The sequence below is a fragment of the Thiomonas sp. 13-64-67 genome (assembly GCF_002282795.1).
GTDB lineage: Bacteria > Pseudomonadota > Gammaproteobacteria > Burkholderiales > Burkholderiaceae_C > Thiomonas > Thiomonas arsenitoxydans.
Map to the genome: position 1 here is coordinate 1 of NZ_NCKP01000013.1, position 54,775 is coordinate 54,775.

54 protein-coding genes, 1 tRNA gene, 2 pseudogenes and 1 riboswitch (1 of these 58 cut by a window edge) are annotated in these 54,775 nt (G+C 66.2%); of the genes and pseudogenes, 31 read left to right on the top strand and 26 right to left on the bottom strand.

Translation table 11 applies throughout. The features are described 5' to 3' along the window. Together B7X30_RS05075 and B7X30_RS05080 are read left to right on the top strand one after the other, a co-directional pair. Positions 1-660, top strand: a 660-nt coding sequence (locus B7X30_RS05075) for a branched-chain amino acid ABC transporter permease (protein ID WP_286729519.1), incomplete at its 5' end; no start/stop codon positions are given. Positions 661-662: 2 nt separating this feature from the next. Then, complete coding sequence (locus B7X30_RS05080) at positions 663-1,643, top strand: branched-chain amino acid ABC transporter permease (RefSeq protein WP_286729522.1); 981 nt, start codon at positions 663-665, stop codon at positions 1,641-1,643. A 62-nt stretch (positions 1,644-1,705) separates the two neighbouring features. On the opposite strand, the gene B7X30_RS05085 is transcribed toward B7X30_RS05080, so the two are convergent. After that, complete coding sequence (locus B7X30_RS05085; RefSeq protein ID WP_286729523.1) at positions 1,706-2,638, bottom strand: histone deacetylase family protein; 933 nt, start codon at positions 2,636-2,638, stop codon at positions 1,706-1,708. Between the two features lie 91 nt (positions 2,639-2,729). Here B7X30_RS05085 and B7X30_RS05090 point away from each other — a divergent pair, with 91 nt between their 5' ends. Genes B7X30_RS05090 through B7X30_RS05100 form a run of 3 tightly spaced genes read left to right on the top strand, consistent with a single transcriptional unit; the run spans position 2,730 to position 6,866 of the window. Continuing rightward, positions 2,730-3,653, top strand: a complete 924-nt coding sequence (locus tag B7X30_RS05090) for an AAA family ATPase (RefSeq protein WP_013105060.1) — start codon at positions 2,730-2,732, stop codon at positions 3,651-3,653. A 31-nt stretch (positions 3,654-3,684) separates the two neighbouring features. Continuing rightward, a complete protein-coding gene (locus tag B7X30_RS05095; protein WP_286729525.1) occupies positions 3,685-4,794 on the top strand; it encodes a DUF58 domain-containing protein in 1,110 nt (369 codons plus the stop codon). Beyond that, positions 4,794-6,866: a transglutaminase TgpA family protein gene (locus tag B7X30_RS05100; RefSeq protein WP_286729527.1), complete on the top strand. Its 2,073-nt coding sequence runs from the start codon at positions 4,794-4,796 to the stop codon at positions 6,864-6,866. The genes B7X30_RS05095 and B7X30_RS05100 overlap by 1 nt, the downstream gene beginning before the upstream one ends. A 95-nt stretch (positions 6,867-6,961) precedes the next feature. Here the strand turns inward: B7X30_RS05100 and rpoH are convergent, their stop codons facing one another. Further along, positions 6,962-7,870 carry an RNA polymerase sigma factor RpoH gene (gene rpoH / locus B7X30_RS05105; protein ID WP_013105057.1) on the bottom strand — a complete coding sequence of 303 codons (909 nt, stop codon included), beginning with the start codon at positions 7,868-7,870 and terminating at the stop codon, positions 6,962-6,964. A 165-nt stretch (positions 7,871-8,035) separates the two neighbouring features. Here rpoH and B7X30_RS05110 point away from each other — a divergent pair, with 165 nt between their 5' ends. From B7X30_RS05110 to B7X30_RS05125, 4 genes are all read left to right on the top strand, one after another. Next, positions 8,036-8,449 carry a hypothetical protein gene (locus B7X30_RS05110; RefSeq protein ID WP_286729529.1) on the top strand — a complete coding sequence of 138 codons (414 nt, stop codon included), beginning with the start codon at positions 8,036-8,038 and terminating at the stop codon, positions 8,447-8,449. 95 nt (positions 8,450-8,544) lie between these two features. Then, the gene (locus B7X30_RS05115; protein WP_286729531.1) at positions 8,545-9,987 is read left to right on the top strand and encodes a TolC family protein; all 1,443 of its coding nucleotides are present in this window, start codon (positions 8,545-8,547) and stop codon (positions 9,985-9,987) included. 19 nt (positions 9,988-10,006) lie between these two features. Then, complete coding sequence (locus B7X30_RS05120; RefSeq protein ID WP_286729533.1) at positions 10,007-11,377, top strand: multicopper oxidase family protein; 1,371 nt, start codon at positions 10,007-10,009, stop codon at positions 11,375-11,377. Between the two features lie 59 nt (positions 11,378-11,436). Then, positions 11,437-11,823, top strand: coding sequence for a copper-binding protein (locus B7X30_RS05125; protein WP_286729536.1), 387 nt, complete (start codon positions 11,437-11,439; stop codon positions 11,821-11,823). Between the two features lie 55 nt (positions 11,824-11,878). Here B7X30_RS05125 and B7X30_RS05130 read toward each other — a convergent pair whose 3' ends face one another. Next, a complete protein-coding gene (locus B7X30_RS05130; RefSeq protein WP_286729538.1) occupies positions 11,879-12,331 on the bottom strand; it encodes a tetratricopeptide repeat protein in 453 nt (150 codons plus the stop codon). A gap of 209 nt (positions 12,332-12,540) precedes the next feature. Between B7X30_RS05130 and B7X30_RS05135 the strand changes: the two are divergent. The 3 genes and pseudogenes from B7X30_RS05135 to B7X30_RS05145 form a co-directional block, all read left to right on the top strand. Beyond that, a pseudogene (locus tag B7X30_RS05135) lies at positions 12,541-12,651 on the top strand (putative toxin-antitoxin system toxin component, PIN family); the annotation flags it as partial. Positions 12,652-12,807: 156 nt separating this feature from the next. Then, positions 12,808-13,035 (top strand): SlyX family protein, encoded by a 228-nt coding sequence (locus tag B7X30_RS05140; protein ID WP_276709260.1) that lies wholly within the window; start codon positions 12,808-12,810, stop codon positions 13,033-13,035. A 67-nt stretch (positions 13,036-13,102) separates the two neighbouring features. Next, a complete protein-coding gene (locus tag B7X30_RS05145) occupies positions 13,103-13,387 on the top strand; it encodes a YbeD family protein (RefSeq protein WP_013122496.1) in 285 nt (94 codons plus the stop codon). A gap of 5 nt (positions 13,388-13,392) precedes the next feature. On the opposite strand, the gene B7X30_RS05150 is transcribed toward B7X30_RS05145, so the two are convergent. The 6 genes from B7X30_RS05150 to B7X30_RS05175 are packed head-to-tail and all read right to left on the bottom strand — an operon-like array spanning position 13,393 to position 20,072. Continuing rightward, complete coding sequence (locus B7X30_RS05150; RefSeq protein ID WP_286729539.1) at positions 13,393-14,859, bottom strand: hypothetical protein; 1,467 nt, start codon at positions 14,857-14,859, stop codon at positions 13,393-13,395. After that, a complete protein-coding gene (locus B7X30_RS05155) occupies positions 14,759-16,558 on the bottom strand; it encodes a hypothetical protein (protein WP_286729542.1) in 1,800 nt (599 codons plus the stop codon). Before B7X30_RS05155 ends, B7X30_RS05150 begins: the two co-directional genes overlap by 101 nt. Beyond that, positions 16,555-17,574: a VWA domain-containing protein gene (locus B7X30_RS05160; RefSeq protein ID WP_156053284.1), complete on the bottom strand. Its 1,020-nt coding sequence runs from the start codon at positions 17,572-17,574 to the stop codon at positions 16,555-16,557. The genes B7X30_RS05155 and B7X30_RS05160 overlap by 4 nt, the downstream gene beginning before the upstream one ends. Beyond that, complete coding sequence (locus B7X30_RS05165) at positions 17,571-18,077, bottom strand: hypothetical protein (protein WP_286729544.1); 507 nt, start codon at positions 18,075-18,077, stop codon at positions 17,571-17,573. The genes B7X30_RS05160 and B7X30_RS05165 overlap by 4 nt, the downstream gene beginning before the upstream one ends. Continuing rightward, the gene (locus B7X30_RS05170; RefSeq protein WP_286729546.1) at positions 18,077-19,075 is read right to left on the bottom strand and encodes a DUF58 domain-containing protein; all 999 of its coding nucleotides are present in this window, start codon (positions 19,073-19,075) and stop codon (positions 18,077-18,079) included. The genes B7X30_RS05165 and B7X30_RS05170 overlap by 1 nt, the downstream gene beginning before the upstream one ends. A 22-nt stretch (positions 19,076-19,097) precedes the next feature. Continuing rightward, entirely contained in the window at positions 19,098-20,072 is a 975-nt protein-coding gene (locus B7X30_RS05175; RefSeq protein WP_286729549.1) for an AAA family ATPase, read from the bottom strand. Between the two features lie 157 nt (positions 20,073-20,229). On the opposite strand from B7X30_RS05175, the gene B7X30_RS05180 reads away from it, so the two are divergent. Both B7X30_RS05180 and B7X30_RS05185 read left to right on the top strand, forming a co-directional pair. Further along, positions 20,230-20,901: an ArsR/SmtB family transcription factor gene (locus B7X30_RS05180; protein ID WP_286729550.1), complete on the top strand. Its 672-nt coding sequence runs from the start codon at positions 20,230-20,232 to the stop codon at positions 20,899-20,901. 17 nt (positions 20,902-20,918) lie between these two features. Then, on the top strand, positions 20,919-22,274 hold the full coding sequence (locus tag B7X30_RS05185; protein WP_286729551.1) for an MFS transporter: 1,356 nt from the start codon (positions 20,919-20,921) through the stop codon (positions 22,272-22,274). On the opposite strand, the gene B7X30_RS05190 is transcribed toward B7X30_RS05185, so the two are convergent. Further along, positions 22,246-22,560 carry a cupredoxin domain-containing protein gene (locus tag B7X30_RS05190; RefSeq protein WP_286729552.1) on the bottom strand — a complete coding sequence of 105 codons (315 nt, stop codon included), beginning with the start codon at positions 22,558-22,560 and terminating at the stop codon, positions 22,246-22,248. The genes B7X30_RS05185 and B7X30_RS05190 overlap by 29 nt on opposite strands. Before the next feature lie 66 nt (positions 22,561-22,626). On the opposite strand from B7X30_RS05190, the gene chrA reads away from it, so the two are divergent. After that, complete coding sequence (gene chrA / locus B7X30_RS05195) at positions 22,627-23,838, top strand: chromate efflux transporter (RefSeq protein ID WP_286729555.1); 1,212 nt, start codon at positions 22,627-22,629, stop codon at positions 23,836-23,838. Between the two features lie 113 nt (positions 23,839-23,951). Continuing rightward, complete coding sequence (locus B7X30_RS05200) at positions 23,952-24,578, top strand: FMN-binding negative transcriptional regulator (protein ID WP_286729557.1); 627 nt, start codon at positions 23,952-23,954, stop codon at positions 24,576-24,578. Between the two features lie 15 nt (positions 24,579-24,593). Here B7X30_RS05200 and ftsY read toward each other — a convergent pair whose 3' ends face one another. Beyond that, complete coding sequence (gene ftsY / locus B7X30_RS05205) at positions 24,594-25,664, bottom strand: signal recognition particle-docking protein FtsY (protein ID WP_286729605.1); 1,071 nt, start codon at positions 25,662-25,664, stop codon at positions 24,594-24,596. A gap of 64 nt (positions 25,665-25,728) precedes the next feature. Between ftsY and rsmD the strand changes: the two genes are divergently transcribed. The 3 genes from rsmD to B7X30_RS05220 are packed head-to-tail and all read left to right on the top strand — an operon-like array spanning position 25,729 to position 27,181. Then, entirely contained in the window at positions 25,729-26,376 is a 648-nt protein-coding gene (gene rsmD / locus B7X30_RS05210) for a 16S rRNA (guanine(966)-N(2))-methyltransferase RsmD (RefSeq protein ID WP_286729558.1), read from the top strand. A 35-nt stretch (positions 26,377-26,411) separates the two neighbouring features. After that, positions 26,412-26,909 (top strand): pantetheine-phosphate adenylyltransferase, encoded by a 498-nt coding sequence (coaD, locus tag B7X30_RS05215; protein WP_013105032.1) that lies wholly within the window; start codon positions 26,412-26,414, stop codon positions 26,907-26,909. Between the two features lie 8 nt (positions 26,910-26,917). After that, positions 26,918-27,181 carry a YfhL family 4Fe-4S dicluster ferredoxin gene (locus B7X30_RS05220; RefSeq protein WP_013122481.1) on the top strand — a complete coding sequence of 88 codons (264 nt, stop codon included), beginning with the start codon at positions 26,918-26,920 and terminating at the stop codon, positions 27,179-27,181. Positions 27,182-27,197: 16 nt separating this feature from the next. Here the strand turns inward: B7X30_RS05220 and B7X30_RS05225 are convergent, their stop codons facing one another. The 6 genes from B7X30_RS05225 to B7X30_RS05250 form a co-directional block, all read right to left on the bottom strand. Next, complete coding sequence (locus B7X30_RS05225) at positions 27,198-27,665, bottom strand: hypothetical protein (RefSeq protein WP_286729560.1); 468 nt, start codon at positions 27,663-27,665, stop codon at positions 27,198-27,200. A gap of 4 nt (positions 27,666-27,669) precedes the next feature. Then, the gene (pth, locus tag B7X30_RS05230) at positions 27,670-28,290 is read right to left on the bottom strand and encodes an aminoacyl-tRNA hydrolase (RefSeq protein ID WP_286729561.1); all 621 of its coding nucleotides are present in this window, start codon (positions 28,288-28,290) and stop codon (positions 27,670-27,672) included. Between the two features lie 27 nt (positions 28,291-28,317). Then, positions 28,318-29,361, bottom strand: a complete 1,044-nt coding sequence (locus tag B7X30_RS05235) for an NAD(P)H-dependent glycerol-3-phosphate dehydrogenase (RefSeq protein ID WP_286729562.1) — start codon at positions 29,359-29,361, stop codon at positions 28,318-28,320. A 25-nt stretch (positions 29,362-29,386) separates the two neighbouring features. Beyond that, positions 29,387-29,881 carry a protein-export chaperone SecB gene (gene secB, locus B7X30_RS05240; protein ID WP_013105027.1) on the bottom strand — a complete coding sequence of 165 codons (495 nt, stop codon included), beginning with the start codon at positions 29,879-29,881 and terminating at the stop codon, positions 29,387-29,389. Between the two features lie 130 nt (positions 29,882-30,011). Continuing rightward, a complete protein-coding gene (gene grxC / locus B7X30_RS05245; RefSeq protein WP_013122477.1) occupies positions 30,012-30,275 on the bottom strand; it encodes a glutaredoxin 3 in 264 nt (87 codons plus the stop codon). A 7-nt stretch (positions 30,276-30,282) separates the two neighbouring features. Further along, complete coding sequence (locus B7X30_RS05250; RefSeq protein ID WP_013105025.1) at positions 30,283-30,693, bottom strand: rhodanese-like domain-containing protein; 411 nt, start codon at positions 30,691-30,693, stop codon at positions 30,283-30,285. A gap of 189 nt (positions 30,694-30,882) precedes the next feature. Here B7X30_RS05250 and gpmA point away from each other — a divergent pair, with 189 nt between their 5' ends. From gpmA to B7X30_RS05265, 3 genes and pseudogenes are all read left to right on the top strand, one after another. Then, on the top strand, positions 30,883-31,590 hold the full coding sequence (gene gpmA, locus B7X30_RS05255; protein ID WP_156053296.1) for a 2,3-diphosphoglycerate-dependent phosphoglycerate mutase: 708 nt from the start codon (positions 30,883-30,885) through the stop codon (positions 31,588-31,590). A 156-nt stretch (positions 31,591-31,746) separates the two neighbouring features. Next, the gene (locus B7X30_RS05260) at positions 31,747-33,249 is read left to right on the top strand and encodes a S41 family peptidase (protein WP_286729566.1); all 1,503 of its coding nucleotides are present in this window, start codon (positions 31,747-31,749) and stop codon (positions 33,247-33,249) included. A gap of 25 nt (positions 33,250-33,274) precedes the next feature. Next, positions 33,275-33,980: pseudogene (locus tag B7X30_RS05265) on the top strand (HesA/MoeB/ThiF family protein). 12 nt (positions 33,981-33,992) lie between these two features. Here B7X30_RS05265 and B7X30_RS05270 read toward each other — a convergent pair. Further along, positions 33,993-34,934: a LysR family transcriptional regulator gene (locus B7X30_RS05270; RefSeq protein ID WP_286729568.1), complete on the bottom strand. Its 942-nt coding sequence runs from the start codon at positions 34,932-34,934 to the stop codon at positions 33,993-33,995. A gap of 129 nt (positions 34,935-35,063) precedes the next feature. Between B7X30_RS05270 and B7X30_RS05275 the strand changes: the two genes are divergently transcribed. Together B7X30_RS05275 and B7X30_RS05280 are read left to right on the top strand one after the other, a co-directional pair. Beyond that, positions 35,064-36,584: a CoA-acylating methylmalonate-semialdehyde dehydrogenase gene (locus B7X30_RS05275; protein ID WP_286729570.1), complete on the top strand. Its 1,521-nt coding sequence runs from the start codon at positions 35,064-35,066 to the stop codon at positions 36,582-36,584. Positions 36,585-36,591: 7 nt separating this feature from the next. Beyond that, positions 36,592-38,277 carry a GMC family oxidoreductase gene (locus B7X30_RS05280; RefSeq protein ID WP_286729573.1) on the top strand — a complete coding sequence of 562 codons (1,686 nt, stop codon included), beginning with the start codon at positions 36,592-36,594 and terminating at the stop codon, positions 38,275-38,277. Here B7X30_RS05280 and B7X30_RS05285 read toward each other — a convergent pair whose 3' ends face one another. The 3 genes from B7X30_RS05285 to B7X30_RS05295 form a co-directional block, all read right to left on the bottom strand. After that, positions 38,278-39,180 (bottom strand): D-hexose-6-phosphate mutarotase, encoded by a 903-nt coding sequence (locus B7X30_RS05285; protein WP_286729575.1) that lies wholly within the window; start codon positions 39,178-39,180, stop codon positions 38,278-38,280. 61 nt (positions 39,181-39,241) lie between these two features. After that, positions 39,242-40,693, bottom strand: coding sequence for an MFS transporter (locus B7X30_RS05290; RefSeq protein WP_286729578.1), 1,452 nt, complete (start codon positions 40,691-40,693; stop codon positions 39,242-39,244). 51 nt (positions 40,694-40,744) lie between these two features. Continuing rightward, complete coding sequence (locus tag B7X30_RS05295; protein ID WP_255421397.1) at positions 40,745-40,879, bottom strand: hypothetical protein; 135 nt, start codon at positions 40,877-40,879, stop codon at positions 40,745-40,747. 169 nt (positions 40,880-41,048) lie between these two features. Here B7X30_RS05295 and B7X30_RS05300 point away from each other — a divergent pair. Further along, positions 41,049-41,125 (top strand) — tRNA-Ile (locus B7X30_RS05300). 22 nt (positions 41,126-41,147) lie between these two features. Then, the gene (locus B7X30_RS05305; RefSeq protein ID WP_276708154.1) at positions 41,148-41,810 is read left to right on the top strand and encodes a LysE family translocator; all 663 of its coding nucleotides are present in this window, start codon (positions 41,148-41,150) and stop codon (positions 41,808-41,810) included. Between the two features lie 7 nt (positions 41,811-41,817). Here B7X30_RS05305 and B7X30_RS05310 read toward each other — a convergent pair whose 3' ends face one another. Beyond that, complete coding sequence (locus tag B7X30_RS05310; RefSeq protein WP_286729582.1) at positions 41,818-43,239, bottom strand: HDOD domain-containing protein; 1,422 nt, start codon at positions 43,237-43,239, stop codon at positions 41,818-41,820. Positions 43,240-43,447: 208 nt separating this feature from the next. Continuing rightward, entirely contained in the window at positions 43,448-43,921 is a 474-nt protein-coding gene (locus tag B7X30_RS05315; protein ID WP_276708157.1) for a cyclic nucleotide-binding domain-containing protein, read from the bottom strand. A 157-nt stretch (positions 43,922-44,078) separates the two neighbouring features. Between B7X30_RS05315 and putA the strand changes: the two genes are divergently transcribed. Together putA and B7X30_RS05325 are read left to right on the top strand one after the other, a co-directional pair. Further along, on the top strand, positions 44,079-48,137 hold the full coding sequence (putA, locus tag B7X30_RS05320) for a trifunctional transcriptional regulator/proline dehydrogenase/L-glutamate gamma-semialdehyde dehydrogenase (protein WP_286729585.1): 4,059 nt from the start codon (positions 44,079-44,081) through the stop codon (positions 48,135-48,137). Positions 48,138-48,147: 10 nt separating this feature from the next. After that, positions 48,148-48,903 (top strand): GNAT family N-acetyltransferase, encoded by a 756-nt coding sequence (locus B7X30_RS05325; protein ID WP_276708160.1) that lies wholly within the window; start codon positions 48,148-48,150, stop codon positions 48,901-48,903. Here the strand turns inward: B7X30_RS05325 and glyA are convergent. Continuing rightward, a complete protein-coding gene (glyA, locus tag B7X30_RS05330; RefSeq protein WP_286729588.1) occupies positions 48,891-50,138 on the bottom strand; it encodes a serine hydroxymethyltransferase in 1,248 nt (415 codons plus the stop codon). The genes B7X30_RS05325 and glyA overlap by 13 nt on opposite strands. Positions 50,139-50,227: 89 nt before the next feature. Then, positions 50,228-50,333: riboswitch (ZMP/ZTP riboswitch) on the bottom strand. A gap of 21 nt (positions 50,334-50,354) precedes the next feature. Then, positions 50,355-51,218: a lytic transglycosylase domain-containing protein gene (locus B7X30_RS05335; protein ID WP_013104967.1), complete on the bottom strand. Its 864-nt coding sequence runs from the start codon at positions 51,216-51,218 to the stop codon at positions 50,355-50,357. A gap of 305 nt (positions 51,219-51,523) precedes the next feature. Here B7X30_RS05335 and ubiD point away from each other — a divergent pair, with 305 nt between their 5' ends. Then, a complete protein-coding gene (gene ubiD / locus B7X30_RS05340; RefSeq protein ID WP_286729590.1) occupies positions 51,524-53,077 on the top strand; it encodes a 4-hydroxy-3-polyprenylbenzoate decarboxylase in 1,554 nt (517 codons plus the stop codon). A 292-nt stretch (positions 53,078-53,369) separates the two neighbouring features. Here the strand turns inward: ubiD and B7X30_RS05345 are convergent, their stop codons facing one another. Continuing rightward, on the bottom strand, positions 53,370-53,888 hold the full coding sequence (locus B7X30_RS05345; RefSeq protein WP_286729593.1) for a copper chaperone PCu(A)C: 519 nt from the start codon (positions 53,886-53,888) through the stop codon (positions 53,370-53,372). 139 nt (positions 53,889-54,027) lie between these two features. On the opposite strand from B7X30_RS05345, the gene msrA reads away from it, so the two are divergent. Both msrA and B7X30_RS05355 read left to right on the top strand, forming a co-directional pair. Beyond that, a complete protein-coding gene (gene msrA / locus B7X30_RS05350) occupies positions 54,028-54,591 on the top strand; it encodes a peptide-methionine (S)-S-oxide reductase MsrA (protein WP_286729595.1) in 564 nt (187 codons plus the stop codon). Beyond that, positions 54,588-54,775 carry the start of an HPP family protein gene (locus B7X30_RS05355; protein WP_286729596.1) on the top strand. The gene runs 895 nt beyond the window's last position, so 188 of the gene's 1,083 nt are visible here — the first part of the coding sequence; the start codon lies at positions 54,588-54,590; its stop codon lies beyond the right edge, outside the window. The genes msrA and B7X30_RS05355 overlap by 4 nt, the downstream gene beginning before the upstream one ends.

Sequence of the window (54,775 nt, forward strand, 5' to 3'; positions counted from 1 at the left end):
CCCCTGCTCGTCGGCCTGTTCGGCATCGGGGTAGAGCGTGTCGCATTGCGTCGGCTGCGCGGCATCGATCCGATCTACGGTCTGCTGCTGACCTTCGGCCTCACCCTGCTGATCGAAGGCGTGTTCCGCTCGTTCTTCGGCGTGGCCGGCGCCCCCTACAACCCGCCTGAGCCGCTCAGCGCCACGCTCAATCTGGGATTCATGTACCTGCCCGCGTATTACCTCTTCGCCGTGGTCGCCAGCCTGCTGGTGTGCTTCGGCACCTGGCTGCTGATCGACCGCACCAAGCTGGGCGCGTACCTGCGCGCGGGCACAGAGAACCCGGCGCTGATCCAGGCGTTCGGCGTGAACTTCCCGCGCATGGTCATGCTGACCTTCGGTTTCGGCTCGGCCCTGGCTGGATTGGCCGGCGTGCTGGCAGCACCCGTCATCCAGGTCTCGCCGCTGATGGGCTCCAACCTCATCATCGTGGTATTCGCCATCGTGGTCATCGGCGGCATGGGCTCGGTGCTCGGCGCCATTGTCTCGGGCCTGGCGCTGGGCTTGATCGAGGGCCTGGCCAAAGTGTTTTATTCGCCGGTCTCCAACACGGTGGTCTTCATCCTGATGGCGCTGGTGCTGACCGTGCGTCCCGCGGGTCTGTTCGGCAAGGAGAAATGAACATGCTCGCGCACTCCCGCTTGTACGCCGGCCTACTGTGGTCCCTGCTGCTTCTCGCGCTGATCGCCCCCTGGATCGGCCTCTATCCGGTGCTGGGCATGCGCATGATGTGCTTTGCGCTGTTTGCCTGCGCCTTCAATCTGCTGGCGGGCTACGCCGGGCTGATCTCCTTCGGCCATGCCGCGCTGTTCGGCGGCGCTGGCTATCTCACCGGCCTAGCGCTCACCACTTGGGGTTGGCCCACGCCGCTGGGCATTCTGACTGGCGTGGCCACCGCGCTGCTGATCGGTCTGGTGATGGGACTGCTTGCCGTACGGCGCTCGGGTATTTACTTTTCAATGATCACCCTGGCGCTGGCGCAGATCGTCTACTTTTACGCCCTACAGGCCCATTTCACCGGCGGCGAAGACGGCTTGCAGGGCATCCCACGCGGCACGCTGTTCGGGTTGCCGCTGCAATCCGACCGGGTGATGTACTACTTGGTGCTGGCGGTGTTCGTCGCGAGCTGGTGGTTTATGCGCCGGGTGGTGAATTCGCCCTTCGGTCAGGTGCTGCAGGCCGTGCGCGAGAATGAGCCGCGGGCCATTTCCCTGGGCTATCGCGTCAACCGCTACAAGCTCGGCGTGTTTCTGATTTCGGCAGGTTTCGCAGGACTGGCTGGCGCGATGAAGGCCGTGGTCATGGGCTTCGAGACGCTCACCGATGTGCACTGGAGCACTTCGGGCCTGGTCATCCTAATGACCCTGGTCGGGGGTCTTGGCACCGATCTCGGCTCTATTCTAGGCGCGGTCATCATCACCGTGCTGGAAGAGAAGATGGGCACCATCTCCCGCTTCCTGGTGCACGCCACCGGGGTCGACTGGTTTCACCAACTCAACGATTCGGTGAGCATGGTGATCGGTGCCATCTTCGTGCTCTGCGTGCTGCTGTTTCGCCGTGGCATCGTGGGCGAGCTGCAAGCGCGGTGGATTGCGGGAAAGTAGCCTGGGCAAACAACAGGCAGGCATTCCACCCATCGGCCGTTGGTCTTGATGACCGCCCTTTTTCAATCCAGCCCCGCCAGCACCCGCACGTGCTCGGCCACGCTGCGGCCGAGGGCGCTAAGGTTGTAGCCGCCTTCCAGGCAGGAGACGATGCGGCCTTCGCACTGCGCCTCGGCAAAGTCCACCAGTTGGCGGGTGATCCAGGCGTAGTCAGCTTCCACCAGGCCCATTTGACCCATATCGTCTTCGCGGTGGGCGTCGAAGCCGGCGCTGATGAACAGCATCTGCGGCGCAAATGCCCGCAGTCGGGGAAGCCACTGCTCGGTGACAATGTGGCGTACCCCGTCGCCCTTGGTGTAGGCCGGAACGGGGACGTTGACCATATTCGGCTGCCCGCCTTCCGCGCCGCTGTAGGGGTAGAAGGGGTGCTGGAAGAAGCTCACCATCAGCACCCGTTCATCGCCGCGGAAAATGTCTTCGGTGCCGTTGCCGTGGTGCACATCGAAATCGACGATGGCCACGCGAGCCAGCCCGCGCACATCGAGCGCATGGCGTGCGGCAATGGCGACATTGCCGAGAAAACAGAACCCCATGGCCTGATCGCGAGTGGCATGATGGCCGGGCGGGCGGATGGAGCAAAAGGCGTTGTGCAGATGACCGTCGATGACGGCATCGGTCGCGCTGATGGCCGCACCGGCGGCCCGCAGCGCGGCTTGCCAGGTATGCGGATTCATCATCGTGTCCGCGTCGATCCACTCATGTCCCTGCTCGAAATCACCGCGTTTTTTGAGATCGGCGACATACAGCGCCGAATGCGCGCGCTCAACGTCCTCGAGGCTTGCGGGCGGCGCGTCGTCGTGGCGCTCGAGCCAGGGTGCAATCTGCGCGGCGATCAGCCGGTCTTCAATGGCGGCGAGGCGCTGCGGGCATTCGGGATGGTCTGCCCCCATTTCGTGCAGGGTGCAGTCGGCATGGGTGTAAAAGCCGGTCGTCATGGTTCTTGTCTCCTGCGGCATATCCCCAGATTCGGGGGCATGCACGTCGTCCTCGTAGCATAGTGCGCTGTCGCCTCCCACTCCGCCGCTCGTGAAAACCCCAGCCCTGCCCAGTCTGCTCGACCAGCTCGAAACCATTATCAAAGGCAAGCGCCCACAGGTGGAACTCGCCGTGTGCTGCCTCTTGGCCAGCGGTCATCTGCTGATCGAAGATCTGCCCGGGGTGGGCAAGACCACGCTGGCCCATGCCCTGGCCGCCACGCTGGGGCTGCAGTACGCCCGCGCGCAGTTCACCTCCGACCTCATGCCGGGCGATCTGCTGGGCATTTCGGTGTTCGACCGCAACCGCAGCGAGTTCGTGTTTCACCCCGGCCCGGTTTTTTCGCAGGTGCTGCTGGCCGACGAAATCAACCGCGCCGGGCCGAAGGTGCAAAGCGCCCTGCTCGAAGCGATGGAAGAGCGCCAGGTGAGTGTGGACGGACAGACGCGCCGCCTGCCCGAGCCATTTTTCGTCATCGCCACCCAAAACCCGTTCGACCAGCTCGGCACCTATGCCCTGCCCGAGTCGCAGCTCGACCGCTTTCTGCTGTGCATCTCGCTGGGCTACCCCAGCCGCGCCGCCGAACGCGCCCTGCTCGAAGGCCGCGACCGGCGCGAGCTGATCGCGGAGCTGCAACCGGTGCTAACCCCCGAGCGCTTGATCGAGCTGCAGCGACAGGCGCAGGCCGTGCATGCCGCGCCCGCTCTGCTCGACTATGTGCAGGAGCTGCTGACGCAGACGCGCAACGGGCGCTGGTTCATCGAAGGTCTGAGCCCGCGCGCCGGTCTGGGCCTGTTGCGCGCCGCCCGGGCCTGGGCGCTGCTGCAGGGCCGCGACTACCTCATTCCCGACGACGTGCAGCAAGTCCTGCCATTCGTTGCCGGGCACCGCTTGCGCACCCTCGACAGCCCCACGGTCAACCGCGCGGCCTCGCTGCAGGCGGTGCAATCGCTGCTGGAACACGTCCCGGTGTAAGGCCCGAAGGCCCGCGCGCCAAGCCGTGATCATGCCACCCTCCGCCGATACCGCCCTGCCCCCGCCCGCCGCGTCGAACACCCTGCGCGACGCCTTCGCGCAGCGCTTCGATGCCTGGGCGCTAGCGCGCCATCCGGCCGGCGGCAGCACGCGGCTGACCCACCGCAACGTCTACATCCTGCCCACCCGCACCGGCTGGTTTTTCGCCCTGCTGCTGCTGGTCTTGCTGGTGCTGAGCATCAACTACCAGCTCAATCTCGGCTATCTACTCACCTTCCTGCTGGCGGGCAGCGCGATGATGGCCATGCATGTCACCCACAACAATCTTCGCGGCTTGCAGCTCACCGCGCGGCCGCCCGAAGGCCTGCTGCACCAGGGCCAGAGCGCCCGTCTCGGCCTGCTGTTGCAAGGCGGCGCACGCGACCGCTGGGGGCTGGCCCTGCGCCCGGCAGGCACCCAAGCTACGCCGCCCGCGCCCCAGAAGAAGGCCCGCCGCAAGGCGTCCAGCCCGCCTTACCCCTGGGCCTACGCCGACTGCGCCCGCAACAGTGAAACCTCCCTCACCCTGAGCTGGACGCCGCCGCGCCGCGGCCTGCTGGCCTGGCCCCTGCTCACCGTCGAAAGTTATTACCCGCTAGGCGTCTGGACGGCCTGGAGCCGCTGGCAGCCGCAGATCGAACTGCTCGTGCTGCCCGCCGCCGAGCATCCCGCCCCGCCCCTGCCGCCCGCCCGCCCCACGCCAGGCAACGGCCCGGCGCTTGCGCGCGGCGGCGGCGAAACCGATGGCGTACGCGCCTACCGCACCGGCGATTCGCTACGGCATGTGCTGTGGAAAAAATTCGCCCGCAGCGACGAACTCATCAGCCGCGACACCGCCCAGCCCCAGGCCCGCGCCGAACTCTGGCTCGACTTCGCCACGCTGCCCGTGCAGCTCGACACCGAAGCCCGGCTGTCGCGGCTGTGCGCCTGGGTGCTGGCGGCCGACCGCACCGGCACGCCCTACGGCCTGCAGCTCGGCGGCCAGCAAATCAGGCCAGCCACCGGCGCCGCGCACCGCGCCGCCTGCCTGCGCCTGCTCGCGCTGCATCCCGGCCCCCTGTTGCAGCCCCGTTCGGGCGCCGCCACGCGAGCCAAGTCGTGATGCAGTCCAACCCCAGCCAGACGCTGCTGGCCCGCTGGACCCACCGCACCAACGCCCTGCCGCGCGATGCGCGCGACACCCTGTTCCTGCTCGGCGTGTCGCTGCTGCTGATGCTGCCGCTATTCGTCCATCTGCCTTGGTGGACGAGCGCGCTGGTGCTCGGCCTGCTGGCCTGGCGTGCGGCGCTGGCCTGGCGCAGTGCGCCGCTGCCCGGGCGCGGCGTGCTGGTGCTCATTTTGCTGTTCTCCGTCGTCATCACCCTGTGGGATTTCCACACCGTGCTCGGGCGGGATGCCGGAGTCGCGCTGCTGTGCGTGCTGCTCGGCCTCAAGACCCTGGAGATGCGCTCGCGCCGCGATGCCCATGTGCTGTTCTTCCTCGGCTTTTTCACCATCGCGGCCAACTTTCTGTTCTCGCAATCGCTGGGTACCGCCCTGGTCATGGTGTTGGCCACCTGGGGCATGCTGGCCGCGCTGGTCAACGCCAATCTGCCCGCTGGTCGGCCGCCGCTGCGGCAGTCGCTGCTCACCGCGCTCAAGATGATGGCGCTGGGCGCGCCCGCGATGGTCGTGCTGTTCATGGTGTTTCCGCGCCTGAGCGCGCCGCTGTGGGCCTTGCCGCAAAGCGGCGCGCAGGCCATCACCGGGCTGTCGGCCAGTATGTCACCGGGGCAGATCGCCGAGTTGGCGCGCGACGACTCGGTCGCCTTCCGCGTGGTGTTCCACGGCCCGCGCCCGCCCGACCGTGAGCTTTACTGGCGCGGCCCGGTGCTGAGCGTGTTCGACAACGGCGTGTGGCTGCCCAACCCGCGCCAGCGCGACCGCGCCACCCTCACCCCGCCCGCCGATCTGCACCTGATCGGCCCGCCCGTGCGCTACACCGTCACCCTGCAGCCCACGCAGCAGACCTTCGTCTTCGCGCTCGACGCGCCAGTGGCCGCGCCCGAGATCGAGGGATATCGGGTGCAGTGGCTGCCCGACCTGCAACTGATCACCGGGCGGCCGCTCGACCATCTCTCGCGCTACACCGTCGAGTCGTCACCGCAGTTTCGCTACGGCCCCACGCAATTCAGCCCCGCCCTGCGCGCCGACGAAGCCCTGCCTGCGGGCTTCGATCCGCGCAGCGTGGCTCTGGGCAGGCAACTCGCCGCGCAAGCCAAGGCGGCCGGACAGGGCGGCGCCTTCGTTGCGCAAGCCCTGCTGCAGATGTTTCGCAACCAACCCTTCCGCTACACCCTCAACCCCGGCACCTACGGCCGGCGCGACGGCGTGGACCAATTTCTGTTCGACCGCCGCGCCGGGTTTTGCGAACACTACGCGCAGGCGTTCGTCGTGGTGATGCGCGCAGCAGGCATTCCCGCGCGCATCGTCACCGGCTACCAGGGCGGCCGCTTCAACCCGGTGGACGACACCTGGGTGGTGCGCCAAAGCGACGCCCACGCCTGGGCCGAATACTGGCTGCCCGAACGCGGCTGGGTGCGCGCCGACCCCACCGCCGCGGTCGACCCGGCGCGCATCGACCGCAGCGGCGCCACCCTGGCCTCGCGCGAGCCCCTGTTGGGCGTGGCCGCGCTCGGCCCGCGCGGCGCCGCGCTGCTGCTGCAACTGCGCAACCAATGGGACGCGCTCAACAACACCTGGAACCAGTGGGTGCTGCACTACGGCAGCCAGCGCCAGCTCGATCTGCTGAACAAGCTCGGCCTGCACCAACCCGACATGGCCACCCTGGCCGCGCTGGCCATCGCCACCCTGCTGGTGGCCACCGCCATCGGCGGCGCGTTTCTGGCGCTGGAGCGCCGCAGGCACGATCCCTGGACGCAGACCTACGCCCTGCTGCGCGGCAAGCTGGAGCAGGTCGGCATCGACAGTGAACCCTCCACCCCGCCGCGCACTCTGGCGGGCCGCATCGACCCTGCCCGACTGGGCGCTGACAGCCTCCCGCCCCAATCCGCGCACGCCGCCATTGCGCTCCTGATGCAACTCGAACGCTGGCGCTACGCCCCGCCAGTTGATGCCCGCCAGCGCAAAACGCAATGGGCCGCGCTGCGGCAGGCCGTGCGCCGCTGGCGCTGATGCGCGTGCCACACAAACATCAAAAAAAGCCCGTCACCTGCGGGCTTTTTAGACGGTGCGACGACAGATTCAGGCAAACGAACCAAGCAAACGAATCAGGCAAATTCCGCCAGCGACTTGCGCATTTTTTTCATCGCCGCCACCTCGATCTGGCGGATGCGTTCGGCCGACACGCCGTATTCGGCGGCCAGTTCGTGCAGGGTCTTGCCGCCGCTGCCGTCATCATTCACCTGCAGCCAGCGCTGCTCGACAATGGCGCGGCTGCGGGCGTCGAGCAGTTCGAGCGCGTTTTCCAGCCCTTCGACCTGCAGCCGGTCGTGGCTGCGCGCTTCGAGCACGGCCATCGGCTCCTGCGTGTTGTCGGCCAGATAGGAAATGGGCGCATAACTCTCTTCGCCATCTTCCACCGTGGGGTCGAGCGCGATGTCGGCGCCGCCCATGCGGCTTTCCATCTCGATCACGTCTTCGCGCTTGACGTTGAGCGCCTGCGCCATGTCGTCGATCTGCGCCTCGTTCATGCCGGCGTTGGCCGTTTTCATCGAGCGCAGATTGAAAAACAGCTTGCGCTGCGATTTGGTCGTAGCCACTTTCACCAACCGCCAGTTGCGCAGGATGTATTCGTGAATTTCGGCCTTGATCCAGTGCAGGGCGTAACTCACCAGCCGCACGCCATGCGCCGGGTCGAAACGCTTGACCGCCTTCATCAAGCCGATATTGCCTTCTTGAATGAGGTCGGCATGCGGCAGGCCGTAGCCCAGATATTGCCGCGCAGTGGAAACCACCAGCCGCAGGTGCGACAGCACCAGCTTGCCCGCCGCGTCCTTGTCCCCCTGCTCGCGCCAGGTGCGCGCCAGCCGCGCCTCTTCTTCCGCGCTGAGCATGGGCAGGCGGTTGACGGCGCTGATGTAGGCGTCCAGATTGCCCAGACTGGGCAAGGCGAGCGGAAATGCGCCATCGACCTGGGCCGGGCGCAGAACGATTGCGGCTGACTGAGTGTGGGTCATGGATGGAATCCTCCTGTTTGTGTTTGATATTAGCACTCACAGTGAGAGAGTGCTAATGACCAATAGTTCCCTGCCGGGCCGGGGCGGAAACCCATTTTCCGCACGTTCTATGGGGGGTTTGATGACGGCAGTGTGCCTGCGAATTCTTAGGTTAGACTTTGTTGCATGTCTCGCTTGCTGCGTCCCATTCTGGTCTTTCTGCTCGTCTTGCTGCCTCTGCGCGGCTGGGCGCAGGTCAGCATGAATTTGGGCGACGGAGTGCAAACCCCGGCCCAGACCACGGCGCAGGCGCAGGCGCATGAGATGACCTCAAATGACATGGCCTCAATGGCGGATCTGCACTCGCTGGCGGCAGAGCAACACGCTTCAGACGCGATGCCGGGCTGCCACGTCAACGCCCCAGCCGATTGCAGCTCTCACGATCACCAGCATTGCGTGATCTGCCATCTGGCTGTGGCTCAGCCCCCGGCCTTCACCCTGCTGCTGACCGACGCCGCGCAGCACTCGTGCCCCTCCACCGCCAACACCGCGTGGCACAGCGCCGATCTGCGCACCCTGCAGCGCCCTCCCAGAGCCTGACCCCCGTTTGAGTCCCGGTTGCAGCGCGGGTCGCCAGACTTGCGCTGCGCATCGTGTCGCCGCGCGCTGTCGCGGCTCGAATGAGGTGTCAATTCATGTGGAACCCACCCAGACCGCAGGTACGCCTGCGGGCGCTGCGGCTCGCCCCCTTGGCCGCAGCCGCGTTGCTAGCAGCCTGCGCGCCCTTGCAAACCCGGCAGTCGCTACAGGCCGTCAACGTCATTACCCTGCCCCATACCGGCACGCCGCTGCACTTGATGCGCGACCCCGCGCAGCAGCAAGACACGCAGGCCCAGATCGACGCGCTGTTGTCCAAACCCCTGTCTGCCGATGACGCCGTGCGCATCGCCCTGCTCGGCAGCCCCGCATTGCAGGGGCTGATCGCGCAGGCGCAGGCCGACTCGGCCGACTCCACGCAAAACGCCCGGCTGGCCAACCCGGTTTTCGGCTTCGAGCGCCTGCTCATCGGAGGCGGCGGAGTGGAAATCACCCGTAGTCTGAGCTTCGGCCTGCTCGATCTGCTCACCTTGCCCACGCGTTCGCGCCTGAACGACACGCAGCAGACGCAACTTCGGCTCAGCCTCGCCCGCGCGGTGCTGCGCACGGCGGCGCAGGCGCGGCTGAGTTGGGTTCGCGCCGTGGCGGCGCAGCAAACTGCCGCCTACGACCGCGATGTGGTGGAAGCGGCCAAGGCCACCGCCATTCTGGCTGACCGCATGCAGCAGTCGGGCAACTTCACCAAGCTCGACGCGGCGCAGCAAGGCCTGTTCGCCGCCGACAGCCAGCTACGCCTGAGCCGCGCCGAACTGGCCGCCACGCAAAGCCGCGAAGCGCTGGTGCAGGTGCTGGGGTTGTCGGCAGAGCAAGCCGCCCGCCTCGCTTTGCCGACGCAACTGCCGGAGGTGCCAAAGCAGCCGAGCGCAGCCGCGCCGATGGCGCTGCAAACCGCGCTCGACCAGCGTCTGGACGTGCAGCTCGCCCGCGCCGACTACATAGCCACAGCACAAGCTGCGGGGCTGGCACGCCACACCAGCCTGATCGAGCATGTCGAACTCGGCGGCCTGCGCAAGACGTATAGCGACGCGCCGCCGCAAAACGGCTTCGACCTCAGCCTGCCGCTGCCGCTGTTCGATCTGGGCGACGCCCGCCGCAGCGCCGCCGCCGACCGCGTGCTCGCCGCGCGCAACCGCGCCATCGCCACCGCGCGCCGCGCCGCCTCGCAACTGCGCGAGGCCGACGCCCTGCGCGGCAGCGCGTGGCAGCAGCAGCGCCTCAGCCGCGAGCAGATCGTGCCCCTGGCGCAGACCGTGCTCGATGAGAGCCAGCTTCGCTACAACGGCATGCTCATCGGCACCTTTCAGCTCGTCGCCGCCGCGCAGGTGCAGGTGCAGGCGGTGCGAGAGGCCATCGCCGCGCAGCGCAATTACTGGCTGGCCGACGCCGCCTGGCAAGCCGCCCAGCTTGGCGTGGACGCAGGCCCGGGCGCCCTGCCCGACTCCGCTTCCGCCAACGCCGCCCCGGCCGTCACCAGCCACTGACCCACAGGACTTTCACACCATGAATACCCGACGCCATTTTCTCGGCGCTGCCGCGGCCCTCGTCGCCGCAGGCGCCGCCAGCCGCAACGCCCTGGCCGCCGCGCCCGAACCCCATCAATACAACAGCGCCGAGACCGCCGCCCCGCTGCACCCCCAGGCGGGGCGACCCTACAACCCGGTCGTCACCCTCAACGGCTGGAGCCTGCCCTTTCGCATGAAAGACGGGGTGAAGGAATTTCACCTCGTCGCTGAACCCGTGGTGCGCGAAATCTCGCCCGGCATGACGGCCAAGCTCTGGGGCTACAACGGCTCGAGCCCCGGCCCCACCATCGAAGCGGTGGAAGGCGACCGCGTGCGTCTGTTCGTCACCAACAAACTGCCCGAGCACACCACGGTGCACTGGCACGGCCTCATCCTGCCCAACGGCATGGACGGCGTGGGCGGGCTGACGCAGCCGCAGATCGCGCCCGGCCAGACCTTCGTCTATGAATTCGAGCTGCGCAAAAGCGGCACCTTCATGTACCACCCGCACGCCGACGAAATGGTGCAGATGGCCATGGGCGCGATGGGCCTGTTCATCGTCCATCCCAAAAACCCGCGGCAGATGGCGGTCGATCGCGACTACGCCTTTCTCATCAACGCCTACGACATCGACCCCGGGTCGAGCGTGCCCAAGGTCAACACCATGCTCGACTTCAACCTCTGGACCTGGAACAGCCGCGCCTTTCCCGGCATCGCCCCGCTGGTGGCGCGCACCGGCGAGCGCGTTCGCATCCGCATGGGCAACCTCACCATGACCAACCACCCCATTCACCTGCACGGCCATGTGTTCGAAGTGGCGGGCACCGATGGCGGCTGGGTGCCCAAGAGCGCGCGCTGGCCCGAAGTGACGGTGGACATCGCCGTGGGGCAGATGCGCGCCATCGAGTTCATCGCCGACAACCCTGGCGACTGGGCCTTCCACTGCCACAAATCGCACCACACCATGAACGCCATGGGCCATAGCGTGCCGACGATGATCGGCGTGCAGCAGGGCGATCTCACCCCCGCGCTGCAAAAGCTGCTGCCCGATTACATGGCGATGGGCAGCCAGGGCATGGCCGAAATGGCCACGATGGACATGCCCCTGCCCGACAACACCCTGCCCATGATGACCGGCCGCGGCCCCTACGGCTCGGTGGAAATGGGCGGCATGTTCAGCGTGCTCAAAGTGCGTGACGACCTCGCCCACGGCGACTACCGCGACCCTGGCTGGTACCGCATGCCGCCCGGCACCCAAGCCCACGCCGTGCCCACCGCCGACCTGCCGCCCGCGCGCACCGACCCCACCGAACCCCAAGCCACCCAAGACACGCTGCAAGTGCGCAAGCCCCAGCAGCATGCGCATTGACCGCCCTGCCCTGCCCCTATCCCCTTTTTCTTTCCTCAACCCCTGCAAAGGAACCCACCATGAACCAGTCACTGAAAACCTGCTCCCTTCTCGCCCTGGCCGCAGCACTCTGCACGCCCGTCCTGGCCGCGCAAAGCCACGCTGACCACGACCATTCCACCCCCGAAGGCATGGCGCAACACATGCAAATGATGCAGCCCGCTGCATCCGGCGCGCAAGGCGAACACCAGACCGAAGGTGTGGTGCGCAAAATCGACGCCGCAAGCGGCAAGATTACCCTGCGCCACGGCCCCATCCCCGCGCTGGGCATGGGCGCGATGACCATGAACTACCGGGTGCGCGACAAAGCCCTGCTCGATGGCCTCAAAGCCGGCGACACGGTGGAATTCAGCGCGCAGCAGATCGACGGCGCCTACACCGTCCTCACCCTGAAACGCAAACCTTGATGGGGAGAAATCGTCCGGCCGCCCGCTGTCGCCTGGCTGCGCAGGGCGCCGCCGCTCAGACCTTGGGCGGCTGGCGCCGGTGGCGCATCACCCCGAAGACCAGATAGCCCGAAATCAGCACGAACAGCGCCGCCAGCGCGGCCTGTCCGTAACCCGCGAACCCGGACGGGTTCTTCCACTGGTGCTTGAGCACCTCGTTGGCCAGCGCCTGCACCTGCTCCTGCGGCCCGAAGCTCAAGGTCGGATCGAGGCTGCGCGCCATTTCCAGCTCCTGCTCCGCCAGCGGCCACTTGCCCTCTGCGGCCAGCAGCCGCGCGTCCAGATAGTGCGCCTGCGCCGAATTCGGCTGATCCGCCAGCACCTGCGCGATGACGTGGTCAGCCTGCGTCAAATGGCCCGCATCCAGCAAGGAAGACGCCTGATCGAGCGTAGCCGCCTGCGCGGTGCTTAGGGCCAGCACAAAGGCCGCGAAAAGAGAGGCGAGGTGTTTTGATTGGATGGTCAGCATGGGAGAGCAGGGCAGAGGAGCCGATGAGCGTTCTACCTTACTACAGGCCATGGAAGGCGATCGGCAGCGGCGGTTGGTTTCGGCAAGCGCTGAATCAAAAAAATTTGAGGCGAAAGTCAGCAAACGCTGTAGGGCTAGAACTCGGCTTGCTGACTCTCGTCAGGGCCGTCTCGGTAAAGCCCGGCGTGTGATTGAGGTAATGTCCCGCCGAGGCCGACTACCTGGTGACGGGCGACCGGCGGGTCGGGCTGCTGCAACATGGCCGCATCGGGCGCACACGCATCGTCACGCCGACCACCTTCTGCGCCGAGGCGCTTTGAGCCTATCTTCGCACCCACGGCGTTCGGCGCGGGAATGATGTCGGTCGTTTTACGCGCGCTCATCGATCTCGAGCGAGGCATGAGCGCTTACCGCCGCGTGCGGGAATTTGCTCAAATGTCTTGCTCGCTCCTCCGCCGAATTGAATAAGAACTCCCATGAATCCTTCCCCCACCGATGCTGAAACCAACGCCCGCCTGACCCGGCTGGAAGAAAAATTCGGTTATGCGGAAGACCTGCTCGACGCGCTCAACGCTTTGGTGGCCAAACAGCAAGATCAGATCGCGCAGTTGTTGCGGGAGGTGGGGCAATTGCAACGCCAGCGTGCGGACGATCAGCCATCAGCGTCCACGAGTTTGTGGGACGAGTTGCCGCCGCATTACTGAAGGTCTCGGATACGCGCCGCGTCAGCCCGGATAATTCACGGCCAGACGTTTTACTGTTGAGGTTGCCATGAACCCGATTTCCACCCCGCCCGGCGATGAGAGTCTTATCAAATATCCGTCCGACTTCCCCATCAAAATCATGGGCGCCAATGTGGACGGCCTGGCCGATGCGATTGCCGCCGTGGTGCTGCAACACGCGCCCGACTTCGATCCGGCGACGATGGAGCTGCGCCCTTCCAGCGGACGCAACTATCTGAGCTGCACCTGCACCATCCGCGCCACCAGCCGCGCGCAGCTCGACGATCTGTACCGCGCGCTCACCAGTCATCCGATGGTGAAGGTGGTGCTGTAGCGGCGTCAATCCCTTCGCCGCCTCGCCGCCAGCGCCGCGTGCACAGCGCGGCGCAGCGCGGGGAAGTCGGGCATTGTGTGCAGCCCGTAGAGATGGCGCTGCAGGCGCTCGGCAAGAGGGTGCAGGGGATGTGGCGGCGGCAGGGCTGCATCGCTTAGCCATTGCGCCAGGGTGGCGGCGCGCGGCAGGCCGCGCCGGGGAGGCAGTGCCAGCCAGGCTTGCTTGAGCGCTGCGGCGTCAGTGGCTTGTTGCACGGCGTGCAGGGCGCGGCGGTGACGCCGGATGCGGCAGGCCCAGCAGCGACCGGCGCGCAGCGCAAACAACAGCAAGAGCAGCGCCGCGGCGCCGCCCAGGTCGATGGCGAGATGCAGCGGGCGGGCATCGACCACGGTGAGCAGTGGCGGTACCCAGCGCGCGGTGGCGGGTAGTTCGGTGCGAGGGTCGAAATAGTCGAGCCGCAACGCGGGCGCTTGCAGCCGGCCCGCGGTTTGCGGGCGCAGGTAAAGGGTGATGTCCCAGGTGTCACCTGCTTCAGCGGAGGATTCTTGGGTGCGGGTTACCTGCACGCCAGCGGGGCCGAAACGGGCGGGCAGCGCGGCGTCCCAGCGGTGCGCCACGCGCAGCACCTGCGCCCGGTCGAGGCCGGGGGCAGACAAGCGCAGCCGCCACGCGGTGGTGTCGCCCAAGGGCAGTTGGGCCGGGGCCGAGAGCAGCTGCAACTGCGGCGCGCCGATCAGGCCGTCGGTCGGCCACCACTGCGGCAACGCCCGCGCGGTAAAGCGCAGCGGCGGCGGAGCATAGACTCGCAGGCTGCCAAAGGCATGGGCGCGCAGCAGCCCAAAATCCATAGTCAGCTCGCCAGCCTGCAAGGGCAGCACACGCCAGGCGAACACTTGCACGAGTTGAGGCGCGCCGTCGATGACTTCGCTGCGCACCGAGTCGGCCAGCGGCGCGATCTGCGCCTGCGCGCTGCGCGGCTGCGGCGTCGTCCACGCCAGATTGCCGCCGCCGATGGTCCACAGTTCCACGCGCAGCGCTTGCAGCGCGTAGGGACGGGCGGGCGTCATGCGGGTGCGCCATTGCAGCGGGGCTTCGCCGTTGGCGGCTGCGGCGACATCGAGCGTTTGCGCTGGGCAGCGCCCGCCGCCCGCTTGCACGGCGGGCAGGGGCAAACGCCCGCTGCGCAGGGGGTAGAGCGTGAGGGTGGCGGTCTGCTCGCTGTGCCCGTCCGTGCTGCCGCTGGCGCCTTGCTGGTCGGTCAGTAGCCAGTCGGGCGCGAACTGCGCGGAGGTGAAGCTGGGCAGCGGCGCGGCGAGGTCGCGCGCGATGAGCGTCCAATGCAACGGGTGGCCGAGCACGGCGGCAGCGGGCTCAGTGCGGCATTGCAGGCTGGCTTGCGCGGCGGCGGGGCGCGCGGCGGCGAGCAGGCCGAGGCTCAGGGCCAGCGCGGCGAGGGGGCGGGCCAGGGTCATCGTGCGCCCTCCTGCGCGGCCGCGCGGGTGTCGATGGCGGCGCGCTGGGCGAGCAGTTCGGCGCTGGCGTCGCGCAGCAGCTGCAAACGCTTGTCGGCCCCGGCCCAGTCGAGCGTAGGCGGTTGCCAAGGCGCGGGGACGGCGGCGGTTGCCCCTGCCGTGGCGAGCTGCCCGCCGGGCGCCAATGGCGCGGTTTGCTGCAGCGGCGCCGAAGCCTGCTTGGGCGGCTTGCGGCGCAGTTGCGAAGGCGTGTTCGAGCCCTGCTGGCCGAAGCGCGAGTGGTGGATGGGCGGCGCGCGTTTGGCGATGCCCACCAGATCGCTTCGAACGCCTGCACCGCTTCCAGCGTGCGTCCGGGCAGGTGCAGGCTGGCATCACCCAGGTTGTAGAACGCAGCGAAGCGCTGCTCGGGCGTGTCGGCCTGCAGCAAGGCGCGGTGGAAGGCCTGCGCCGCAACCTGAAATTGCCGCAGCCGATAGGCCGCTGCGCCTTCGCCCATGCGGGCCGCGTAGCCGGGCAAGGCGGCATATAGCGCCTGCGCGCGCGCGAAGTCGCCCTGCTGCCAGGCCTGCCAGGCTGCGTGTTCGGCGCGCAGTGTGTCCGGTCTCGAAACCAAGGCGGGCGGCTGCGCCTGCGCGGGCGGTGCAAGGGGCAGACCGAGCACCAGCGCCAAGCCCAGCAGGGCCACGGCGGGCGACACGCGGCGCGGGCGCTCGCGCCAGAACAGTAGCGCCAATGCGGGCAGCAGGAACAGGCCGTAAAGCTCGCGCCAAGCGGTGATTTGCTGCACCCGACCAGTTGCCCCGACCGGCAGGCGGGCGATGCCGCGCGCATAGAGCGCGTTCCAGTTGTCCGCGCCGGTCTGGCCTGCGGTCACGGAAGCAAAACCGCCGCCGCTGATCTGCGTCACTGCGCGCAAAAGCGCCGCGCTCTCGGGCGGCAGACCCGGCAGGGCGAGGACGAATAGCGGCAGCCGGGCGCGGTGTAAAGACTCGCCCACCGCGCTGGCGTCGAAGTCTGCGGGCACTGGAACGCCTGCACCAGCCAGCAGCAGCACAGCGCCGCTTTCGCCCTCGGCTTGTTGTTTCAAGCGCTGGCGCGCGAGGGCGAGCAGGCCGGGCAGCGCGGTGGAAGCGGGCGTGTCGGCGAACACTTCGGGGCGGGCCTGCTGCGCGGCGTGCGCGAACAGGGCGGGGTCATTCGTCGGCGGCAGCAATTGCGCTGCGCCCACCGGTCCGCCCGGACGCGCTGCGCCATAAGCGATTAGTCCGAGTCGTTCGCCGCGCAGTTGCGGCCACAGCGCAGCCAGCAGCAGGCGCTGCTGCTCCAGCGCGGAAATAGGCGCTGCGGTCGCCGCTGCGGCGTCGGCGCTGGCATCCATCAGCACCATCACGGCGATGCGGTGCAGCCCGCCCGCCTCGCCGCCGCTCACCGGCTGGCGCGGCCCGGCTGCGGCGGCAGCGAGCAGCGCCCACAGCAGCAGGTCGAGCGCCAGCGCGCGCCGCAAGCGCTGCGGCGACGGCAGGCGGGTGGCGAAGGGCAGTAGCGCGGCGTCGGCATAGGCCAGCGCCCCGGCGCGCACACTGCGCGCGCGCCACAGCCGCAGCGCGGCCAGCAGCAACGGCACGGCCAGCAGGGCAAAGGCCCAGGGCCGCGCCCAGAACCAGGGCTGGGTGAGGAGCACATCCCAAGTCGTCATTTGCGGCTCCTGGGTGCGGCGCTTTCAGCCCACATCGCCAGCAACCACAACGCCGCTCCGGCAAGCAAAGGCCAGAGGAACAGCGGCTGCACGGCGCGACGCGTGGGCGGGGGATGCAGCCGGGGATTGAGCGCACCGATGTCGCGCACCGCCGCCTGTTGCGCCCCGGCGCTGGCGGCGAAGTAGAACCGCCCGCCAGTGGCTTCGGCGATGAGGCGCAGATCGGGCTGCGGCCCGCCGTAGGCCGGCACGGTGTAGGGGCGCCCGGGGTCGGGGGTGGTGCCGACTTCCACGGTGTAGGTGCGCACGCCCAGATGCCGCGCCAGCGCCACCGCGTCGGCCGGGCTGATGGCGCCGGTATTGCTCTGCCCGCCGTCGGTGTAGAGGATGAGAATAGGCTTCAGGTCGAGCTGCAGACGCACCTGCCGCAGCCCCAGAGCGATGGCGTCGCCTAAAGCGGTATCGGGGCCAAGCTGTCCCACGGCGAGCAGCCCGGCCATCTGGCCCGCGGCGCGGGCGTCGAAGGTGGGCGGCAGAAGGGTGGCAGCATGGCTGCCGAAGGCCACCAGCGCGAAGCGGTCGCCCTGGCGCGCGCGGGCGAAGTCGGCAAACACGCGCTGGGCCACGGCCAAGCGCGAGGCCGGCTTGCCCGCCCAGGTGAGGTCGTGCAGGCTCATGGTGAGCGAGGTGTCGAGCAGCACCACAATGTCGCGGCCTTCGGGCGCGGCGGCGATCCATGCGCCTTCGCGCTGCGGTTGCGCGAGCGCCAGTACGAAAGCCAGCAGCGCCAGCGCGCGCAGCACTGGCGCGATCCGGGGCTTGCGGTGCGGCGGCGACGCCTGCAGCAGGCCGTGCAGATCAGGGTGCAGCAGTTGGGGCGCTGGCGCTGCCTCGCTCAGATGCGCGCGCCGCGCCGCCAGCAGCGGCAAGACCGACAGTGGCAGCAGCGATAAGGCCAGCGGCTGCGCCCATTGCAAAACGGCCAGGCCCGAGGTGAGATCGGCCCAGGCGCTCATTGGACGGCCTTCAACGCAGCGTGCTGCAAACTGTGGACGAAGGCCGCGTGGGCGCGCGCTCTGCCCCACCAGGCGGCGCGCAGGGCTTGGGTGGCGGCGGATTCGAGCGTCTGCGCGGCGGCTTTCAGGTCAATCGACGTTTCTGCGCTGGCCGGGGCAAAGCGCAGGGCATCGAAGGCGGTGCGCAGGGGCTGCGGCCAGTCAGCCTCCGGCAAGGCGAGGCGTAATTGCGCGGCCAGATGGGTCGCCAACTGCGTTGCCAGTTCCGTCGCCAGCTGCGTGGTCTGCGGCCCTTGCGTTTCGCGTTGCAAAACCGCGCGAGCCTGCGCCCGCAGCAGCCGCCATGTCCGCCCGCGCCCCCAGCCCAGCACGACCCAGACGCACAGCGCCGGCGCAAAGACCAGCGCCAGCCACGGCTGCGGCGTCTGCCACCACGGCGCGGGCGGCAGCGGCGCTGGCGGAAGGGGCGGAAGAATGTCGGCGAGCGCGGCCAGACGATCCATCACATCCCCGCCACGCGCAGCGCCCGCAGCACGGCGACATCGCTTTGATCGACTCCGGCGGCTATGCAGCGCAGGCCGCGGGCGCGCCAGCGGGCCAACAGGGCGGTTCGGTGCTGCGCAGCGCGCCGCGAAAAAGCGGCGCGGGCTGCCGCATCGGGCCAGGGGCCGGATTGCTGGCGCGCCAGATCGACGAAGATGGCACCGTCCAGCGCAGCGTCTGCAGGCAGGCCCGCCTCGGCCGGATCGGTCACGCGCAGCAGCAGTACCTCGACGCGGCTGCGCAGCGTCCAGAGCGCGGCGTCGATGTCGGGAGCATCCCACCCCGCACCGTCGCTGGCAAGCAGCACGCGTGCGCCTTCGGGCAGGGTGCGCGCCAGGCGCTGCGCCCAGGCGGCGAAAACACCGGCTGAGGTTTCGGGCGCTTCGGCGAGGTGATCGGGTTGCAGCGCTTCGATGCGTTCCTGCTGCAAGCGCTGGGCAAGGCGCTGCACCGCCAGCAGACCGCGCCCGAGTTCTGCGCTGCGCACCGGCCCGCGCCAAAGGCTCAGGCCCAGAGCACCGGCGGCGCCTTCGGCCGCGAGGGCTTGCGCGGCGCAGCCCAGCAGCAGCATGCGCGCGGCCTGCTCGGCCTTGGTGCGCACGCGGGTGCCAAAAACCATGCCCGGGCGCAGGTCGAGCAGCAAATGCAGCGCCGGGGCGTGCTCTTCGCGGTGCACCTTCACATACGGCCGACCGGTGCGCGCGAGCAGGCGCCAGTGCAGATCGCGCAGGTCGTCTCCGGGCTGATAGGCGCGGCTTTCGGCATAGTCGAGCCCGCGCCCCGTCCAGCGGGAGCGGCTGTCGCCCGCCGCGCGTTGCGACACCGGCTGAGTGGCCGCGGCGAGACGCAGCCCGCGCGCCCGGGCGATCAGGGCTGCGGCGTCCGCCGCCAGCAGCAAGGGGCGCGACGCCTGCGGCGAGTCGCGGTCTTGCGCTTCACGCCGCCAGATGGCGAACATCGCCTTCACGTCAGTTCAGCGCTCAAGGCCACTGGGTGGCGGCCAGCAGATCGGCAATCAGCGCGTCGCAGCTCACCTCGCGCAGCCCGGCGTCGAGCGAGAGCACGATGCGGTGGCGCAGCACATCGGGCGCCACCGCCATGACGTCGTCGGGCAGCACGAAGTCGCGCCCGCGCAAATAGGCCAGCGCCCGCGCGGCATGCGCCAGCGCCAGCACCGCGCGCGGCGAAGCGCCGGCAGCCACGACGCCTTCCATGCCCGCCAAGCGCTGCTGCGGCGCGCGGGTGGCGCGCACCAGATCGACGATGGCGCGCTGCAGGCTCTCGGCCACATGCACTTGCAACACCTCCTGACGCGCCGCGAGCACGGTGGGCACGTCCACCGCAGGCGGCGGGCCACCGCCCAGACTGCGCGCCGGGTCGCTGGCCTGCAGATGCAGTTGCAGAATGCGCAGTTCCTCATCGGCCGCTGGATAGTCCAGCCGCACATGCAGCAGGAAGCGGTCGAGCTGCGCCTCAGGCAGCGCATAGGTGCCCGCCTGTTCGAGCGGATTCTGCGTGGCCAGCACGAAGAACAGCGGCGGCAGCGGGTAGCTCACACCGCCTACGGTGATCTGCCGCTCCTGCATGGCTTCGAGCAGCGCCGACTGCACCTTGGCCGGTGCGCGGTTGATTTCGTCGGCCAGCACGATGTCGTGAAACAGCGGCCCGCGCACGAATCGCACCGTGCCCTCGGCGGGGTTGAACACCTCGGTTCCGGTCAGGTCGCCCGGCAGCAGATCGGGGGTGAACTGCACCCGCTGGAAGCTGGCATGCACCCGGCTGGCGAGCGCCTTGACCGCAGTGGTCTTGGCCAGCCCGGGCAGCCCTTCGAGCAGCAGATGGCCGCCGGTGAGCAGGCCGATAACCAGCCGGTCGAGCAGCGCTGTCTGGCCGACGATGTCGGTGCTGAGTTGCTCGCGCAGGGCGGCGACTTCGGTCTGGTGCGGGTAGGTCATCGTGTTTGTGAAATTCAACGCATTGAGCGCATGCGCATGGGCTGATCATAAAAGTCTCGCCAAGCGCGACGTAGCGGAGGAACCCGAAGCCTGGCACGCGGGCCCTCATGGAAACTCTTGATGGACAAACATTCGCGCGTTCGTTAGATTGTTCTCCATGAACTCACGAGAACTCAAAAACCATCTGTACGAACAAGTCGCCCGCATCGGCGCGGCCGTGTCCAGCCCCAAGCGGCTGGAGCTGCTGGAAATTCTGGCGCAGGGCGAAAAGCCGGTGGAGGCGCTGGCGCGCGAGGCCGCCATCGACATCAAGCTCGCCAGCGCGCATTTGCGCGTGCTCAAGGGCGCGCAGATGGTGCAGGTGCGCCAAGATGGCAAGAGCCGCATCTATCGCATCAGCGGCACCGACGTGGCCGCGCTGTGGGTGGCGCTGCGCAGCGTGGCCGAAGCGCATGTGGCCGATCTGCAGGTGGTGATGCAGCGCTTGTTTTCCGGCCCCGAGCGTCTCACGCTGGAGAGCAGTCAGACCCTGCTGGACAAGGTGCGCAAGGGCGATGCGGTACTGATCGACGTGCGCCCGGAGGCCGAATACCGCACCGCGCATCTGCCCGAGGCACGCTCGCTGCCGCTGCCCGAACTGGAGGCGCGTTTGCGCGAACTGCCGCGCGGCAAGGAGATCGTGGCCTATTGCCGCGGGCCGTTCTGCGTGATGTCCGACACGGCGGTGAAGCTGCTGGTCGAACGCGGTTTTCGCGCTCGCAAGATCGCCGAGGGCGTGCCGGAATGGCAGGCTGCCGGGCTGCCGCTGGAGCAGGACACTGCGCCCTGACGGCGATGCGCCGCGCCATGTTCCCTCGGCCTGCAAGCCGCTCGGGTGCTGCCGATCTCAACGCACCCGCCCCGCCCGAACCCTATCTGCAGGGCATCCGCATCAACCTGGACCAATTCATCTGGCAAGCGGTACAGGTGAGCTTTGTCGGCCTGGTCATCGGCATGGAGCGCAATGTGCTGCCGGTGGTGGCGCAGCAAGACTTTGACGTGCCCAAATCGTCCTTCCTCTACCTGATGGCCTTCGTCATCTCGTTCGGGCTGGTGAAGGGGATGCTCAATTTCGTCGCCGGGCGGCTGTCCGAGCGCATCGGGCGCAAGCCGGTGCTGGTGATGGGCTGGGTGGCGGCCATCCCCATCCCGCTGCTGATCTACTTTGCACCCAACTGGTGGTGGGTGGTCGCGGCGAATCTGTTTCTCGGCGTGAACCAGGGTTTCGCCTGGAGCATGACGGTGACGAGCAAGGTGGACATCACCCGCGCCGAGCAACGCGGTTTAGTCACCGGCATCAATGAGTTTGCGGGCTATGCCGCGGTGGGGCTGGCGGGCATCGTCACCGGCTACCTGGCGCAGCTCTACAGCCCACGCCCCGCCCTGCTGGGGTTCGCCCTGCTGGTGATTGCCGCAGGACTTGCAACCGCGCTGCTGTTCGTGCGCGAGACCCTGCCCTGGGCGCGCGCCGAGAGCCAGCGTCATGCCGACGGCAAGCATCAGGGCGTCGAGCCAAGGTTCGCCGAAGGGCTGCCCGCGCATCCGTCCTCATTGCAGGTGTTCGCCTTTGTGTCGTTTCGCCACGCCACGTTTTCGGCGCTATGTCAGGCCGGGGTGGCCAACAAGGTGGCCGACACCCTGCTGTGGGTGCTGTTCCCGCTGTATCTGCACGGCCACGGCCTGAGCGTGGTGGACATCGGCTGGGTCACGGGGGTCTATGGCCTGACGTGGGGCGCCTCGCAGTTGTGGACCGGGCCGCTGTCGGACCGCATCGGCCGCAAGCCGACCATCGTTTGCGGGCTGTGGCTGCTGGCGGCGGGCGTGGCTTCCGTCACGCTGGTCGCGGGCACAGTCGCCTGGCTGGCTGCCGCCGTGGTGATGGGCGTGGGCATGGCGCTGCTCTATCCCAACCTCATCGCCGCGGTGGCCGACATCTCGCACCCGAACTGGCGCAGTTCCTCGCTGGGCGCCTACCGCTACTGGCGCGACACCGGCTACGCCCTGGGCGCGCTGGTGTTGGGCGCCATTGCGCAGGTTGCCGGGCTGATCGCCCCGGCGTTCTGGTTTACCGCGGCGCTGCTGGCCGCATCAGGGTTTTGGGTGCTGCTGCGCGCGCAGGAAACTCACCCGCGACTTACTTCACCGTCACCGTCCCGGTCATGAAGGTGTGCACCGCGCAGTGGTAGGGAAAACTGCCAGGCTTGTCGAAGGTGTGGCTGAACGATTTGCCTGGCTGGAGCAGGCCCGAGTCCCAAAGTTTGGTATCGCTGGTCGCAGTGTGGGCAAAGCTGTCGTCATTGGTCCAGGTCACCGTGGTTCCGGGCGCGACCGTCACCGTGTCGGGATGAAAATTCATGCCCCTGATTTGAATCTGCACCGTGACCGCCAACGCGCAACATGGCCAGACGAGCAAGGCGAGAATCGCGGTTCTGATGAACGGTCTGCGCATGGCAAGCTCCTGTAGAGCCGTTCAAATTAGGCGCACCACCGCAACGTCGCAACAAGGACATTCCCCATGCCCGACGATCAACACCCTCGCACACCACCGCCGGAGGCAGCGGCGGCGATCTTCCTCGCCTTTCTGCGGCTGGGACTCACGGCGTTCGGCGGGCCGATTGCGCATCTGGAATATTTCCGCCGCGAGTTCGTCGAGCGACGCGGCTGGCTGTCGGCGCAGGCGTATGGCGATCTGGTGGCGCTGTGCCAGTTCCTGCCCGGCCCGGCCAGTTCGCAAACCGGCATCGGGCTGGGGCTGATGCGCGGCGGTTTGCGCGGCGCGCTGGCCGCCTGGCTGGGCTTCACCCTGCCTTCGGCACTGGCGATGACGGCGTTCGCGCTGCTGCTCACGCATGTCGGCGCGCTGGCCCACGGCACCTGGCTGCACGGGCTCAAACTGGTCGCCGTCGCCGTGGTGGCGCAGGCGCTGTGGGGCATGGGCCGTAGCCTGTGCCCGGATCGGGAGCGCGCTAGTCTGGCGGTGGCGGCTGCGGTGCTGGCCGCGCTGATGCCCGGCGTCAGCGGCCAACTCGCCGTCATTCTTCTCGGCGCGGTGGTCGGACGCTGGCTGCTGCGCCCCCCGGTGGAAGCGGTGCATGCGCAGCTGTACGTGCCGCTGCGTCATCGCAGCGCCGTGGTGCTGCTCGCGGCGTTCGGCGCGCTGCTGGTCGGCTTGCCGCTGCTCGCGGCCAGCTTGCATCAATCCGCGCTGGCGCTGTTTTCCAGCTTCTATCAATCCGGCGCGCTGGTGTTTGGCGGCGGCCATGTGGTGCTGCCGCTGCTGCAGGCCCAGGTCGTTCCGGCAGGCATGGACAACTCCACCTTCCTCGCAGGCTACGGCGCGGCGCAAGCCGTGCCGGGGCCGCTGTTCACCTTCGCCGCGTTTCTGGGCGCCGCTTCGGCGCAGGGGCCGGGTGGCTGGCTGGGCGCGGGCGTGGCGTTGCTGGGTATTTTCCTGCCCAGCTTTCTGCTCGTCGCCGGCGCCTTGCCGCTGTGGAGCGGCCTGCGCCGCCACCCCGCCATGCGCAGCGTCCTGATGGGCATCAACGCCGCTGTCGTCGGCCTGTTGCTGGCCGCGTTCTACGACCCGGTCTGGACGGCCGCCATTCACTCCCCGCGCGACTTCGCCCTGGCGCTGGCCGCGCTGTTGCTGCTGCAAGTCTGGAAGGTTGCGCCGTGGGCGGTGGTGGTCGGCGGTGCAGCAGTCACTGCAATGCTGGGCTGGGGGTGATTCCCTGCGCCGGATTGCACCGCCGACGATGTGCATTTTCTTGAAGCCGGGCGCCGATTGCGCCAGTTTTGAGCGATAGTCGCGTTTCCCGCTCACTATTGCCACTTGCCGCCATGTACGTCCCTTCCCACTTCGCCATCACTCAGCCGGGCGAATTGCACCGCATCCTTCGCGCACATCCTCTGGGCATCCTGGTCACGCAAACCGGCGGCGGGCTCGATGCCAACCACCTTCCCTTCGAGTTCGATCCGGCGCAGGGTTTGCTGGGCACGCTCATCGGTCATGTGGCCCGCGCCAATCCGGTGTGGCAGCAGTGCAGGAACGGCGCCGAGGTACTGGTCATCTTCCGCGGCGCCGAGGGCTATATCTCGCCGAGCTGGTACCCGAGCAAACATGAGACCCACCGCCAGGTTCCCACCTGGAACTATGAAGTCGTTCATGCCCACGGTCATCTCACCGTCCGTGACGATGAAAAATTCGTTCGTGGCGTGGTGGCGCGCCTCACCCGCACCCACGAAGCGCAAGAGCCGAAGCCCTGGAAAATGAGCGACTCCGCGCCCAATTACATCGACGCCATGGTGCAAGCCATCGTCGGCATCGAAATCACGGTGTCGCGGCTGGAGGGCAAAGCCAAACTCAGCCAAAACCGGGAATTGCGCGATCGCGAAGGGGCTATCGATGCCTTGCGCCGGCGCGGGAATGGCGAATTGGCAGATGCGATGAAAAAGTCTAGTTCGTAACCCGCCGGACTCCGCTCACTCCCCCACCAGCGCCCGTGCGAACGCCTTCGCGTCGAAGGTTTGCAGATCGTCCAGGCTTTCGCCCACGCCGATGAAATACACCGGCACCGGCCGCTCGCGGGCGATGGCCGCGATCACTCCGCCCTTGGCGCTGCCGTCGAGCTTGGTGATGACCAGGCCGGTGAGGGCGTTCTGGCCGTTGTTGGCGTCGATCACCAGCAGGATTTCATGCGGCGCGCCGTCCATGGCCTTGGCCGTCACGCGTTTGACCTTTTTCAGTTCTTCCATGAGGTGAAGCTGGGTGGGCAGGCGCCCGGCGGTATCGACGATCACCACGTCCATCTCGCGTGCCTTGCCTGCGCTCACGGCGTCGAAGGCCACGGCGGCCGGGTCGCCGCCCTCTTGCGAGATGACTTGCACCTGATTGCGCTGCCCCCACGCGACGAGTTGCTCGCGCGCCGCCGCGCGGAAGGTGTCGCCCGCAGCCAGCAGCACCTTTTCATCGGCGCGCAGCAGGTGCTGGGTGAGCTTGCCGATGGTGGTGGTCTTGCCCGCGCCGTTCACGCCCACCATCATCAGCACGGTGGGGTTCTGACGACCGATGTCGAGCGGTTTTTGCAGGGGGCTGAGCAAATCGGCCAGCGCGTCGGCGAGCAGCGCGCGAACTTGGGCGGGGGTTTCGGCGCGGGCCGATTTCACGCGCCGACGCAGATCAGCCAGCAGCGCGGTGGTGGCGGGCATGCCGGCGTCGGCCATGATGAGGGCCGATTCGAGTTCTTCGTACAGCGCTTCGTCGATCTTGCTGCCGCCGAACAGGCCGCTGATGCCCGATCCGGTCTTTCGCAGGCCGGAGCGCAGGCGGCTGAACCAGCCGGAAGTCGGCTGCTCTTCGGCGACGAGCACGGCAGCCTGCGATGGCTCGGCCTCAGACCTCGTCGCAGCGGCGGGATCCACGGCCGGTGCGGCTTCAGCGGGCGCGTCCAGTTGCAGTGCGGCAAGCGCGGTGATCGCCTCCGGCGCAACCTCGGCCGTCACCTCGGGCGCGGCGGTTTCGGGAGCGGATTTGCGTTTGAAAAAGCGGAACATGGACAACCGATCGAAGAAAAGAGGACAAGATGATGCACGGCAGACTCCTACAATTTACCTGTCCATGAATAACCAGTCTCCAGGCCATCGCGCCCCAAGCCCTTCCGTCCGCCCCCGCCGTGCGCACAGCGGCGAAGTCCGCATCATTGGCGGGCTGTGGAAACGCAGCAAGCTCGCCGTGCCCGATCTGCCGGGACTGCGCCCCACGCCAGACCGGGTGCGCGAGACCGTGTTCAACTGGCTCGGCCAGACGCTGGCCGGTCTGCGCGTGCTCGATCTCTACGCTGGCAGCGGCGCCCTCGGGCTGGAAGCGGCCTCGCGCGGCGCGGCCTCGGTGTTGCTGATCGAACAGCATCCTCGCTGCGTGGCCGCGATTGCCGCCGCCGCGCAGCGCCTCGGCGCGACACAGGTGCAGGTGCGAGGCGCCGATGCGCTCTCCTGCGCGCACGGCCTGGCGCGCGCTGGCGAACGATTCGACATCGTGTTCATCGACCCGCCCTATGTCAGCGCGCAACAACTCGCCGCGCTGCAGGCGGTGCAGCCGCTGGTCGCATCACAAGGTCTGGTTTATGTGGAGACCGATAGGGCCGAGCTGTTCGATACGCTGGAAACCGAGGGCTGGGCGATCTGGCGGCGGGGTCGGGCCGGTCAGGTGCACTTTGCTTTGCTGCGGCGCAACACTGTCGACGCGCTGGCGCCGCAAAACCCCTAAACTGCATTTCCTTTCCACGCTTACTGCCCGTTGCCATGCTGCTCGCCATCTACCCCGGCACCTTCGACCCGCTCACGCGCGGCCATGAAGACCTGGTGCGTCGCGCCAGCAAGTTGTGCGACAGGTTGTTGGTCGCCATCGCCGCCGGTCACCACAAGAACGCCATGTTCACCCTGGAGGAACGGCTGGACATCGCGCGCGAGGTGCTCTCGCCCTATCCCAACGTCGAAGTCAGCGGCTTCACCGGACTGTTGCGCGATTTCGTCGTGGCGCGCGGCGCCCAGGTAGTGGTGCGCGGGCTGCGTGCGGTCAGCGACTTCGAGTACGAATTCCAGATGGCCGGCATGAACCGCCAGCTCATGCCCGACGTCGAAACCCTGTTTCTCACCCCGGCCGATCAGTACCAGTTCATTTCCGGGACGTTCGTGCGGGAAATCGCCATGCTCGGCGGCGACGTGAGCAAATTCGTGGTTCCCTTGGTCATGGAGCGGCTGCAGGCCAAGGTGGCCCAGCGGCGCACCGCCCCGACCTGAAGATCATCATGGCCCTGTGGATCACCGACGACTGCATCAACTGCGATGTGTGCGAGCCCGAATGCCCGAACGAGGCGATTTTCATGGGCCCGGAAATTTATGAAATCAACCCCGACCGCTGCACCGAGTGCGTGGGGCATTTCGACACGCCGCAATGCGTGCAGATCTGCCCGGTGAACTGCATTCCGGTGCGGCCTGACCGGGTAGAAAGCAAAGATCAGTTGATGGAAAAGTATCGTCAACTGACCGCGGCGAAGGCGCCCGTTTCCTGAAAGAACCGTTGCTGCGTCAGGGCGCGGCGTCGGGGCTCGACGGAATGACTACGCGGCGTTCCCGAGTTTGTTGAAGGCGGTGTTTGTGGTGCGCTGCGTGGGCTTTCTCAGCCGCCCTCTTCGCTTTTTTCGCTTTTTTAGCCTCGCGCTGCTGCAAGGCCAGTAGGCGCTTTGGCTCGCGCTGGGCCGCAGCCACTCTCTGCTGCTCTTGCGCCGCCTGCGCTGCGCGTTGCTGGTCGCGGGCATCGAGCAGCGCATTCAGGCGCTGATGCTGCGCCTGGGCCTGTTCGCGTTGTTCGGGGGTGCGGGCGTCCGCAGTGGGAACGGTCTGGCCCGATCCGCAAGGCTGGTGCGAATAGGTGTTTCCGCAACGCCAGACGGGTGCAGCGGGGCTTTCGGCTGAAGGTTCGGCGGTTTGCGCGTCGGCGGATACGGCGGCCAACGCCATCAGCACGCCCACGCCGAACCGGGCCAGATTGTGCATGGCTTCAGCCCCTCCCCGGCTGGGCCGCGGCGGCCGACTTGCCGCCGTCGCTGCGGTTGCTGCGATGAAGCTGCATCATCGCCGCTTCGAACTCGCCTTTGAGCAGTTGCGGCAGCACGGCTTGCGATTGCTCCATGGCCTGCTCGATCAGCTTCAGCTCGGATTGCGGCGGCTTGCCCAGCACGAAACCGATCACCGCGCCCCGGTCGCCCGGATGGCCGATGCCCAGGCGCAGACGCCAGAAATTAGGCGTGCCCAGATGGGCGATGAGATCGCGCAGGCCGTTGTGCCCGGCGTGACCGCCGCCCAGTTTGAGCTTGGCCTGGCCCGGTGGCAGATCGAGTTCGTCATGCGCCACCAGAATGTTCTCCGGCGCGATCTTGTAAAAGCGGGCGAACGCGCCGACGGACTGGCCGGATCGGTTCATATAGGTGCTGGGCTCGAGCAGCCAAAGCTCATGCCCCTGCAGACGCACCCGGGCGACATCGCCGAAAAAACCGCGCTCGGGCTTGAGGCTGACGCCCGCGGCGGTGGCGATCTGATCGACCAGCCAGAAGCCGGCGTTGTGGCGATCGAGGGCGTGTTCCGGCCCGGGATTGCCCAGGCCGACGAGAAGCTGAATCATGCGAAATCCACAGAGATGGAGAGGGACTCATTCTCCGCGCGGCTGGCGCTGGAGCAGACCACTGAGCGCGGCCTGCGGCGTGAGTTTGCCGTCGAGCAAACGGCTCACCGCTTCGGTGATCGGCATGGATACGCGGTGCGCGCGGGCGAGTTGCAATGCCGTCTGCGCGGTATGCACGCCCTCGGCCACATGCCCCAGCGTGGCCACGATATGGTCGAGCCGCTGCCCCTGCGCCAGCGCCAGGCCGACACGGCGGTTGCGCGACAGATCGCCGGTGGCGGTCAGCACCAGATCGCCCAGACCGCTCAGGCCCATGAAGGTGTCGGTCAGCCCGCCCAGCGCCACGCCCAGCCGCGAAAGCTCGGCCAGCCCTCGGGTGATGAGCGCCGCGCGCGCGTTGTGGCCCAGGCCCATGCCGTCACTCACCCCGGTAGCGATGGCCAGCACATTCTTCACCGCGCCGCCCACCTCCACGCCCACGACATCGGGCGTGGCGTAGATGCGCATTGCTCCGTGATGCAGGGCCGCCACGGCCGACTGACGCAGCGCGGCGTCGGTGCTAGCCAGAGTGAGCGCCACGGGCAGACCGCGAGCGACCTCCAGCGCAAAACTCGGGCCGGACAGCGCGCCCGTCGCCGGAGGCGCATCCATGCCAGCGAATACGGCGTCGATCACCGCATGCGGCAGCAGCCCGCTGCCCTGCTCGAAGCCCTTGCACAGCCAGACCAGTTGCTGCACGCGCGCGCCTTGCGGCTTGTCGGCGTTGAAAATCCGCACCGCCTGCGCCGCGGCCCGCAGGCCGGAGACCGGCACCGCCAGCAACAGCAGACCATGGGGGCCGACCGCGTGGCGCAGCGCCGCGTCGAGGTCGGCCGTCACGGTCATAGCCGGTGGCAAATGCACATCCGGCAAATAGGCGGCGTTGACCCGCTCCGCCTGCAAACGCTGCATCTGCGCCGTGTCGCGGCCCCAGAGCAAGACGGCTTGGTGCGCCGCGATCTGACAGGCGATGCCCGTGCCCCAGGCACCGGCACCGAGCACAGTCAGCGAGCGAGGCGGTTGTGACGACATCAGCCGTTAAAACGATCAGAACAAATCAGTTCAGGCGGTCGGGGGTGATGATGGAAGGTGCGTCATTGGCGGCCTGCTGTTGCGCCTGTTGCTGCTCGTACATGGCCTGGAAGTTGATTTCGGCCAGATGCACCGGCGGAAAGCCCGCTCGGGTGATGGCGTCGGCCAGATTGGCGCGCAGATACGGATAGACCGTCTGCGGACAGGCAATGCCAAGCAGCATGTCGGCATGTTCCTGCGGAATATTGCGCAGCTCGAAAATGCCGGCCTGCTTGCCTTCCACCAGAAACAGCACGCGGTCTTGCATGCGGGCCGTGATGGTCGCCGCCACGGTAATTTCGAACAGCCCCTCGACCACGGGCTGCGCTTCCACGCTCATTTGCACGTCCACATTGGGCTGCTGCTGCTCCAGCAGGATCTGCGGCGAATTGGGCTGCTCCAGCGACAGGTCTTTCAGATAGCAACGCTGCAGCATGAAAACCGGATCGGCGGATTGCGTGTTCTCGGGGGTGGCGCTCATCAAAAATTCTCCATGGAAAAAAGCCCGCAGGATGCGGGCGTCGATTGCTTGTGGCTGATTCTAGGCCCGCCACATGACAGCCCCGCCAGACCCACTGGCCAGCCGGGCTGCTGGATGAGCCGAGCGGGCTTCAGGCGGCGTCGCGCAGCAGGGGCATCAGGCCGCCCCGGGCGTCGAGGGCGTAGAGATCGTCGCAGCCGCCCACATGGATGTCGCCTATGAAAATCTGCGGCACGGTGCGGCGCCCGGTGGACGCCATCATGTGCTGGCGCTGACCCGGATCGAGATCGATGCGGATTTCTTCAATGTCCACCACGCCGCGTTTTTGCAACAGCGCCTTGGCGCGGATGCAATAGGGACAGACGGCTGAGGTGTACATGCGAACCTTGTTCATACGAAAGTCATCCTTTTTCAACCGGTAGCCCGGCTTCGCGCCAAGAGCGCATCCCGCCCGACACCGCCGCAGCGTTCACAAAACCCTGCTTGCGAAGTTGGGCCGCGGCGCGCTTGGCCCGCATGCCCGATGCGCACATGATCAGCACCGGCGTGTTTTTATCTTTGGGGAGATCACTCAAGCGCTTGTCGAGCTGGCCCAGCGGAATGCTCTTGCTGCCCACGGCATGGCCAGCCTGAAATTCATTGGGCTCGCAGACGTCGATGATCACGCCTTTTTCGCGGTTGACCTTGAGCACGGCCTGAGCCGCACTGACGCCATCCGACCCGGACGCGCCGCCGTAGGAACTCCACAGCAGCATGCCGCCGGAAGTCAGGGCAATGAGCACGAGCGCCCAGTTTTCGATGAGGAACTGCACTTCAGTTTTCTCCTTGAGAAGGTGAAATTCTAAAAAATCAAATCTGCTTGCGCTGATGTATGGTTTTGTTCCATCTACCGCATGGCGTGCGTAGGGCACCGATTGCTGCAGTGCAGCGACATTTTGCAGCTGGACTACTATTGTTCTGTGCTCCGCATTGTTTCACTCCTTCGCACTTCGAGACCTCCCATGTACAAACTCGTCATGCTGCGCCACGGTGAATCCACCTGGAATCAGCAAAACCGCTTTACCGGCTGGACCGATGTCGATCTGACCGAGCAGGGCATCCGCGAAGCCCGCGCCGCCGGGCGCCTGCTCAAGGAACTGGGTTACAGCTTCGACCTGACCTATACCTCGGTGCTCAAGCGCGCCGTGCGCACCCTGTGGCTCACGCTCGACGAGCTCGACGCCATGTGGCTGCCCGTGGTGCACACTTGGCGGCTCAACGAGCGCCACTATGGCGCGCTGCAAGGTTTGAACAAGGCGGAAACCGCCGCCAAGTACGGCGACGAACAGGTGCACATCTGGCGCCGCAGCTACGACACTCCGCCCCCGCCGCTCGACGAAACCCACCGTCTGGAACTGGCCGCCGATCCGCGCTATGCCCGCCTCAAACCCGAAGAGCTGCCGCTGACCGAGTGCCTGAAAGACACCATCGCGCGGGTTCTGCCGTTCTGGCACGAGTCGCTGGCTCCGGCCATCAAGGCGGGCAAGCGCACGCTGGTGGTGTCGCACGGCAACTCCATGCGCGCCATCATGAAGTACCTGGAAAACATCTCGGACGAAGACATCACGGGGCTGAACATCCCCAACGGCATTCCGCTGGTGTACGAGCTCGACGCCGATCTCAAGCCGCTGCAGCGCTATTACCTCAACGCTGCGGGCGGCAAGGTCTGAGGCAAGGTCTGAGTCAGGCCCGCGTGCCTTGTGTCTAATCAGTATCTGTTGACGTTATTCCGCAGACGCCCTGCGGGATGTGCAGTGCTCGCGTCACAAAAATAGCGCTACCCCTATACTGCCCGCTCCTTTAGCAGACACTCCGTTTGATCCACCATGGCCAGTAAATTTCGAGTCGCAGCCTGGGTTGTCGTTGGTGCCATCACCGGCATCATGGCGACCCTGCAAGTCCAGGCGCTGGCGCGCAACACCGTTTCGCCGCTACCGCTGGAAGAACTGCAGCAGTTCGCCGCGGTGTACGGACTGATCAAGGCCGACTTCTTTGAGCCGGTCGATGGCAAGAAACTGATCGAAAACGCCATCAACGGCATGGTGAACAACCTCGACCCACACTCGGAATATCTGGACAAGAAGAACTTCAAGGACTTCAAGGAAAGCACCAGCGGCAAATTCGTCGGCGTGGGCATCGAAATCGCCGCCGAAGATGGATTGGTGAAAGTGGTTTCGCCCATCGAGGGCTCGCCTGCTGCCCGGGCTGGCATTCATGCGGGCGACCTGATTACCCGCATCGACAATACCGCCGTTAAGGGTCTGAGCCTGAGCGACGCGGTCAAGCTCATGCGCGGCAAGCCGGGCACCAAGGTCACCCTCACCGTGCTGCGCAAATCGGAAAACCGCACCCTCACTTTCACCGTGACCCGCGAGCTGATTCAGGTACAGAGCGTCAAGGGCAAGATGATCGCCCCGGGCTATGGCTGGATTCGTATCACCCAGTTCCAGGCGGACACGCTGAGCAGCTTCGTCAAAAAAATCGACGCGCTGTATAAGGAAGACCCGAACATGAAGGGCCTGATCCTCGATCTGCGCAACGATCCGGGCGGTCTGCTCGAAAGTGCCGTGGGCGTGGCTTCGGTGTTCCTGCCGAACGACGCCGTGATCGTCAGCACCAAGGGGCAGATGCCCGAGGCTAACTCCACCTACCGCAACACCCCGAGTGACTACATGAGCCGCCCGGGCGACAACCCGCTCGACACCCTGCCCGCGGGCGTGAAGACGGTGAAACTGGTAGTGCTCATCAACGGCGGATCGGCATCGGCCTCCGAAATCGTGACCGGCGCCTTGCAAGACTACAAGCGTGCAGTGGTCATGGGCACGCTGTCCTTCGGCAAGGGCTCGGTGCAGACCGTGCTGCCGCTCGGGCCCGACACCGCGCTCAAGCTCACCACGGCGCGCTACTACACCCCCAACGGCCAGTCGATCCAGGGCAAGGGCATCACCCCGAATTACGAGGTTGACCCTTTGGAAAGCGGCGACCCCTACGCCGCGCTGCGCATGCGCGAGATCGACTACAAGAACCAGATCGGCACCGGCAACGAATCGGCCGACTCCAAGCGGGTCGAAGAAGACGTGCGCAAGCAGGAAGAAGCCCGGCGCATGCTCGAAGCCGAACTCCAGAAAGACCCGAACAAGTTGCCGAAATTGCCCGAGTACGGCAGCAAGGAAGACTGGCAGGTGACGCAGGCGATGAATTATCTGGAAGGCAAGCCGGTCATCACGGCCAAGCAGCCGGCCAGCACCGCCAAGGCGAAAACCCCAGCCACGTCGGCTGCAGCCAGTGGCCCGAAGGCGGACGCCAGCGGCGCCACCAAGAGCAAGTAAGGACGAGCCATCGTCCGAGAGAGCGATGGCACCCGGCATGTCTCTCGACGATCGCCAACTGCTGCGTTATTCACGGCACATCCTGCTCGACGAAATCGGCATCGAAGGCCAGGAGCGCATCCACCCTGGTGGACGACGATACGGTCGACCTGACCAACCTGCAACGGCAGATCGCCCATACCGAGGCGCGCATCGGACAGCGCAAGGTCGATTCCGCGCGCGAGGCGATGCGACAGATCAACCCGCCTATCGAGGTCGATGTAATCGCCCGCCGTGCCGACGCAGCCCTGCTCGACGAACTCGTCTCGGCCGCAGACGTTGCCCTGGATTGCAGCGACAACTTCGCCACCCGTCAGGCGCTGAACCGCGCCTGCGTCGCGCGCGGCGTGCCGCTGGTCAGCGGTGCGGCCATCCGCTTTGCGGGCCAGGTCAGCGTATTCGACACCCGGTGCGATGCGCAGGGTGAGCGCGGGCCCTGCTATGCCTGCCTGTTTCCACCGGATGCGCCGGTGGAAGAAGTGCAGTGCGCCACCATGGGCGTGCTCGCCCCTTTGGTCGGTCTGGTCGGCAGTCTGCAGGCTGTTGAAGCGCTGAAAATCCTCAGTCAGACTGGCAAAACCTTGCGCGGCAAGCTATTGCTGATCGATGCACTGGACACTGATTTCCAGACCATCAACCTGCCGCGCAACCCGCACTGTCCGGTCTGCGGCGACCTGCACCCCCACGGCTGAGAACCCCGACAGTCAAAACCCCGTTGCCAACGCCTGCCGCAAGTGCTCGACCAGCAGTTGAATGGCGCGGGGCGTATTGGGACTCCAGGGGCGGATCGCGTAGATCGCCTGCCCGAAAAACCCCAAGGCCCGCCATTGAGGCAACACTGCTCGCAGGGTGGATGAGCGCCCGCCCAAGTCGAGGCTGAAGTCGGGCGCCAGGGCGATGCCCAAGCCGGCGCGTGCCGCCTCGCGCAGCACTTCGCTGGTATTGGCGCGCAGCGGCCCCTGCACAGTGACGCGCACGCGCTGGGGCTCCGCGTCTTTGGCGTTTGGCTGCTCGAACATCCACACCGCCGCTCCGGGCCGCAAATAGGTCAGACAGGCATGCTGCGCGAGTTCTGCAGGATGTTGCGGCTGACCATGCCGACGCAGATACGCGGCACTGGCCACCAGCAGCGAGCGCGTGTCGCACAGTTTCCAGGCCACATGGTTTTCGGGCGGCGCGGCTACATGGCGCACGGCCAGATCGAAGCCTTCCTGCGGCAGATTGCTCAGCCGGTCCGACAACTCCAGCTCCACCTGAATATCGGAATACTTGCGCAGAAAGCTCAACAAGTGCGGCGCCACATGCTGGCGTCCCAAGGCAACGGGCGCGGTCACGCGCACCAGACCCCGCGGCGTTTCCGCCAGATCGTGCACCGCCCCCACGCTGCGCACGATGTGGGCGAATGCGGGCGCCGTCTCGTCCACCAGTCGCTGCCCGGCCTCGGTCAGCCGCAGGGTGCGCGTGGTGCGGCGCACCAGCGGCACGCCGATACGGCGCTCCAGTGCGGCAAGCTGCTGACTCACCGCCGCCTTGGAGACCCCGAGTCGCTGTGCGGCAGCCGTCAGGCTGCCCTGAGCGGCAATGGCGCCCAGCCAGTGCACTTGCTGCCAGAGCAAGTCGTCACGCGGGGGCGAAACGGTGGACATGGCGATCTCCTCCGGTCTAATTGTTCGTTTTTCAAAACAATGTTGTCAGTTTAGATCGCTATGCAAACGCGCAGGCGTCTCATAGACTTGTCGCCATTCCACATTCTTCCGTTCACAGGAGACTCGCTCATGGGCGCACCTCACCCGTTCACTGGCGCCGCCGATGTGGCGCATTTCATCGCGGGCCGCATCGCCTCGGTCGAAGGCGCGCGCAAGCAGGCCATATTCAACCCGGCCACGGGTGCGGTATCGCGACAGGTTGAGCTGGCCGATGCGGCGCAGGTGGATGCCGCCGTCGCCGCCGCACACGCCGCGTTTCCGAAGTGGGCCGATATGCCGCCTGTGCGCCGCGCCCGGGTGATGTTCAAGTTTCTCGATCTGCTCAACCAGCACCGCGACACCCTGGCCGCCATGATCACTGCCGAGCACGGCAAGGTGTTCACCGACGCGCAGGGAGAGGTCACGCGGGGTATCGAAATCGTGGAGTTTGCGTGCGGCATTCCGCAACTGCTCAAGGGCGACTACACCGAGCAGGTGTCCACCGGCATCGACAACTGGACCATGCGCCAGCCGCTGGGCGTGGTGGCCGGCGTCACCCCGTTCAACTTCCCCTGCATGGTGCCGATGTGGATGTTCCCGGTGGCCATCGCGGCGGGCAATACCTTCGTGCTCAAGCCCAGCCCGCTCGATCCGTCTCCCAGCCTGCTCATGGCCGAATTGCTCAAACTAGCCGGCCTGCCCGACGGCGTATTCAACGTCGTGCAGGGCGACAAGGTGGCGGTCGACGCCCTGCTGGCGAACCCGGACGTTAAGGCCATCAGCTTTGTCGGCTCGACCCCGGTGGCGCATCACATTGCACAAGAGGCCGCGCGCCGGGGCAAGCGCGTGCAGGCGCTGGGTGGCGCCAAGAACCACATGGTGGTGATGCCCGACGCCGACCTCGACCAAGTCGTGGACGCGCTCATCGGCAGCGCCTTCGGCTCGGCGGGCGAACGCTGCATGGCCATCTCGGTGGGTGTGCTGGTGGGCGATGTGGCCGAAAAAATTCTGCCCCGGCTGGTCGAGCGTACGCAGGCGCTGAAGGTGAAGAACGGCATGGAGCTCGATGCCGAAATGGGCCCCATCGTCACCGAGGCGGCGCGCGAGCGCATCACCGGCCTGATCGACTCCGGCGTGCAGCAAGGCGCGAAGCTGCTGGTGGACGGTCGCGGTCTTGCAGTGCCCGGACATGAAAAAGGTTTCTGGATCGGCGGCACGGTGTTCGATCAGGTCACCCCCGACATGCGCATCTATCAGGAAGAAATCTTCGGCCCGGTGCTCTCCTGCGTGCGCGTGCCCGACTTCGCCTCGGCGCTCGAGCTCGTGAACGCGCATGCCTACGGCAACGGCGTGGCGTGCTTCACGCGCGACGGCCACGTGGCGCGCGAGTTCGGCCGCCGGGTGCATGCCGGCATGGTGGGCATCAACGTGCCCATCCCGGTGCCCATGGCCTGGCACGGCTTCGGCGGCTGGAAAGCCAGCCTGTTTGGCGACATGCATGCCTATGGCGAAGAAGGCGTGCGCTTCTACACCAAGCAAAAGAGCATCATGCAGCGCTGGCCGGAAAGCACCCCCAAGGGCGCCGAGTTCGTCATGCCCACGTCCAAGTAAGCGCAGCGTGGCCGACACCCCCTTCGACTACATCATCATCGGCGCGGGCACCGCAGGCAGCCTGCTGGCCAACCGCCTGAGCGCCGATGCCGACAAGCGCGTGCTGCTGATCGAGGCCGGGCGCAAGGACGACTACCCCTGGATTCACATTCCGGTGGGCTATCTGTACTGCATCGGCAACCCGCGCACCGACTGGCTCTACCACACCGAAGCCGATCCCGGGCTCAACGGCCGCACCCTGCGCTACCCGCGCGGCAAAGTGCTGGGGGGGTGCAGCAGCATCAACGGCATGATCTATATGCGCGGCCAGGCCCGCGACTACGACGCCTGGGCCGCGCTTACCGGCGACGAGGCCTGGCGCTGGGACGCCTGCCTGCCCGACTTCATCGCCCACGAAAACCACTGGCGCCGCGATGCCGGCGCCGACCGCGCGAACGACCCGTCCTTCGCCGCGCTGCACGGCCACGGCGGCGAATGGCGAGTGGAAAAGCAACGTCTGCGCTGGGACATCCTCGATGCCTTCGCGCAGGCGGCGCAACAGGCTGGCATTCCCGCCACCGACGATTTCAACCGCGGCAGCAACGAGGGCGTGAGCTATTTCGAGGTCAACCAGAAAGACGGCTGGCGCTGGAACACGGCCAAGGCCTTTTTGCGCCCGACCTGCTATGGCCGCCCGAACTTCGAACTCTGGAATGGCGCCCACGTCACTCGCCTGCTGTTCGACACCGCGCCTGACGGCAGCCAACGCTGCACTGGCGTCGAAGTGTGGACGGGCCAGGAAAAAATCACGGCGCACGCTACCCGCGAGGTGCTGCTCAGCGCGGGCGCCATCGGTTCGCCGCAGATCCTGCAGCTCTCGGGCGTGGGGCCTGCGGCGCTGCTGCAGCAACACGGCATCACCCCGCTGATCGACCTGCCGGGCGTGGGCGCCAATCTGCAGGATCATCTGCAGATCCGCGCCGTGTTCAAGGTGAAGGGCGCGCGCACGCTCAACACGCGGACGGCGTCAAGCTGGGGCAAGGCGATGATCGGACTGGAATACGCCCTCAGGCGTACCGGCCCGATGAGCATGGCGCCCAGCCAGCTCGGCGTGTTCACCCGCAGCAGCGCGCAGTACGCCCACCCCAACATTCAGTACCACGTCCAGCCGCTCAGCCTGGACGCTTTCGGCGAACCGCTGCACAGCTTCGACGCCTTCACCGCCAGCGTCTGCAATCTCAACCCCGGCAGCCGCGGAACGGTGCAGATCAAAAGCCCGCGCTTTGCCGATGCACCGGCCATTGCGCCCCACTATCTCAGCACCGACGAGGATCGTCAGGTGGCGGCCGACAGCCTGCGCCTGACCCGCCGCATCGTGGCGCAACCGGCGCTGGCGCGCTACGCGCCGGAAGAGTTCAAGCCGGGTACGCAGTTTCAGACCGATGCCGAACTCGCCCGACTGGCTGGAGACATCGCCACCACCATCTTCCACCCGGCGGGAACGACGGCCATGGGCCGTGCCGACGACCCCGGTGCGGTGGTGGATACGCGGCTGCGCCTTCGCGATGGCCGCGGCGGCGTGGTGGCCGGGCTGCGCGTGGTCGACGCCGGGGTGATGCCCCGGATTCCCAGCGGCAACATCAACAGCCCGACGCTGATGATCGCCGAGAAAGCCGCACGCTGGATCCGCGCCGATGCGCAAACCCCGAGCTGATCACAGCGCTTCGGCGCTGTAGCGCACGCTCAGGGTGTGGGTTTCGCCGGGCTGCAAGGTAAGCGCGTTGTCTGCCGCGTTGGCCGACTCCACGCACAGCATGTTGCGCCAGCCCTGCGCGGTGTAGTCGCCCATGGCGGCGGCTTTCTGCTCCCACGGCGTCCAGACCACGGTGGACGCCGATCCCTGCTTGGTAATGCGAATGCGCCGCTGCAGCAGCGGATCGACGATGACGCATTCCGCTGATGTGTCCACATACACCCGGTCGGTCTCGGTGGCGAAGCGCACCGCGCCTTGTTGCTGCTTGCGGGCGAAGGCCTCGGTCTTGTCGAGGTAGCTGCAGCCTTCGAGGCCCAGCAATTGCACCTCGGCAATATCGCCGACCTGGAAATAAGTGTGCAGCGCCTCGCTGAGCGGCAGCGGCTGCGCGGTGGCGTTGTGCGTGATCAGATCCATCTCCAACACCTCCGACACGCGGATGCGCAGGGAAACCGGCGTGTCATGCGGCCATTGCGCGCGGGTGGCGTCTGAAGGCTGCAGTTGCAGCGTGAGGTGCGTCGCGCCTTGCGATGCCCCGCTGTCCACCACCGCCCAGGGCACGGTGCGGGCAAAGCCGTGGGCCGGAAAACTGCTCTCGCTGGCGTGCGGCCCGAACCAGGGCCAGCACACCGGCACTCCGCCACGAATGGACTTGCCCGGCAAATAGCGCGCCGCTTCAGACACCCACACCACCGGCTCCGGCTGCGACTTGGGGCGAAAGCTGGTGAGGTGAGCGCCCTGCAGGCAGAGGCTGGCCACGCCTGCGGCATGGTCGATTTCAGCGAAAATCAGCCCGGTTGGATGGGCATGGAACCGAAGTTGACCGGGGATGGAAAAACGGCTGAGCGAGTCGAGGCTGTGCATGGCGGTGGGGCTTGCGAGTGGGAAGGGAAATGACATTTTCCGCCGACCCGGGCGCGCGCCGTCAAATCGTCACGCGCGGCACCCGGGTGGAGGTCCAGGCGGCGAGCAGCGTCAGCCCGCCGGCGCAGAAAAACGCCAGATGGAAAGCGCGAATCACCGACTGAGCCGCGGCGGGGTCTGCCGTGTGCAAAGCGGCCTGTAAGTCGGCGCTCGACGTCAGGCCGAACACTAGCGAACCAAACACCGCGGTGCCCACCGCCGCCCCGGTGGAGCGCGCCAGAGACACCGTGGCCGCCGCAGCGCCCAAGCGGCTACGCCCCGCCACCGTCTGTACCACCAGTTGCGCCGTCGGCATCACCGTGCCGAATCCCAGCCCCGCCGCAACCCCCAGCGCACCGATGACCCACGGCGCCGCAGGCACCACGCCAAGCAGGCCCAGCGCCATCGCCGCAACGCTCAGCCCCCAGCGCGCCGGCACATCGGGACGGCCCGTGCGCGCCACCACGCGGCCTGTGGCGTTGGAGCCGAGCACCAGCCCGGCGGTCAGCGGCAACAGCAGCAGGCCCGCGTGCGCCGCGCCGGTGGCGTGTCCCACCTGCAGATAAACCGGCAGAAAGAACACCAGAGCGAACAAGCCCGCCGCAAACAGCACCATGGTGGCGACCGTCCATCCGATGGCGGGCAGATGAAGCAACTCAAGGGGAAGAAACGGGTGGGGATGCCGCCGCTCGCGCCAGAACAGCACTATGCCCAGCACCAATGCCGTCCCCGCCATGAGCGCGCTGGGCAGCGAAGCCCAGGCGAAACGGTGCCCCGCCAGGGTGAGCCACAACAGCAGAGTGGAAGCCGAGGCGGCGAACAACAACACGCCCAGGGCATCGTGCGACTGCCCCGGTTGCGCATAGCGCGCGCTGGCCGGCAGGCGCGACACCCGCCACACCGCCAGCGCAGCCAGCGGCAGATTGCCGATGAACAGCCAGCGCCAGCTGAAGTGACTGACGACCAAGCCGCCCAAAACCGGCCCCGTCACGCTGGCCAGCACGAACACCACGCCGAAATACGCCTGAAAGCGCGGCCTTTGGCGCGGCGGCACCACTTCGCCGATGAGTGCCTGACTCATCACCATCAAACCGCCACCGCCCAGACCCTGCAGCAGCCGCGCGCCAATCAACCACCACATGCCCTGCGCTGCAGCACAGGCCAGCGAACCCAGCGCAAACAGGCCCAGCGCCGCCATGAGCGCATCGCGGCGGCCATAGCGATCTCCGAGACGCCCATACAGCGGCGCCATGATGGTGGAGGCCAGCAAATAGCCCACTGCGATCCAGGCGCTATCGGCAAAGTCGCCCAGATCACGCGCGATAGCCGGTGTGGCGGCCGCCAGCAAGGTCTGATCGACGGCGGCCAAAAAAATCGGCAGCATGACCGCAGCGAACAAGCGCACAAATGCGGCCCGGCTGACGACAGCATCATCCGACTCTGTGGTGGAAGAAGAAACAGCAGTTTGCGACATGCAGAGCACCCCTCAAAACAACGCGCGGCCCAGTCGGGCCGCAATGCAAGCTTAGCCCGTGAACGCTAATCGCCGCCGATCTTGCAGGCCGCACACGGTCTGCAGATCGTTCTGCAAACCCATGCTCTGGCACAAACCCTTCAGCGCCTTGTTCAGATATTGAATGGCCCTGGCATCGCCTTTCATGCTGCGTTTCCAGAGGGTTTTATGGGCTGCGGAAAGTACCAAAGCGCAAGCGTAGCCGTGCGGCTCGTTCCAGATGTGATGGAGGGTGTCTCGCTAACCCACACCACCCACCTTCGCCCGCTAAGATGTCGCCTTTTGCGCGAGACGTTCCCGCGCAATCCAACAAGTTGGGCCGTTAGCTCAGTTGGTTAGAGCAGAGGACTCATAATCCTTTGGTCGCTGGTTCGAGCCCAGCACGGCCTACCAAACTTCACTCACACGCAGCCGATTGCGCTCCACCCTCGCGATGCCAAGCTGGACGACTTACTTGCTGTTCATCAGCTTTGCGCTGGCCGCCTCGTTCACACCGGGGCCTGCGGTCATGCTGTCCATCCATAACGCCATGCACCACGGCTGGAGGCACGCCATTTTGTCTTCGCTGGGCAATATCACCGGGTTGCTGGTGCTGGCGACGCTCAGCGCCTTGGGGCTCAACGCCATACTCCAGACCTCCGAACTGGCTTTCACCGTGGTGAAGTTCGCAGGCGCCGCCTATCTGATCTGGCTGGGCGTGCAGCAGTGGCGTCATGCGGCTCGGCGCCCCGATGGGGCGCAAGCGAAGACGGTTCAGACTGCTGACGTTGTGCACAAACCGCATAAGTTGTACGTCAAGGGTTTGATGGTGGCGTTGAGCAACCCGAAAGCGATCGTGTTCATCGCGGCCCTGTTTCCCCAGTTTCTCACCGCTTCGCGCCCGCTCGGCCCACAATATCTGGCGCTCACGCTGACGTTCATGGCGATTTCGCTGTTGGCGCTGAGCACCTATGCGGGGCTGGCCGTACTGGCGCGCAAACGGTTGAGCATCTGGTTCGCATCGGGTTGGCCGCAGCGGGTGTCGGGCTCGGTGTTCTGTGCGTTCGGTCTGAGTCTGCTGCGTCTGCAGAGAGTTTGAGCGCGCTTCAGCGCGGCAAACCGCGCACGATGAGCTCCGTCTGGGTGACAAATCGCCTGAAGCCGTCGAAGATTTCAGCCGTCAAAGGCCGCTGCGTCGTTTGTTGATCGGCATAAAACAGGCCGATGATTTTTTGATCCACGGTCAGCGTGGCCATCAAACAGTCGTGCACAGCCGTGGCCTGGAGCAAAAAATCGGGCGGCGGCTGCTCGGCCGAGAATCTGCGCACGCTTCCCGCCTGAAGCTGGGTTTCCAGCGTGGCCGACCAGGGCAGTTGGAGGCGCGCGCGCAAATCGGCCACACCGGAGCCAGCCCCCAGACGCGCGAGCAAACGGTCTCTGGTGGGCGTCATCAGACAAAGCACACAACGGTCGAGGCCGACAGCGCGATGCAGCCCTTCAAGACAGGCCTCGAACAGCATGGGCAATTCTTTGCGGCTGACGGCAACGGCGTTCATCTCGGTCAGCATGCGCAGTTGCAGGGCCATGTCGGCCGTCGGTTCGGCGGGCCGCATCTCGAGCGGCTCCGTCGGTTGGGCTGCGGACTCTTCGTCGGTTGATGCCGGAGTTGCCGGAATCCACCTCGTAGCGGCTCCTGCGCCGAGAACTACCGCCAGCTGACTGGCTTGTTCGGCATTGCTTTGCAGTCGTTTCAGCGTCTGGGCCTCGGATTGCCGGAACAGGGCCGCGACATGCAGGACGGCTTGACGCGCCTCGGGGTTCGCCCAGCCCAGCTGCGCGGCTCGACCCAGTTGCACGGCAACGGCGACTTCCGCACTGTCTCTGATCACCGCATCGAGATTCCAGGCGCGCAGCAGATCATGGCTGAACTGCAGCAGCGACATGCCCAATATCGATTGCTCAGCCAGCTCCGGACTCACTCCGGATTTAAGCAATTCATCCACGCGTTCCGCGAATTCGCCGCCATAGCACCAAAACGCCAGCTCTCCGATGCGCCCCATCAGCGCCTCAAGAAACAGCCGCTCGGCCTCGTCGCGCCGTAACCCCTTGCGCAAACCGAGGTCTTTGGCCTGCACCGCCGCATGCAAGGCCGTGCCCAAAGCGGCCAGAAGGCGAGCGCGAAACGGGCCGTTCTCCGGCATGCTCTCGACTGCGAGGGCCGAAATACAGAGCGAGCGAATGGCGTTGTGGCCCATGACGACCACGGCTCGACTGACGGTGAGCACCTTGTTTTGACCGGCGTAGCCCATGCCCGCAGAATTCGCGACGCGCAACAGGCTGGAGGTCAAGGCTGGGTCGCGCAGAATGATTTCTGCGATCTGCTGACCCGAAAGGCTGTCGTTCTCAGTGGCGGCGAAAACCTCCTGCATGGTCTGGCCGAAGGCCGGCAGGTTTTGCTGGGCAATGGCCTGGCCAAACCCTCGAAACGTAATGGAAGACGCGGTGAAATCAGATTGAGACAGGGGCATGAAATCGAGGGGTCAATGCAAATGGAAGGGTGCTGTCGAGCAGGCTCGCCACATACTGGAACTTGTTTGATTGTTTACCGTCTAGGCTTTTTCGCCTGCCGAATAGTTCACAATTTAACGGCTTTGCTTGGCGAGGGGCCAAAGCCGGTGCCGCAATTCCAGATTTTTTGTGTTTTCAAGGCGGGCGCACCAGCCGACCTGACCCTCATCAAGCCCAGCCAGGCGGCGCCCAGCTTTCCATCATCCGCAGCCGGGCGGCGCGCAGGCGCTCGGACATGAGTCCGGCGAAAATTTTCATCAGGGCATAACCGAGGGCGGGGTCGCTCTCGCATTCCTGCAGAATAGCCTTGCCATCGAAGCGCAGCAGCGTGACCGGCGTGAGCGCCTTGGCTTCAAACGCCCAGCGATAAGGGGGGATGAGCCAGGACCAGCCGATCACATCCCATTCGCCTAGCGCCTGTACCTCGACGCCCGGGCCGTTGATGGCCGGCACCTGAATCTGCACCTTGCCCTCGCGCACGATGTAGAAGGCGTCGGCCTCTTTGTCTTGCAGAAAGATCACACCCTCTGCCGCGATGTGCTCTTCGGTGGCATGGGAGAGCAGTCGTTCCAGTTGTTCGGGCTGCAGGGCCGACAAAATGGTGCGGGTCTGTAGATCGCGCAGGGTAGAGGCGGATGGCATCGCAGGACTCCTAAGGTTGCGTCAACTTGACCATTGCATGCCTTCCTCAAGAAGGCGTGTTGACTCACCTCAAGGTATCGAAATAAGCGTTATCCCTGATACGTTGGTTGCACCGGCGATCAATAATTGCAACCCCATCACGATGAGGGAACCAAAAATGGGCGCAACCACCACCGGTATCAAAATGGACGAAGCCATGCGCCAACGGGTGCGGCTCGCCGCAGATCGGCTGGGGCGTACACCGCACTGGCTGATCAAGCAGGCCACGCTGAACATGGTGGAACGCATCGAGCGTGGCGAGTTTTCTCTTGACACGTTGAGTTCGACCGAAAAGCCGTCGCAACCCGGCACCCCGCACGACGAGCCGGAAGGTGCAACCTTTTTCACCCCCTTTTCCACCCCCTTTCCCACTCCCTTTCTCGACTGGGCGCAGAACGTGCTGCCGCAGACCGATCTGCGCGCAGCCATCACCGCAGCCTGGCATCGGCCAGAGCCGGAATGTCTGCCCATGCTGATCGAACTGGCGCAGATTCCAGACGCCACCCAGCGCACGGCCGTCCGGCAAGTGGCCGAGCGGCTGGTCGAAGGCGTGCGGGCGAGGCGCGAAATGGGCGGCGTGGAGGCCTTGGTGCAGGAGTTTTCGCTCTCCAGCCAGGAAGGCGTGGCGCTGATGTGTCTGGCCGAGGCGCTGCTGCGCATCCCCGACAACGCCACCCGCGATGCCTTGATACGCGACAAGATCAGTCGGGGCGACTGGCAGGCGCATCTCGGTCACTCGCCGTCGGTATTCGTCAACGCGGCCGTTTGGGGGCTGATGTTGACCGGCAGACTGACGGCAACCGCCAGTGAAAGAGGGCTGGCCAGCGCACTGTCGCGGCTCATCGGCAAGGGGGGCGAACCGCTGATCCGCCAAGGCGTGCAGCGCGCCATGCGGTTGATGGGCGAGCAGTTCGTCACCGGGCAGACCATTGCGGAAGCGCTGGCCAACAGCCGTCCGCAGGAGAAAAAGGGCTTTCGCTACTCCTACGACATGCTGGGCGAGGCGGCGATCACCGAGGCCGACGCGCAGCGTTACTTCACCGCTTATGAACAGGCCCTGCATGCCATCGGCAAGGCCTCGCACGGCCGCGGCATCTTCGAGGGGCCAGGGCTTTCGGTCAAACTCTCCGCGCTGCATCCCCGCTACACCCGGGCTCAGTACGCACGGGTGATGGATGAACTGCTGCCCCGCCTGACCGCCCTGGTCGAACTGGCGCGGCGCTACGACGTGGGCATCAATATCGACGCTGAAGAAGCCGACCGGCTGGAGCTCTCGCTCGACCTGCTCGAAGCCCTGTGCTTCAACCCGGCTCTCAAGGGCTGGAACGGTATCGGCTTCGTGGTGCAGGCTTACCAGAAGCGCTGTCCGTTCGTCATCGACTATCTCGTCGATCTCGCCCGGCGCAGTGGGCACCGGCTGATGGTGCGGCTGGTGAAGGGCGCGTATTGGGATAGCGAGATCAAGCGAGCGCAGATCGACGGGCTCGACGGCTATCCGGTCTACACCCGCAAGGTGCATACCGATGTGTCTTACCTGGCCTGCGCGCGCAAACTGCTGGCCGCGCCAGACGCGGTCTATCCGCAATTCGCCACGCATAACGCGCAGACGCTGGCGTCCATCATGCAGATGGCCGGGGAGAATTACTACGCGGGGCAATACGAGTTTCAGTGTCTGCACGGCATGGGCGAGCCGCTGTACGACCAGGTCGTCGGCCCGGTCAGCGCGGGCAAGCTGGCCCGCCCCTGCCGCATCTACGCCCCGGTGGGAACGCACGACACCCTGCTGGCCTATCTGGTGCGACGCCTGCTTGAAAACGGCGCCAACACCTCGTTCGTCAACCGCATCGGCGACGACGCCGTTCCCGTGTCCGAACTGGTGACCGACCCCGTGGACGAGGCCCGCGCGATTGCCGTCGAGACCGGCGTGCTCGGCGCGCCGCATCCGCGTATTCCCCTGCCGCGGCAACTGTTTTCCGGGCTGGGCGCGCAAGCGCGTCTGAATTCTGCCGGGCTGAATCTGGCGAACGAGCAACAGCTGGCCTCGCTCAGCGCCGCGCTGCTGCGCAGTGCGCAGCACAAGGCCTACGCGTCGCCTACCGTCGCAAATCAACCCCCGCCTGCCGATAACGCGCAGGCCGCAGCCGAAGGTTGGGTGCCCGTGCTCAACCCCGCCGATCCGCGCGATCAGGTGGGCTGGGTACGCCAAACGACCCGAACCGAAGTGGACGAAGCCGTGCGCCACGCCCAGAGCGCCGCACCGATCTGGCAAGTCACCCCGCCCGGCGAGCGCGCCGCCTGCTTGCAGCGCGCGGCTGACGCGCTCGAACAGCAGATGCAGAACTTGCTCGGGCTGATCGTGCGCGAAGCCGGAAAAACCCTGCCCAACGCCATCGGCGAGGTGCGCGAAGCGGTGGACTTCCTGCGCTACTACGCCGCGCAGACGGCGGCGCAGTTTGACAACGCGACCCATCGTCCGCTGGGCGTGGTGCTGTGCATCAGTCCCTGGAATTTTCCGCTGTCCATCTTCTGCGGTCAGGTGGCTGCCGCGCTGGCGGCAGGCAATGCGGTGCTGGCCAAGCCCGCCGAACAGACCGCCCTCATCGCCGCAGCCTTAGTGCACGCGCTGCACGCGGCCGGCGTGCCGACCGATGCGGTGCAACTCGTTCCCGGAGACGGCGGCACGGTGGGCGCGGCGCTGGTGGCGCATCCGGCGGTGGCCGGGGTGATGTTCACCGGCTCCACCGAAGTGGCGCAACTGATTTCGCGCACCGTGTCGAAGCGCCTCAGCCCGCAGGGCCGCAGCATTGTGCTGATCGCCGAGACCGGTGGGCAGAACGCGCTCATTGCCGACTCGTCCGCACTGGCCGAGCAGTTGGTCGCTGATGTGCTGACCTCGGCCTTCGATTCGGCCGGTCAGCGCTGCTCGGCCCTGCGCCTGCTGTGCATTCAGGAAGATGTGGCCGACCGAGTGATCGGCATGATCCGAGACGCGATGGACGACTGGATCCTGGGCAACCCCGACCGCATGCACACCGACCTCGGCCCCGTCATCGATGCAGAGGCCCGCGACAACCTCGAAGCCCATATCGCCCGCATGCAGGCCGCTGGCCTTTGCGTCACCCGGCTGGGGCGCGATGAAAGCGGCGGGCTGGGCACCTTTGTTCGCCCCACGCTGATCGAGATCGACACCATCGACCGCCTGCAACGCGAGGTGTTCGGCCCGGTGCTGCATGTGCTGCGCTACCGGCGCGAGCAACTCGGCGCGGTGCTCGACGCCATCAACGCCACCGGCTACGGCCTGACCTTCGGCGTGCACAGTCGCATCGACGAAACCATTGCCTATCTGAGCGAGCGCATTCACGCCGGCAATGTGTACGTCAACCGCAATCTCATCGGCGCCGTGGTCGGCGTGCAACCCTTCGGCGGCATGAGCCGTTCGGGCACCGGCCCCAAGGCCGGCGGCCCGCTCTATCTGCACCGGCTAGTGCAGCCTCTGCCGCAGGCCAACAGCGCGCTGCCCGTCAACCTCGCGGCCGCAGCCGCCGAGTGCAGCAAGATCACCCCAGAACCTGCAAGCCTCGCCGCGCTGCGCGATCTGCTGGCCGCCCTGCAGAATCACACCATGAATCTGGATGACGAGGACACGACGCGCGAGCGGGCTGCGTGCGAACACTATCTCGCCCACAGCCCGATCAGCTCGGTTTACACCCTGCCTGGGCCGACGGGAGAATCCAACCGCTACCGGCTTCTGCCCCGCAGTGGCGGCGTGTGGTGCATACCGCAAACGGTGCTGGGCCTGGTGCATCACATCGCCGCCACGCTCGCCACGGGCAACCTCGCCCTCATCGAAGCGCCTAGCTCCGACAGCCCGCTCACCCCCTTTTTGGACGCGCTGCCACCCGCGGTGAAGGCATATGTGCGCTCCTGCCCTCCAACCCAGCGCGACACCCTGCCCGAACTGAGCGTGGTCTTGTTTGAGGGCGACGCCGACGCCCTGGCCCGCTTGCAAGACCAGCTGGCGCAGCGCGACGGCCTGATTCTGCGCATCGAAAGCCTGCGCCCAGCCCAGCTTGCAGACGGTGCGATGATGGATCTCACCGCCCTGGTGCATGAACAAAGCCTGAGCGTCAACACCGCTGCGGCGGGCGGCAACGCACAACTCATGACCCTGGGCTGACTCGTCTCACATGCCGCCAAAAGCCACCCTGCCAACCGACCCGCAATCCACCGCCGCGCTCGGCCAGCCCGTCCCCGGATTTATCGCCCCTCCTCCACCTGCGAGAACCGCGTTGATCGGCGCGACCTGCACGTTGGAACCCGCCGACCCGCAGCGCCACGCCGCCGACCTCTACGCCGCGCAAACCCTGGATGCCCGCGGCGACGGCTGGAACTATCTGCCCTACGGTCCGTTCGCCTCGGCATTCGACTACCAAGCCTGGATGCAGGCCACTTGCCTGGGCCAGGATCCGCTGTTCTTTGCCATCGTCGATTCAGGCACTGGCCGCGCCACCGGGCTAGCCAGCTATTTGCGCATCACCCCGGCGGCTGGCAGCATCGAGATCGGCCACCTCTACTTCTCGCCCTTGCTGCAACGTCAGCGCGCGGCGACCGAAGCCCTGTACCTGCTGATGGACCAGGCATTTGCACTGGGCTACCGCCGACTGGAATGGAAATGCGATGCGCTCAACGCCGCCTCGCGTGAGGCGGCACGGCGGCTCGGATTCAGCTTCGAGGGGGTATTCCGCCAGGCCGCCGTGGTCAAAGGCCGCAACCGCGACACCGCCTGGTTCAGCATCATCGACGGGGAATGGCCCGCACTGCGCGCCGCTTTCACGCGCTGGCTGGCCGCGGAAAACTTCGATGAAAAAGGGCGACAGCGCGAGCGCCTCTCGGCACTCACCGCCGCCGCCCTGAGGGGCACAGCCGACGATCAGGCGGAATAAACCGGGAATGCGTCGGTCAGCTTCTTCACCTCGGCGCGCACCCGCTCCAGCGTGGCCGGGTCGTGCGGGTTGTCGAGCACATCGGCAATGAGGTTGGCGGTCTTCTCGGCCTCGGCCTCCTTGAAGCCGCGCGTGGTCATGGCTGGCGAGCCCACGCGGATGCCCGAGGTGACAAAGGGCTTTTCCGGATCGTTCGGGATGGCGTTTTTGTTGACCGTGAGATGCGCCTCGCCCAGCACTTTCTCGGCTTCCTTGCCGGTAATGCTCTTGGAACGCAGATCCACCAGCATGACGTGCGATTCGGTGCGTCCGCTGACAATGCGCAGGCCGCGCCGCGTCAGCGTTTCGGCCAGCACGCGGGCATTGGTCAGCACCTGCTGCTGATAGACCTTGAAGTCAGGTGCGAGCGCCTCCTTGAACGCCACCGCCTTGCCCGCGATCACATGCATCAGCGGGCCGCCCTGAATGCCGGGGAAGATCGCGCTGTTGATGGCCTTGGCATGCTGCTCTTTCATCAGAATCACGCCGCCGCGCGGTCCGCGCAGGCTCTTGTGCGTGGTGGTGGTCACCACGTCGGCGTGGGGCACGGGGTTGGGATAGACGCCAGCGGCGATCAGCCCGGCGTAATGCGCCATGTCCACCATGAAGTAGGCGCCCACGGCCTTGGCCACCTTGGCGAAACGCTCGAAATCGATGCGCAGGCTGTAGGCGCTGGCCCCGGCGATGATCAGCTTGGGTTTGTGCTCGTGCGCCAGACGCTCCATGGCGTCGTAATCGATCTCTTCCTGCGCGTTCAGGCCGTAGCTCACGACCTTGAACCACTTGCCGCTCATGTTCAGCGGCATGCCGTGGGTCAGGTGCCCGCCTTCGGCCAGGCTCATGCCCATGATGGTGTCGCCAGGTTGCAGCAGGGCGAAGAACACGCCCTGATTGGCCTGCGAGCCCGAGTTGGGCTGCACATTGGCCGCCTCGGCCCCGAAGAGCTGCTTGACGCGGTCGATCGCCAGTTGCTCGGCAATATCGACGAATTCGCAACCGCCGTAATAGCGCTTGCCGGGATAGCCCTCGGCGTACTTGTTGGTGAGTTGCGAGCCCTGCGCCTGCATGACGGCGGGCGAGGTGTAGTTTTCCGAGGCGATCAGCTCGATGTGGTCTTGCTGGCGCTGGTTCTCGGACTGGATGGCGGCCCAGAGCTCGGGGTCGGTCTGGGCGATGGTGATGCGGCGGTCGAACATGGCGAATTTCCGTCTGAACGGCCCGCGCCAGCTTCCTTCAAGATGCGGAAGTGCGCAAGCCTGGGCTGATGAAGATCATTGACAGCGATGGCGCTGGCCCAGGCGAACGGCTTAAAGTCCAGCACTCCCCGGTGGTTCGTCCCACCTCGAAACCGCGGGTGTTGCCGGTTTCTATCGCCAGTCGTGCAGATGAAGATGTTAACGCGTCGCGTGGCGTCAGGTGAGTGAGGCGTGTTTTTGCTCAGGCTCTGCGGCCACCGTCGATTTGGCCGTGGCAGGCGCCGCATGCGGCGCGACGATGTGGCCCGCCGTGCTGGCCGTCATCGGCGTTGCGACCGGCTTGGGCGCTACGCCAGCCACACGTTCGAGCTGCGCCTGTTCGGCCAGCACTTTGTCGGCATAACCGCCCTCGCTCGCGTCATTCGTGGCGCCGACGTAGTAGCGCAAGCCCGCGCGCACCGAACCGCCGCGCTGGATGGCATCCTTGAGCACCAGCGCGCCCACGCGCATATTGGCCAGCGGATCGATACTGGCTTGCGGCCCGCCAAAGGGAGCGAACTTGTCGCGGTGCACATTGGCCATCACTTGCATGAGGCCGGTGGCGCCCACGCCGCTGGCAGCATAAGGATTGAACGAAGACTCGACCGCCATCACCGCCAGAATGAGCAGAGGATCGAGTTTTTGCTGGCGACCGACCGTCCAGGCGGCGCTGACGAGCTGCGCCATGGCATTGGGCGCAATGCTATAGCGCCGCGCCAGCCAGTTGGAGACCGTGCGCTGTTGCGGCGTGAGCACCGGCAAGCCATTGCCCGGCGCGGGCTCAGCCTGCACCATGGGCAGCAGGGCATCGGCCGGCTTTTGCGCCAGCGCCTGAAGTTCGTCAGCCGCTGTCTTGCGCGCCATGACCCACTGCGTGAGGCCGCGGTCCAGGGTCGTCATCGCTTGAGGCTGGAAGTACAGATACGCACCTCCGGCCACCACAAACAAGCCCACCATCATCAAAGTCTGGTGGGTCAATTCCCAAAATCCACCTGCCAGCCGACGTGCGCGCGGCAGGGAAGATTGCATGGCGTTCAACATGGAACACTCCTGTGTCTGAATGGAATTGCCGCGGTGTCGCAAGACAGCCAGCGCCAGTTCCCAAGGGCACAGATCCGACAGCACAGGCTCACCAAGGGAGCCCGGCAGCCTAAGATGCGGCCTTCGAGAAAGGCCTGCATCGATTGCAGCGTTCGATCTTTGTGTCGTTCGCGGCAAGGCGTGCTTCGGGGCGAGTGTGTTGCCCGCCTGAGTTCAGGCACTTAGGGCAAACACGGATCGAATTTTAGGAACCTCGTTATTCCCAGTCAACGCACAAGGTCTTGTTTTTCACTTCTATTAGTTATATGAAATATCGGGATCTGCGCGACTTTCTCTCCCAACTGGAGACTCTTTCCCAGCTGCGGCGCACGGCCGAGCCCGTTTCGCCGCATCTCGACATGACGGTGGTCTGCGACGCCCTGCTTCGCGGGGGTGGGCCTGCCGTGCTGTTTGAAAGGCCGACGGGCTACGCCATGCCGGTTCTGGGCAATCTGTTCGGCACGCCGCAGCGCGTGGCGCTGGGGATGGGGGCGCAAGACGTGAGCGAGCTGCGCCGCATCGGCGAAGTACTCGCCCGCCTGAAGGAGCCTGAACCGCCGAAAGGCTTGAAAGATGCGGGCGAGTTGATGCATCTGGTCAAAGCGGTGTGGGACATGCGCCCGAGTACCGTTTCGCGCCCCGCCTGCCAGCAGATCGTGCTGGAGGGCGGCGACGTCGACCTGAACCGCCTGCCCATGCAGACCTGCTGGCCGGGCGACGTGGCGCCGCTGCTCACTTGGGGACTAGTCATCACGCGAGGCCCGCAAAACGTACCGCAACCCCGCAAGCGGCAAAATCTGGGTATCTACCGCCAGCAGCGCATCGGCCGCCGCCACCTCATCATGCGCTGGCTCGCCCACCGGGGCGGCGCCCTCGATTTCAGGGAATTCGCCCTGGCCAATCCTGGGCGACCCTTCCCTTTGGCCGTTGCGCTGGGTGCCGATCCGGCCACCACGCTGGGCGCGGTCACGCCCGTACCCGACACCTTGAGCGAATACCAGTTCGCGGGCCTGCTGCGCGGGGCGCGCACCGAAGTGGCTCGCTGCGTGGGGCTCGATCTGCAGGTTCCCGCCTCGGCGGAAATCGTGCTCGAAGGCCATCTGCCGCCCGCACCAGCCGGGTGGAAGGGCGAGAGCGAAACCGGCGTGCCGCTGATGGAAAAAAACGGCTATCTCCACGCGCTCGAAGGCCCGTTCGGCGATCACACCGGTTATTACAACGAACAAGACTGGTTTCCGGTATTCGAGGTCGAGCGCATCACCCATCGCGAGCAGCCGATCTACCACTCCACCTACACCGGCAAGCCGCCGGACGAGCCGGCCGTGCTGGGCGTGGCGCTCAACGAGGTGTTCGTGCCCATCCTGCAGAAACAATACCCCGAGATCGTGGACTTCTATCTGCCGCCCGAGGGCTGCAGCTACCGGCTCGCCGTGGTGTCCATCCGCAAGGCCTACGCCGGTCACGCCAAGCGGGTGATGTTCGGCATCTGGGGCTTTCTGCGGCAGTTTCTCTACACCAAATTCATCATCGTCACCGACCACGATGTGAACATCCGCGACTGGAACGACGTGATCTGGGCCATCACCACCCGCATGGACCCGGTGCGCGACACGCTGCTGGTGGACAACACGCCGATCGACTATCTGGACTTCGCCTCGCCGCAGTCGGGCCTGGGCGGAAAAATGGGGCTGGACGCCACCCACAAGTGGCCGGGCGAGACTCAGCGCGAATGGGGCCGCGCCATCCTGCCGGATGCCCAGGCGCAGGCTCGCATGCAAGGCTTGATCGACGCCCTGCTGGCGCGCCCGACTACGACATAAAACGCAATGAATTCAAGGTATTGCGCAGAGGCTGTTCGGGAGGCTCAACCATACCCCTTGCCCGCAGTCATGTTTCATCTTGACGCAGACAACGCAGGAGGCGTACCTTTGGTTCGTCGTTGCAGTGCAGCTGCTACGGCAAACAGATCGGGTGGAACCCGGACTGTTGTTAGACCCCCATCATGCATCCCTGCATGAGCTTGACAGGCGGCAGCAAACCCGACTGTCGGAACCCCGGGCCGCATACCTCCAGGTTTGCGGCCCGTCTCAATTTCAGGGGTCTGCGGGCTTCTCAGTGCATGCCGCCTTGCATTGCCTTGCCCGGCATGGGCACATCGCCCGCAATCTTGTCGCGCGGCTCGACCTTGAGTTGCAGCTCCATCTGCCCGCCATGGGCGAATTTCACCGTCACCGGCACCCTCTCGCCCTCTTTCAGCGGGGCTTTCAAGTCCATGAACATCAGGTGATAGCCGCTACCCGGCTGCATGCGCAGGGTCTTGCCTGCGGGCACCGGAATGTCGCCGACCTCGCGCATACGCATGATGTTGTTTTCCATGCTCATGGTATGCAGCTCGACATGGCCGCAGACGGGTGAGGCGGCGGACACGATCTTGTCGTCTTGCTGACCGTGGTTGACGAGAGTCAGAAATCCGCCGCCATTGCGCGCACCGGGAATCGACGGCAGCGCCTGCGCCCGTGTCACTTCGATATCCCCTGCGCGTTGCGCAAGAGCGGCCGGGGCGGCGGCCCACATCAGCAGGGCAGAAGTCATCACCAGTGCCTGGCGACGGCTCAAATTGAGACGCTTCATCAATTAACTCCTCATATTTACAACCGCACAACGTCTCCGCGGATAGTCAGCGAAAATCGCCATAGAAAAGGCGTGCATTTTGTCAGCCTTCGACAATCCCCAGACCGCGGCAAATTGCCGCACTCACGACTCTCGCCCCATGTCCGACTTCAATTTGCCCGCATTGCCCCAGCGCATCACCCTCGCTGGCGGTTGTTTTTGGTGCCTCGACGCCGCCTACCGCCCGCTGCGCGGTGTGCTGCGCGTGGAGTGCGGCTACAGCAATGGCACGGCGCTGCGCCCCAGTTACCGTGAGGTCTGCACGGGGCAGACCGGCCATGCCGAAGTGATCCGGCTGGATTTCGACCCCGATGTGCTGAGTCTGGACACGGTGCTCGAGGTATTTTTCGCCATGCACGACCCCACCACTTTGAACCGGCAGGGCAACGATGTCGGCACGCAATACCGCTCGGGCATCTACACCCATGACGCAGCCCAGCTCGCAGCCGTGCGCGCCTATGTGCAAGGCCTGCGCGATCGAGCGCTTTTCACCGATCCCATCGTTACCGAGATCGCACCGGAAGCGAACTACAGCCCCGCCGAGTCCGAACATCAAGACTATTTCACGCACCATCCCTATCAGGGCTACTGCGCCGCGGTGATTGCGCCGAAGGTCGATAAGCTGCGCCGCCAATACGCCGCCTTGCTGCGTAAGGATGCATGAGCGCGGTACAGGCCGCGGGCAGCCCGCGCGTAGGCATCGCCGAATGGTTGCGTGTTTCGCTGGGCGCAGTGCTAGGCGTGGCCGCCGTGGGCGCGATCAGCCAGTGGGTCGAAGGCGCAAGCGGCTGGACGCAGCTGGTGTGGTTGGTCGCTCCCATCGGCGCCAGCGCCGTCATAGTGTTTTC

Excerpts from the sequence above, each read along its gene's own strand:
- secB (WP_013105027.1), bottom strand. The coding sequence starts at position 29,881 with ATGAGCGCCACCCCCGAGAACACGCAATCCGCCGATCCGGTTTTCATG.
- B7X30_RS05225 (WP_286729560.1), bottom strand. The coding sequence starts at position 27,665 with ATGCACAATCTGGCCCGGTTCGGCGTGGGCGTGCTGATGGCGTTGGCC.
- B7X30_RS05270 (WP_286729568.1), bottom strand. The coding sequence starts at position 34,934 with ATGTCCACCGTTTCGCCCCCGCGTGACGACTTGCTCTGGCAGCAAGTG.
- pth (WP_286729561.1), bottom strand. The coding sequence starts at position 28,290 with ATGATTCAGCTTCTCGTCGGCCTGGGCAATCCCGGGCCGGAACACGCC.
- B7X30_RS05315 (WP_276708157.1), bottom strand. The coding sequence starts at position 43,921 with ATGCCATCCGCCTCTACCCTGCGCGATCTACAGACCCGCACCATTTTG.
- msrA (WP_286729595.1), top strand. The coding sequence starts at position 54,028 with ATGTCCGACTTCAATTTGCCCGCATTGCCCCAGCGCATCACCCTCGCT.
- B7X30_RS05275 (WP_286729570.1), top strand. The coding sequence starts at position 35,064 with ATGGGCGCACCTCACCCGTTCACTGGCGCCGCCGATGTGGCGCATTTC.
- B7X30_RS05085 (WP_286729523.1), bottom strand. The coding sequence starts at position 2,638 with ATGACGACCGGCTTTTACACCCATGCCGACTGCACCCTGCACGAAATG.
- B7X30_RS05345 (WP_286729593.1), bottom strand. The coding sequence starts at position 53,888 with ATGAAGCGTCTCAATTTGAGCCGTCGCCAGGCACTGGTGATGACTTCT.
- ftsY (WP_286729605.1), bottom strand. The coding sequence starts at position 25,664 with ATGTTCCGCTTTTTCAAACGCAAATCCGCTCCCGAAACCGCCGCGCCC.
- rsmD (WP_286729558.1), top strand. The coding sequence starts at position 25,729 with ATGAATAACCAGTCTCCAGGCCATCGCGCCCCAAGCCCTTCCGTCCGC.
- B7X30_RS05165 (WP_286729544.1), bottom strand. The coding sequence starts at position 18,077 with ATGGATCGTCTGGCCGCGCTCGCCGACATTCTTCCGCCCCTTCCGCCA.
- B7X30_RS05310 (WP_286729582.1), bottom strand. The coding sequence starts at position 43,239 with ATGCCCCTGTCTCAATCTGATTTCACCGCGTCTTCCATTACGTTTCGA.
- B7X30_RS05120 (WP_286729533.1), top strand. The coding sequence starts at position 10,007 with ATGAATACCCGACGCCATTTTCTCGGCGCTGCCGCGGCCCTCGTCGCC.
- rpoH (WP_013105057.1), bottom strand. The coding sequence starts at position 7,870 with ATGACCCACACTCAGTCAGCCGCAATCGTTCTGCGCCCGGCCCAGGTC.
- B7X30_RS05080 (WP_286729522.1), top strand. The coding sequence starts at position 663 with ATGCTCGCGCACTCCCGCTTGTACGCCGGCCTACTGTGGTCCCTGCTG.
- coaD (WP_013105032.1), top strand. The coding sequence starts at position 26,412 with ATGCTGCTCGCCATCTACCCCGGCACCTTCGACCCGCTCACGCGCGGC.
- B7X30_RS05325 (WP_276708160.1), top strand. The coding sequence starts at position 48,148 with ATGCCGCCAAAAGCCACCCTGCCAACCGACCCGCAATCCACCGCCGCG.
- B7X30_RS05145 (WP_013122496.1), top strand. The coding sequence starts at position 13,103 with ATGAACCCGATTTCCACCCCGCCCGGCGATGAGAGTCTTATCAAATAT.
- grxC (WP_013122477.1), bottom strand. The coding sequence starts at position 30,275 with ATGAACAAGGTTCGCATGTACACCTCAGCCGTCTGTCCCTATTGCATC.
- ubiD (WP_286729590.1), top strand. The coding sequence starts at position 51,524 with ATGAAATATCGGGATCTGCGCGACTTTCTCTCCCAACTGGAGACTCTT.
- B7X30_RS05095 (WP_286729525.1), top strand. The coding sequence starts at position 3,685 with ATGCCACCCTCCGCCGATACCGCCCTGCCCCCGCCCGCCGCGTCGAAC.
- B7X30_RS05235 (WP_286729562.1), bottom strand. The coding sequence starts at position 29,361 with ATGTCGTCACAACCGCCTCGCTCGCTGACTGTGCTCGGTGCCGGTGCC.
- B7X30_RS05130 (WP_286729538.1), bottom strand. The coding sequence starts at position 12,331 with ATGCTGACCATCCAATCAAAACACCTCGCCTCTCTTTTCGCGGCCTTT.
- B7X30_RS05125 (WP_286729536.1), top strand. The coding sequence starts at position 11,437 with ATGAACCAGTCACTGAAAACCTGCTCCCTTCTCGCCCTGGCCGCAGCA.
- B7X30_RS05290 (WP_286729578.1), bottom strand. The coding sequence starts at position 40,693 with ATGTCGCAAACTGCTGTTTCTTCTTCCACCACAGAGTCGGATGATGCT.
- B7X30_RS05155 (WP_286729542.1), bottom strand. The coding sequence starts at position 16,558 with ATGACGACTTGGGATGTGCTCCTCACCCAGCCCTGGTTCTGGGCGCGG.
- B7X30_RS05160 (WP_156053284.1), bottom strand. The coding sequence starts at position 17,574 with ATGAGCGCCTGGGCCGATCTCACCTCGGGCCTGGCCGTTTTGCAATGG.
- gpmA (WP_156053296.1), top strand. The coding sequence starts at position 30,883 with ATGTACAAACTCGTCATGCTGCGCCACGGTGAATCCACCTGGAATCAG.
- B7X30_RS05110 (WP_286729529.1), top strand. The coding sequence starts at position 8,036 with ATGTCTCGCTTGCTGCGTCCCATTCTGGTCTTTCTGCTCGTCTTGCTG.
- B7X30_RS05335 (WP_013104967.1), bottom strand. The coding sequence starts at position 51,218 with ATGTTGAACGCCATGCAATCTTCCCTGCCGCGCGCACGTCGGCTGGCA.
- B7X30_RS05180 (WP_286729550.1), top strand. The coding sequence starts at position 20,230 with ATGAACTCACGAGAACTCAAAAACCATCTGTACGAACAAGTCGCCCGC.
- B7X30_RS05200 (WP_286729557.1), top strand. The coding sequence starts at position 23,952 with ATGTACGTCCCTTCCCACTTCGCCATCACTCAGCCGGGCGAATTGCAC.
- B7X30_RS05170 (WP_286729546.1), bottom strand. The coding sequence starts at position 19,075 with ATGTTCGCCATCTGGCGGCGTGAAGCGCAAGACCGCGACTCGCCGCAG.
- B7X30_RS05175 (WP_286729549.1), bottom strand. The coding sequence starts at position 20,072 with ATGACCTACCCGCACCAGACCGAAGTCGCCGCCCTGCGCGAGCAACTC.
- B7X30_RS05150 (WP_286729539.1), bottom strand. The coding sequence starts at position 14,859 with ATGACCCTGGCCCGCCCCCTCGCCGCGCTGGCCCTGAGCCTCGGCCTG.
- B7X30_RS05285 (WP_286729575.1), bottom strand. The coding sequence starts at position 39,180 with ATGCACAGCCTCGACTCGCTCAGCCGTTTTTCCATCCCCGGTCAACTT.
- B7X30_RS05220 (WP_013122481.1), top strand. The coding sequence starts at position 26,918 with ATGGCCCTGTGGATCACCGACGACTGCATCAACTGCGATGTGTGCGAG.
- B7X30_RS05260 (WP_286729566.1), top strand. The coding sequence starts at position 31,747 with ATGGCCAGTAAATTTCGAGTCGCAGCCTGGGTTGTCGTTGGTGCCATC.
- B7X30_RS05295 (WP_255421397.1), bottom strand. The coding sequence starts at position 40,879 with ATGAAAGGCGATGCCAGGGCCATTCAATATCTGAACAAGGCGCTGAAG.
- chrA (WP_286729555.1), top strand. The coding sequence starts at position 22,627 with ATGCCCGACGATCAACACCCTCGCACACCACCGCCGGAGGCAGCGGCG.
- B7X30_RS05140 (WP_276709260.1), top strand. The coding sequence starts at position 12,808 with ATGAATCCTTCCCCCACCGATGCTGAAACCAACGCCCGCCTGACCCGG.
- glyA (WP_286729588.1), bottom strand. The coding sequence starts at position 50,138 with ATGTTCGACCGCCGCATCACCATCGCCCAGACCGACCCCGAGCTCTGG.
- B7X30_RS05190 (WP_286729552.1), bottom strand. The coding sequence starts at position 22,560 with ATGCGCAGACCGTTCATCAGAACCGCGATTCTCGCCTTGCTCGTCTGG.
- B7X30_RS05185 (WP_286729551.1), top strand. The coding sequence starts at position 20,919 with ATGTTCCCTCGGCCTGCAAGCCGCTCGGGTGCTGCCGATCTCAACGCA.
- B7X30_RS05115 (WP_286729531.1), top strand. The coding sequence starts at position 8,545 with ATGTGGAACCCACCCAGACCGCAGGTACGCCTGCGGGCGCTGCGGCTC.
- B7X30_RS05100 (WP_286729527.1), top strand. The coding sequence starts at position 4,794 with ATGCAGTCCAACCCCAGCCAGACGCTGCTGGCCCGCTGGACCCACCGC.
- putA (WP_286729585.1), top strand. The coding sequence starts at position 44,079 with ATGGGCGCAACCACCACCGGTATCAAAATGGACGAAGCCATGCGCCAA.